This is a genomic window from Isoptericola halotolerans (assembly GCF_045689585.1).
Taxonomy (GTDB): Bacteria; Actinomycetota; Actinomycetes; order Actinomycetales; family Cellulomonadaceae; genus Isoptericola; species Isoptericola halotolerans_B.
The window spans coordinates 3,342,061-3,398,543 of sequence record NZ_CP140108.1 but is presented as its reverse complement, the minus strand read 5'-3'; the positions used below and the strand labels follow the sequence as shown (position 1 = coordinate 3,398,543).

General features: G+C 73.1%; 52 protein-coding genes, 1 tRNA gene and 3 pseudogenes (1 of these 56 running past the window's edge). 37 read left to right on the top strand and 19 right to left on the bottom strand.

What is annotated here, in order from left to right; translation table 11 throughout:
* Together fabI and UQW22_RS15975 are read left to right on the top strand one after the other, a co-directional pair.
* A protein-coding gene (gene fabI, locus UQW22_RS15980) for an enoyl-ACP reductase FabI (RefSeq protein WP_407318081.1) crosses the window boundary here: on the top strand, positions 1-518 show its 3' portion. Its footprint begins 250 nt before the window's first position; the window shows 518 of its 768 coding nt (coding positions 251-768); the start codon falls outside the window, past its left edge; its stop codon occupies positions 516-518.
* A gap of 10 nt (positions 519-528) precedes the next feature.
* Positions 529-1,092, top strand: coding sequence for a SixA phosphatase family protein (locus UQW22_RS15975; RefSeq protein ID WP_407318080.1), 564 nt, complete (start codon positions 529-531; stop codon positions 1,090-1,092).
* Positions 1,093-1,114: 22 nt separating this feature from the next.
* Here UQW22_RS15975 and serB read toward each other — a convergent pair whose 3' ends face one another.
* A complete protein-coding gene (serB, locus tag UQW22_RS15970; protein WP_407318078.1) occupies positions 1,115-1,825 on the bottom strand; it encodes a phosphoserine phosphatase SerB in 711 nt (236 codons plus the stop codon).
* Positions 1,818-3,062: a glucose-1-phosphate adenylyltransferase gene (gene glgC, locus UQW22_RS15965; protein ID WP_407318076.1), complete on the bottom strand. Its 1,245-nt coding sequence runs from the start codon at positions 3,060-3,062 to the stop codon at positions 1,818-1,820. Before glgC ends, serB begins: the two co-directional genes overlap by 8 nt.
* Before the next feature lie 68 nt (positions 3,063-3,130).
* Between glgC and glgA the strand changes: the two genes are divergently transcribed.
* Together glgA and UQW22_RS15955 are read left to right on the top strand one after the other, a co-directional pair.
* Positions 3,131-4,357: a glycogen synthase gene (gene glgA, locus UQW22_RS15960; RefSeq protein ID WP_407318075.1), complete on the top strand. Its 1,227-nt coding sequence runs from the start codon at positions 3,131-3,133 to the stop codon at positions 4,355-4,357.
* 105 nt (positions 4,358-4,462) lie between these two features.
* Entirely contained in the window at positions 4,463-5,761 is a 1,299-nt protein-coding gene (locus UQW22_RS15955) for a fibronectin type III domain-containing protein (protein ID WP_407318073.1), read from the top strand.
* A 40-nt stretch (positions 5,762-5,801) separates the two neighbouring features.
* On the opposite strand, the gene UQW22_RS15950 is transcribed toward UQW22_RS15955, so the two are convergent.
* Positions 5,802-6,569, bottom strand: a complete 768-nt coding sequence (locus tag UQW22_RS15950) for a hypothetical protein (protein ID WP_407318071.1) — start codon at positions 6,567-6,569, stop codon at positions 5,802-5,804.
* A gap of 130 nt (positions 6,570-6,699) precedes the next feature.
* On the opposite strand from UQW22_RS15950, the gene UQW22_RS15945 reads away from it, so the two are divergent.
* The 5 genes from UQW22_RS15945 to UQW22_RS15925 all read left to right on the top strand — a co-directional run bounded on the left by UQW22_RS15945 (position 6,700) and on the right by UQW22_RS15925 (position 13,231).
* Complete coding sequence (locus UQW22_RS15945) at positions 6,700-7,497, top strand: ABC transporter ATP-binding protein (protein ID WP_407318069.1); 798 nt, start codon at positions 6,700-6,702, stop codon at positions 7,495-7,497.
* 69 nt (positions 7,498-7,566) lie between these two features.
* Positions 7,567-8,046: an NfeD family protein gene (locus tag UQW22_RS15940; RefSeq protein WP_407318067.1), complete on the top strand. Its 480-nt coding sequence runs from the start codon at positions 7,567-7,569 to the stop codon at positions 8,044-8,046.
* Positions 8,047-8,076: 30 nt separating this feature from the next.
* Positions 8,077-9,270 carry an SPFH domain-containing protein gene (locus UQW22_RS15935; protein WP_407318066.1) on the top strand — a complete coding sequence of 398 codons (1,194 nt, stop codon included), beginning with the start codon at positions 8,077-8,079 and terminating at the stop codon, positions 9,268-9,270.
* Positions 9,271-9,470: 200 nt separating this feature from the next.
* Positions 9,471-11,222 (top strand): ABC transporter ATP-binding protein, encoded by a 1,752-nt coding sequence (locus tag UQW22_RS15930; RefSeq protein WP_407320839.1) that lies wholly within the window; start codon positions 9,471-9,473, stop codon positions 11,220-11,222.
* Positions 11,223-11,281: 59 nt separating this feature from the next.
* Positions 11,282-13,231, top strand: a complete 1,950-nt coding sequence (locus tag UQW22_RS15925) for an ABC transporter ATP-binding protein (RefSeq protein WP_407320838.1) — start codon at positions 11,282-11,284, stop codon at positions 13,229-13,231.
* On the opposite strand, the gene UQW22_RS15920 is transcribed toward UQW22_RS15925, so the two are convergent.
* Positions 13,209-13,730 carry a GNAT family N-acetyltransferase gene (locus tag UQW22_RS15920; RefSeq protein WP_407318064.1) on the bottom strand — a complete coding sequence of 174 codons (522 nt, stop codon included), beginning with the start codon at positions 13,728-13,730 and terminating at the stop codon, positions 13,209-13,211. The two genes, UQW22_RS15925 and UQW22_RS15920, sit on opposite strands and share 23 nt — an antisense overlap.
* Before the next feature lie 58 nt (positions 13,731-13,788).
* Between UQW22_RS15920 and UQW22_RS15915 the strand changes: the two genes are divergently transcribed.
* The 4 genes from UQW22_RS15915 to UQW22_RS15900 are packed head-to-tail and all read left to right on the top strand — an operon-like array spanning position 13,789 to position 18,262.
* Entirely contained in the window at positions 13,789-15,024 is a 1,236-nt protein-coding gene (locus tag UQW22_RS15915) for an alpha/beta hydrolase (protein WP_407318062.1), read from the top strand.
* Positions 15,025-15,049: 25 nt separating this feature from the next.
* The gene (locus tag UQW22_RS15910) at positions 15,050-16,321 is read left to right on the top strand and encodes an endo-1,4-beta-xylanase (RefSeq protein WP_407318060.1); all 1,272 of its coding nucleotides are present in this window, start codon (positions 15,050-15,052) and stop codon (positions 16,319-16,321) included.
* Between the two features lie 12 nt (positions 16,322-16,333).
* Entirely contained in the window at positions 16,334-17,176 is an 843-nt protein-coding gene (locus UQW22_RS15905) for a TrmH family RNA methyltransferase (RefSeq protein ID WP_407318058.1), read from the top strand.
* Between the two features lie 9 nt (positions 17,177-17,185).
* The gene (locus UQW22_RS15900; RefSeq protein ID WP_407318056.1) at positions 17,186-18,262 is read left to right on the top strand and encodes a PQQ-dependent sugar dehydrogenase; all 1,077 of its coding nucleotides are present in this window, start codon (positions 17,186-17,188) and stop codon (positions 18,260-18,262) included.
* Positions 18,263-18,346: 84 nt separating this feature from the next.
* On the opposite strand, the gene UQW22_RS15895 is transcribed toward UQW22_RS15900, so the two are convergent.
* Positions 18,347-18,823, bottom strand: coding sequence for a DUF4188 domain-containing protein (locus tag UQW22_RS15895; protein WP_407318054.1), 477 nt, complete (start codon positions 18,821-18,823; stop codon positions 18,347-18,349).
* Between the two features lie 76 nt (positions 18,824-18,899).
* On the opposite strand from UQW22_RS15895, the gene UQW22_RS15890 reads away from it, so the two are divergent.
* Both UQW22_RS15890 and UQW22_RS15885 read left to right on the top strand, forming a co-directional pair.
* Positions 18,900-19,553: a MerR family transcriptional regulator gene (locus UQW22_RS15890; RefSeq protein WP_407318052.1), complete on the top strand. Its 654-nt coding sequence runs from the start codon at positions 18,900-18,902 to the stop codon at positions 19,551-19,553.
* A 143-nt stretch (positions 19,554-19,696) separates the two neighbouring features.
* Positions 19,697-20,632, top strand: coding sequence for a siderophore-interacting protein (locus UQW22_RS15885; protein WP_407320837.1), 936 nt, complete (start codon positions 19,697-19,699; stop codon positions 20,630-20,632).
* Positions 20,633-20,653: 21 nt separating this feature from the next.
* Here UQW22_RS15885 and UQW22_RS15880 read toward each other — a convergent pair whose 3' ends face one another.
* Together UQW22_RS15880 and UQW22_RS15875 are read right to left on the bottom strand one after the other, a co-directional pair.
* Positions 20,654-21,241, bottom strand: coding sequence for a YbaK/EbsC family protein (locus UQW22_RS15880; RefSeq protein WP_407318050.1), 588 nt, complete (start codon positions 21,239-21,241; stop codon positions 20,654-20,656).
* Complete coding sequence (locus UQW22_RS15875; RefSeq protein WP_407318048.1) at positions 21,238-21,768, bottom strand: YbhB/YbcL family Raf kinase inhibitor-like protein; 531 nt, start codon at positions 21,766-21,768, stop codon at positions 21,238-21,240. The genes UQW22_RS15880 and UQW22_RS15875 overlap by 4 nt, the downstream gene beginning before the upstream one ends.
* Before the next feature lie 156 nt (positions 21,769-21,924).
* On the opposite strand from UQW22_RS15875, the gene UQW22_RS15870 reads away from it, so the two are divergent.
* The 9 genes and pseudogenes from UQW22_RS15870 (at position 21,925) to UQW22_RS15830 (ending at position 29,724) form a co-directional block, all read left to right on the top strand.
* Complete coding sequence (locus UQW22_RS15870; protein WP_407318046.1) at positions 21,925-22,665, top strand: SDR family oxidoreductase; 741 nt, start codon at positions 21,925-21,927, stop codon at positions 22,663-22,665.
* A gap of 11 nt (positions 22,666-22,676) precedes the next feature.
* Positions 22,677-23,261, top strand: a complete 585-nt coding sequence (locus tag UQW22_RS15865; protein ID WP_407318044.1) for a TetR/AcrR family transcriptional regulator — start codon at positions 22,677-22,679, stop codon at positions 23,259-23,261.
* A complete protein-coding gene (locus tag UQW22_RS15860; protein ID WP_407318042.1) occupies positions 23,258-24,253 on the top strand; it encodes an NADPH:quinone oxidoreductase family protein in 996 nt (331 codons plus the stop codon). Before UQW22_RS15865 ends, UQW22_RS15860 begins: the two co-directional genes overlap by 4 nt.
* Before the next feature lie 26 nt (positions 24,254-24,279).
* Positions 24,280-25,026, top strand: coding sequence for an SDR family NAD(P)-dependent oxidoreductase (locus tag UQW22_RS15855; RefSeq protein ID WP_407318040.1), 747 nt, complete (start codon positions 24,280-24,282; stop codon positions 25,024-25,026).
* Between the two features lie 141 nt (positions 25,027-25,167).
* The gene (locus tag UQW22_RS15850; protein WP_407318037.1) at positions 25,168-25,965 is read left to right on the top strand and encodes an ABC transporter ATP-binding protein; all 798 of its coding nucleotides are present in this window, start codon (positions 25,168-25,170) and stop codon (positions 25,963-25,965) included.
* A pseudogene (locus UQW22_RS15845) lies at positions 25,944-26,132 on the top strand (ATP-binding cassette domain-containing protein); the annotation flags it as partial. The gene UQW22_RS15850 and the pseudogene UQW22_RS15845, both read left to right, overlap by 22 nt.
* Positions 26,133-26,205: 73 nt before the next feature.
* Positions 26,206-26,655 carry an ATP-binding cassette domain-containing protein gene (locus tag UQW22_RS15840; RefSeq protein ID WP_407318036.1) on the top strand — a complete coding sequence of 150 codons (450 nt, stop codon included), beginning with the start codon at positions 26,206-26,208 and terminating at the stop codon, positions 26,653-26,655.
* Positions 26,655-27,425: pseudogene (locus UQW22_RS15835) on the top strand (branched-chain amino acid ABC transporter permease); the annotation flags it as partial. The gene UQW22_RS15840 and the pseudogene UQW22_RS15835, both read left to right, overlap by 1 nt.
* A 103-nt stretch (positions 27,426-27,528) precedes the next feature.
* Positions 27,529-29,724 (top strand): ABC transporter substrate-binding protein, encoded by a 2,196-nt coding sequence (locus UQW22_RS15830; protein WP_407318034.1) that lies wholly within the window; start codon positions 27,529-27,531, stop codon positions 29,722-29,724.
* Between the two features lie 64 nt (positions 29,725-29,788).
* Here UQW22_RS15830 and UQW22_RS15825 read toward each other — a convergent pair whose 3' ends face one another.
* Positions 29,789-30,991, bottom strand: coding sequence for an acyl-CoA dehydrogenase family protein (locus tag UQW22_RS15825; protein WP_407318033.1), 1,203 nt, complete (start codon positions 30,989-30,991; stop codon positions 29,789-29,791).
* A complete protein-coding gene (locus tag UQW22_RS15820; RefSeq protein ID WP_407318032.1) occupies positions 30,991-32,052 on the bottom strand; it encodes a phosphotransferase family protein in 1,062 nt (353 codons plus the stop codon). The genes UQW22_RS15825 and UQW22_RS15820 overlap by 1 nt, the downstream gene beginning before the upstream one ends.
* Positions 32,053-32,282: 230 nt before the next feature.
* Between UQW22_RS15820 and UQW22_RS15815 the strand changes: the two genes are divergently transcribed.
* Positions 32,283-33,269: a squalene cyclase gene (locus UQW22_RS15815; protein WP_407318030.1), complete on the top strand. Its 987-nt coding sequence runs from the start codon at positions 32,283-32,285 to the stop codon at positions 33,267-33,269.
* On the opposite strand, the gene UQW22_RS15810 is transcribed toward UQW22_RS15815, so the two are convergent.
* A complete protein-coding gene (locus UQW22_RS15810; RefSeq protein WP_407320836.1) occupies positions 33,262-33,648 on the bottom strand; it encodes an acyl-CoA thioesterase in 387 nt (128 codons plus the stop codon). The genes UQW22_RS15815 and UQW22_RS15810 overlap by 8 nt on opposite strands.
* A 59-nt stretch (positions 33,649-33,707) precedes the next feature.
* The gene (locus UQW22_RS15805) at positions 33,708-34,361 is read right to left on the bottom strand and encodes a QsdR family transcriptional regulator (RefSeq protein WP_407318029.1); all 654 of its coding nucleotides are present in this window, start codon (positions 34,359-34,361) and stop codon (positions 33,708-33,710) included.
* A gap of 92 nt (positions 34,362-34,453) precedes the next feature.
* On the opposite strand from UQW22_RS15805, the gene UQW22_RS15800 reads away from it, so the two are divergent.
* The 3 genes and pseudogenes from UQW22_RS15800 (at position 34,454) to UQW22_RS15790 (ending at position 37,673) form a co-directional block, all read left to right on the top strand.
* On the top strand, positions 34,454-35,674 hold the full coding sequence (locus UQW22_RS15800) for an acyl-CoA dehydrogenase family protein (protein ID WP_407318027.1): 1,221 nt from the start codon (positions 34,454-34,456) through the stop codon (positions 35,672-35,674).
* Between the two features lie 65 nt (positions 35,675-35,739).
* Positions 35,740-36,962: pseudogene (locus tag UQW22_RS15795) on the top strand (acetyl-CoA C-acetyltransferase).
* A 66-nt stretch (positions 36,963-37,028) separates the two neighbouring features.
* Entirely contained in the window at positions 37,029-37,673 is a 645-nt protein-coding gene (locus tag UQW22_RS15790; protein WP_407318026.1) for a LysE family translocator, read from the top strand.
* A gap of 241 nt (positions 37,674-37,914) precedes the next feature.
* On the opposite strand, the gene UQW22_RS15785 is transcribed toward UQW22_RS15790, so the two are convergent.
* The 3 genes from UQW22_RS15785 to UQW22_RS15775 are packed head-to-tail and all read right to left on the bottom strand — an operon-like array spanning position 37,915 to position 40,258.
* Positions 37,915-38,379 carry a MaoC family dehydratase gene (locus UQW22_RS15785; protein WP_407318024.1) on the bottom strand — a complete coding sequence of 155 codons (465 nt, stop codon included), beginning with the start codon at positions 38,377-38,379 and terminating at the stop codon, positions 37,915-37,917.
* Positions 38,376-39,137, bottom strand: coding sequence for a 3-oxoacyl-ACP reductase FabG (fabG, locus tag UQW22_RS15780; RefSeq protein WP_407318022.1), 762 nt, complete (start codon positions 39,135-39,137; stop codon positions 38,376-38,378). Before fabG ends, UQW22_RS15785 begins: the two co-directional genes overlap by 4 nt.
* Complete coding sequence (locus UQW22_RS15775) at positions 39,134-40,258, bottom strand: alcohol dehydrogenase catalytic domain-containing protein (RefSeq protein WP_407318021.1); 1,125 nt, start codon at positions 40,256-40,258, stop codon at positions 39,134-39,136. Before UQW22_RS15775 ends, fabG begins: the two co-directional genes overlap by 4 nt.
* Positions 40,259-40,539: 281 nt before the next feature.
* Here UQW22_RS15775 and UQW22_RS15770 point away from each other — a divergent pair, with 281 nt between their 5' ends.
* The 4 genes from UQW22_RS15770 (at position 40,540) to UQW22_RS15755 (ending at position 47,924) form a co-directional block, all read left to right on the top strand.
* The gene (locus tag UQW22_RS15770) at positions 40,540-41,793 is read left to right on the top strand and encodes an ATP-binding protein (RefSeq protein ID WP_407318019.1); all 1,254 of its coding nucleotides are present in this window, start codon (positions 40,540-40,542) and stop codon (positions 41,791-41,793) included.
* Between the two features lie 245 nt (positions 41,794-42,038).
* Positions 42,039-42,767 (top strand): hypothetical protein, encoded by a 729-nt coding sequence (locus UQW22_RS15765; protein ID WP_407318017.1) that lies wholly within the window; start codon positions 42,039-42,041, stop codon positions 42,765-42,767.
* Positions 42,764-44,380, top strand: coding sequence for a DNA polymerase Y family protein (locus UQW22_RS15760; protein ID WP_407318016.1), 1,617 nt, complete (start codon positions 42,764-42,766; stop codon positions 44,378-44,380). Before UQW22_RS15765 ends, UQW22_RS15760 begins: the two co-directional genes overlap by 4 nt.
* Positions 44,373-47,924: an error-prone DNA polymerase gene (locus tag UQW22_RS15755; protein WP_407318015.1), complete on the top strand. Its 3,552-nt coding sequence runs from the start codon at positions 44,373-44,375 to the stop codon at positions 47,922-47,924. Before UQW22_RS15760 ends, UQW22_RS15755 begins: the two co-directional genes overlap by 8 nt.
* Here UQW22_RS15755 and UQW22_RS15750 read toward each other — a convergent pair.
* Entirely contained in the window at positions 47,854-48,303 is a 450-nt protein-coding gene (locus UQW22_RS15750) for an ArsR/SmtB family transcription factor (RefSeq protein ID WP_407318014.1), read from the bottom strand. The genes UQW22_RS15755 and UQW22_RS15750 overlap by 71 nt on opposite strands.
* A gap of 1 nt (position 48,304) precedes the next feature.
* On the bottom strand, positions 48,305-48,946 hold the full coding sequence (locus UQW22_RS15745; protein WP_407318013.1) for an SRPBCC family protein: 642 nt from the start codon (positions 48,944-48,946) through the stop codon (positions 48,305-48,307).
* Positions 48,947-49,107: 161 nt separating this feature from the next.
* Here UQW22_RS15745 and UQW22_RS15740 point away from each other — a divergent pair, with 161 nt between their 5' ends.
* From UQW22_RS15740 to thpD, 3 genes are all read left to right on the top strand, one after another.
* Positions 49,108-49,614 carry a GNAT family N-acetyltransferase gene (locus tag UQW22_RS15740; protein ID WP_407318012.1) on the top strand — a complete coding sequence of 169 codons (507 nt, stop codon included), beginning with the start codon at positions 49,108-49,110 and terminating at the stop codon, positions 49,612-49,614.
* Positions 49,615-49,653: 39 nt separating this feature from the next.
* Positions 49,654-50,385, top strand: coding sequence for a hypothetical protein (locus UQW22_RS15735; RefSeq protein WP_407318011.1), 732 nt, complete (start codon positions 49,654-49,656; stop codon positions 50,383-50,385).
* A gap of 157 nt (positions 50,386-50,542) precedes the next feature.
* The gene (thpD, locus tag UQW22_RS15730; protein WP_407318009.1) at positions 50,543-51,442 is read left to right on the top strand and encodes an ectoine hydroxylase; all 900 of its coding nucleotides are present in this window, start codon (positions 50,543-50,545) and stop codon (positions 51,440-51,442) included.
* 111 nt (positions 51,443-51,553) lie between these two features.
* Here the strand turns inward: thpD and UQW22_RS15725 are convergent, their stop codons facing one another.
* The gene (locus UQW22_RS15725) at positions 51,554-52,453 is read right to left on the bottom strand and encodes a serine protein kinase RIO (protein WP_407318007.1); all 900 of its coding nucleotides are present in this window, start codon (positions 52,451-52,453) and stop codon (positions 51,554-51,556) included.
* 220 nt (positions 52,454-52,673) lie between these two features.
* Between UQW22_RS15725 and UQW22_RS15720 the strand changes: the two genes are divergently transcribed.
* Positions 52,674-53,405 (top strand): MBL fold metallo-hydrolase, encoded by a 732-nt coding sequence (locus tag UQW22_RS15720; RefSeq protein ID WP_407318006.1) that lies wholly within the window; start codon positions 52,674-52,676, stop codon positions 53,403-53,405.
* Between the two features lie 10 nt (positions 53,406-53,415).
* Here the strand turns inward: UQW22_RS15720 and UQW22_RS15715 are convergent, their stop codons facing one another.
* Positions 53,416-54,255 carry a metal-dependent hydrolase gene (locus tag UQW22_RS15715; RefSeq protein WP_407318005.1) on the bottom strand — a complete coding sequence of 280 codons (840 nt, stop codon included), beginning with the start codon at positions 54,253-54,255 and terminating at the stop codon, positions 53,416-53,418.
* Positions 54,256-54,318: 63 nt separating this feature from the next.
* Positions 54,319-56,178 carry a glycoside hydrolase family 15 protein gene (locus UQW22_RS15710; RefSeq protein ID WP_407318004.1) on the bottom strand — a complete coding sequence of 620 codons (1,860 nt, stop codon included), beginning with the start codon at positions 56,176-56,178 and terminating at the stop codon, positions 54,319-54,321.
* Positions 56,179-56,303: 125 nt separating this feature from the next.
* Here UQW22_RS15710 and UQW22_RS15705 point away from each other — a divergent pair.
* A tRNA-Leu gene (locus UQW22_RS15705) sits at positions 56,304-56,388 on the top strand.
* The last annotated feature ends 95 nt before the right edge of the window (positions 56,389-56,483 follow it).

Genomic DNA, 56,483 nt, shown 5'->3' with positions numbered 1-56,483 from the left:
GTCTGGACGGGGTCGTGCACTCGATCGGGTTCGCGCCGCAGAGCGTGATGGGTGGCAACTTCCTCTCGGCCGACTGGGAGGACGTCGCGACGGCGGTCCAGATCTCGACGTTCTCCTACAAGTCCCTGATCACGGCGGCGCAGCCCCTGATGTCCGACGGCGGGGCGTACGTGGGTCTGACCTTCGACGCCGGGTTCGCCTGGCCGGTCTACGACTGGATGGGTGTGGCGAAGGCCGGTCTGGAGTCCGCGAACCGCTACCTGGCGCGCGACCTCGGGCCGCACGGGATCCGCTCGAACCTCGTCTCCGCCGGACCGATCCGCACCACGGCTGCGAAGTCCATCCCGGGTTTCGAGGCGATGGAGGACGCGTGGCCGCGTCGCGCCCCCCTCGGGTGGGACCAGACGACGGCGGAGCCCGCGGCCCGCGCGGTCGTGGCCCTGCTGTCCGACTGGTTCCCGGCGACGACCGGAGAGATCGTGCACGTCGACGGCGGCGTGCACGCGATGGGGCAGTGAGCGAGGCCTCGTGAAGCAGCCGAAGCACCCGGTCGACGTCCCGGACACGGGGCGTCGGTTGGTGCTGCTCCGGCACGCGAAGGCAGAGCCCGGCAAGGGCGCGGTGCCGGACGCCGACCGTGCGCTGGCCCTGAACGGGCGCAAGCAGGCCGGACGGGTGGGCATGGCGCTCACGGCGGCGGGACTCGTGCCGGACCTGACGCTGGTGTCGTCCGCGCTGCGGACCCGGCAGACGTGGGAGCTGGCCCGCGCGCACCTGGGCAACCACGGTGAGCGCCAGCACCTGGACGCCGAGGTGCGCGAGGAGCTCTACGCGGCGAGCATCGGCGACGTGATCGGGCTCGTGCGGTGCGTCGACCCGGAGGTCAGGACGCTCCTCGTCATCGGCCACGAGCCCACGATGGCCGCGACGGCCGCGTACCTGGCCGACAAGTCGTCGGACGACGCCGCGCTGGCGCAGGTCCGGGTGGGCGTGCCGACGGCCACCTTCTCCGTGCTGCACGCGGTGAAGCAGCCGTGGTCCGAGTGGACCAAGAAGTCGGCGACCCTGCTGCGGGTCGGCCGCCCGAGCTGACGAGCGACCGACCGGCGTGCCGTCAGGCGGCGGCGTCGACCTCGTCGACCACCCGCAGCACCTCGTCCAGCCTCGGCCCGTCGATGCTGTACGGCGCCTGGGCCCGGACGAGCGGCTTGGCCGCGAACGCGATCCCGATCCCGGCCGCGGAGATCATGTCGAGGTCGTTCGCGCCGTCGCCGACCGCAACGGTGTCGGCCATGTCCAACCCCAGCTCGGCGGCCCACTCGCGCAGCGTGACCTCCTTGTAGGCCCGGTCCACGACCGGGCCGACCGTCCGTCCGGTCAGGACGCCGTCGGCGACCTCGAGCCGGTTGGCGCGCCAGCGCGAGATGCCCAGCGGTTCGGCGAGCGGCGCGAGGATCTCGGCGAAACCGCCGGAGACGAGCCCGAGCTCCCAGCCCCGGCGCTGCACCTCGGCCGTCAGCTCGGCGGCGCCCGGGGTGAGGACCACGGCCCTGCGGACCTCGTCGAGCGCGGTGACCGGGACGCCGGCGAGCGTGGCCACACGCTCGCGCAGCGAGGCGGCGAAGTCGAGCTCGCCCCGCATGGCCCGTTCGGTGACGGCCGCGACCTGGTCGCGGGTGCCCGCGTGGTCGGCGATCAGCTCGATGACCTCCTGCGTGAGGAACGTCGAGTCGACGTCGGTGACGACGAGCCGGCGGCGGCTCGACGGCGCGTGCGTGGGCCGGGGTGCGGCGGGGGAGCGGTCAGGCGACGTGCTCTCAGGCAACGTGGGAACCCTTCGGGACGACGGTGATCCCCGACTCGGTGACGGTGAAGCCCCGGGCCCGGTCCTCCTCGTGGTCGACGCCGATCCGGGCCCTCTCGTCCACCACCACGAACTTGTCGAGGATGGCGCGGTGCACCTGGGCGTGCCGGTGCACCTGGACGCCGTCCATCACCACGGAGTCGGTGACCGTCGCCCAGGAGTGCAGGTGCACGCCCGGGGACAGGATGGACCCCGCGACGGTCGCGCCGGAGACGAGGACACCAGGTGAGACGATCGAGTCTGCGGCGTGCCCCAGGCGGCCGGGTCCGGCGTGCACGAACTTCGCCGGCGGCAGCCCGGTGTACCCCGTGTACAACGGCCAGTCCTCGTTGTACAGGTTGAACACGGGCTGGACCGCGATGAGGTCCTTGTTGGCGTCGAAGTAGGCGTCGATGGTGCCGACGTCGCGCCAGTAGGCGCGGTCACGGTCCGTGGAGCCGGGCACCTCGTTGCGGATGAAGTCGTAGACGCCGGCCGTCCCCTCCTCGACGAAGGCAGGGACGATGTCGCCGCCCATGTCGTGCCGGGAGTCGGGGTCCGCGGCGTCCTTCGTCACCGCCTCGACGAGGGCGTCGGCGTCGAAGACGTAGTTGCCCATGGACGCCAGCACCTCCTGCGGCGAGTCGGGCAGCCCGACGGGCGCCACCGGCTTCTCGAGGAAGTCGCGGATGCGCGTCGGGTCCTCGGGTTCGACGTCGATGACGCCGAACTGGTCGGCGAGCGCGATCGGCTGACGGATCGCCGCCACCGTGGCCCGCGCGCCCGACTCCACGTGGGCGTCCACCATCTGCGAGAAGTCCATGCGGTAGACGTGGTCCGCGCCGACCACCACCACGATGTCGGGACGTTCGTCGTCGATGATGTTGAGGCACTGGTAGATGGCGTCCGCCGAGCCGAGGTACCAGTGCTTGCCGACGCGCTGCTGCGCCGGGACCGAGGAGACGTAGTTGCCCAGCAGCGGGGACATGCGCCAGGTCTTGGAGATGTGCCGGTCCAGCGAGTGCGACTTGTACTGCGTCAGCACGATGACCTGCAGGTAGCGCGAGTTGATGATGTTCGACAGGGCGAAGTCGACGAGGCGGTAGATCCCCCCGAACGGGACGGCCGGTTTGGCGCGCTGGGCCGTCAGCGGCATGAGTCGCTTGCCCTCTCCGCCGGCGAGGACGATGGCCAGGACCCGGGGATGTGACGACGCCATGGGTCGACCCTAGGACCTCGGGGCGGCGCATGCCGCGCGACGCGGCGGAGGACGCTACGTTGGCCTGCGTGAGCACCCACCCGAGGGTCGACCTGCTGACCCGTGAGTTCCCGCCCCACGTCTACGGCGGTGCCGGCGTGCACGTCGCCGAGCTGTCCGCCGTCCTGCGACCGCACGCGGACGTCCGCGTGCGATGCTTCGACGGTCCGCGGCCCGGTGCCGAGCACGTCACCGGCTACGAGGAGCCCGCCAACCTGTCCGGCGCGAACGCGACCCTGCGCACGCTCGGCGTCGACCTGGCGATGGCGGACGACGTCGCCGGCGCCGACGTGGTGCACTCGCACACCTGGTACGCCAACATGGCCGGCCACCTCGGGGGCCTGCTGCACGGCGTGCCGCACGTCGTCACGGCGCACTCGCTCGAGCCGCTGCGTCCCTGGAAGGCCGAGCAGCTCGGCGGCGGCTACGCCGTCTCGAGCTGGGCCGAACGGACGGCGTACCTGGGCGCGGCCGGGATCATCGCGGTGTCCGCGGGGATGCGGGCCGACATCCTGCGGTGCTACCCGGAGCTCGACCCCGGCCGGGTGCACGTGGTGCACAACGGCATCGACCTGGACGGCTGGACCCGGCCGGCCGACGACGACGTCGCCCGGGTCGCCGCGCTGCACGGGATCGACCCGTCGCGTCCCGCGGTCGTGTTCGTCGGCCGGATCACGCGCCAGAAGGGGCTGCCGGACTTCCTGCGGGCTGCCGCCCGGCTGCCGCGCGAGGTCCAGGTGGTCCTGTGCGCCGGGGCCCCCGACACCCCGGAGATCCTGGCGGAGGTCCGTGCCCTCGTGGACGACCTGCGCGCCGCACGTGGCGGGGGAGCCGAGGCCGGCGTGGTGTGGATCGAGGAGATGCTGCCCCGGCCGGACCTGTGCGCGGTCCTGGCCGCCTGCACGGTCTTCGCATGCCCCTCGGTCTACGAACCGCTCGGGATCGTCAACCTCGAGGCGATGGCCGTGGGCCTGCCCGTCGTGGCCACGGCCACCGGTGGCATCCCCGAGGTCGTCGACGACGGCGTCACCGGCGCCCTCGTGCCGATCGAGCAGGCCGACGACGGCACGGGGACGCCGCTCGACCCCGAACGCTGGGTGACCGACCTGGCCGCGGCGCTGACCGCCGTCGTCGACGACCCGCAGCGGGCCGCCACGATCGGCACGGCCGGCCGCCGGCGTGCGGAGCAGCACTTCGCGTGGACCGCGATCGCCGAACGCACCATGGACGTGTACCGGACGGTGCTGGACGCCTGACGGCCGCTTCCCCGGCTTCGGCCAGGGTTCCGTCGGAGTTCACGCCGTGGTCGCCCGCGCGGGCCAGCCTGGTGGGGCCGATCACCGACCGAGGAGGTTCTCGCCATGCCGAACACCCCGTCCCGGATCACCGTCGAACCACCGTCGCCGACGTCGCGTCGCGCCCGCGCCGTGGCCACCGCCGCGCTCGCCGCCGCCCTCGCGGTGGGCGCCACGAGCGTCGCCGCCGCCGATACGCCCGTGACCCCCGAGCGCGTGACGCTCACCCCGACCGAGACCCCGGCGACGTCCCAGACGATCACCTGGCGCACGGCGGAGGACACCGACGCCGTCGTCCAGCACATCCCCGCGTCCGGCGGAGAGGCGACCACGACGACGGGCACGGGCACCGGCCGGGCCGGCGGCGGCTACCACCACCGTGCCGACCTGGCGGGCCTCGAGCCCGCGACCGACTACCGGTACCGGGTCGGCGACGGCGAGACGTGGAGCGCCTGGTACCCGCTGACCACCGCGGGGCAGGCCGGTGAGCCCTTCCGCTTCCTGTCCTTCGGCGACGTGCAGAACGACATCACGGCCGGCGCCGCGCCCGTGGTCCGGGCCGCGTACGAGGCCGTCCCCGACGCCAGGGTCGCGGTGCACGCCGGCGACCTGATCAACCACGCCGACGACGACGCCGAGTGGGACGAGTGGTTCGCCGCCCAGGGAGACGGTGCGGCGAGCGTCAACCACGTCACCGCGATCGGCAACCACGAGTACGACGACTGGGACATCTCGACGGTCTGGAACAAGCAGTTCCCGGGAGCGGGGAACGGCCCCGGCGACAGCGACCTGGACGACACGGTCTGGTACACCGACTACCAGGGCGTGCGGTTCGTGACCCTCAACTCCAACTACACGAACGCACCCTGGTTCGACGTCAAGGACTGGATGGAGGACCAGGAGGCCTGGCTGGAGGACGTCCTGGCCGACAACCCGAACGAGTGGACCGTCGTGGCCTTCCACCAACCGGTGTTCGCCAACTCCGAGGGCCGCAGCGGAGCCGTCGTGCGGCGGTTCTGGCTCGACGTCTTCGAGGAGCACGACGTCGACCTCGTGCTGCAGGGCCACGACCACTCGTACGGGCGCGGCGGACTGCGCACGAACGAGACGAGCCGTGCCGGCGTGACGACGGGGCCGGTGTACGTGGTCTCGGTGACGGGCCCGAAGATGTACGAGCCGACGCCGTTCGACTGGAACCTGGGCGGTGCGCGTGTGCGCACCCAGCTGGGTGACACCCAGACGTACCAGGTCGTCTCGGTCGAGAGCGACCTGCTGACGTACGAGGCGCGGACCGCCGACGGCACGGTCGTCGACGCCTTCGAGATCGACACGTCCGGCGCGGAGAAGGTCGTGCGGGACCGGTGACGCGGGCGCCGCGGTGCCCGCGGAGCAGAGGAGCTGTGGCTCAGGGCACCGCGGCGTACGTCGCCGCGCTCAGCGCACGGCGGGCCGTGCGCTCGACCTCGCGCAGCGCCGTCGACCGCTGGTCGACCTGCCACAGGTTCACCGCGGCGCCGTCGTCGTCCGTGGCGAGGTCGACGATCGCGAGCAGCCGGGTGGCGAGCTGCATGACCCGCGCCCGGCGGCCGTCCAGGTCGGGCACGGGCCAGCCGGCGGTCGTCGAGTGGCGCACCCGCTCGATCGCGTCCGCGGCGTCGTCGCGCCACCGCGCCACGTCGAGGGCGTCGAGCGCCTCGGTGGCGACCACGAGGCTGCTGCGCAGCTCACGCTCTGCGTCCGCGAGCGAGCCCAGGGCGCCGGCGACCAGCGTGGACCACGGTGGCACGTCCACCACCTCCCAGGTCACGAGGTGCCCGGGCTCCAGCGCGGTGCCGAACGTCGTGATGCTGGGCACGGCGGCCCACGCCCCCGCAGGGGTGCTCACCAGCAGGCACTCCCCGGACTCGGTGGCCGCCGCCGCGGCCGGGGCGGGCACGCCCGAGGGGTCGCCCGGTGCCGGCAGCACCGCGCACACCTCGCGGGGTCCGTCCGAGAACGCCGCCACGAGCTCCTTGAGGGTCACCTGCCCCGTGCCGGCGCCGGGCAGCCCGACGACGACGTGCGGCTCGTCGTCGTCGGTCACGGAACGCACAGCCAGGCCGTGCGAGACGCCGAGCGACTGGAGCCACAGCGCCAGGACGACGCTGCGGGGCAGTGTGGTGGACTCGCTCACGCCTCGCACGATAGACGCCCGACCTGCTCCGGCGCCCGTCGCGACGCGCCGTGGACGTGGTGGTGCCCTGGTCGCGGCGCCCGGCGAGGGCGGTCGGGGCGAGGTGCCCGCTCCGGTAGGGTCGGGCACCATGAGCGCGGTACTCGACCTGCAGGGCGTCACCGTCAGACGCGGCAACTCCACGATCGTCGACGACGTCGACTGGACAGTCTCCGAGGGCGAGCGCTGGATCGTGCTCGGCCCGAACGGGGCCGGCAAGACGACCCTGCTGCAGATCCTCGCGGCGCGCTCGCACCCCACCTCGGGGACCGCGGACCTGCTGGGCGAACGGCTCGGGAAGGTCGACGTGTTCGAGCTGCGGCCGCGGATCGGCTTCTCCTCGGCGGCGCTCGCGGACAAGATCCCGCACCACGAGAGCGTGCGCGACGTCGTGGTGACCGCCGCGTACGGCGTCACCGGCCGGTGGCGCGAGGAGTACGAGGAGCTGGACACCGAGCAGGCGCTGGCGCTGCTGGGCGCGTTCGACGTCGCCGACCTGGCCGACCGGCGCTACGGCACCCTCAGCGAGGGCGAGCGCAAGCGTGTCCAGATCGCCCGCGCGCTGATGACCGACCCGGAGGTCCTGCTGCTCGACGAGCCCGCCGCCGGGCTCGACGTCGCCGGACGCGAGGAGCTCGTCGGGGCGCTCGCGGAGCTGGCGGGCGACCCGTCCTCGCCGGTGCTCGTGGTGGTCACCCATCACGTGGAGGAGATCCCGCCGGGATTCACGCACCTGCTGCTCCTCGGGGACGGCAAGGTCGAGGCGGCCGGGCCGATCGAGGACGTCCTCACCTCCGAGAACCTCTCGCGGGCCTTCGGCATGGACCTGCTGGTCGCCCACGGCGGCGGTCGCTGGCTCGCCCGGGCGGCGCGACCCGCCGGGCGCTGACCCCTCTGCCCACGACGGCGCAGATTTGGTAAATTCAAAGCAAAGCAGACGCTGCGGTCGGAGGTAGCCATGGACGGCTGGATGTGGTGGATCGGCGGGGCGCTCGTCCTCGCCGTCGTGGAGATGCTCTCGCTCGACCTCGTGTTCATCATGCTCGCCGGTGGTGCGGTCGCGGGCGGCATCACGGCGGCGGCCGGCGGACCCTTCTGGCTGCAGGTGATTGTCGCGTGCGTCGTGGCGGTCCTGCTGATCGTCACCCTGCGCCCGTGGCTGCTGCAGAACCTGCGCCGTCGCACGGACCTCGTCGAGACGAACGCCGCCGCCCAGGTGGGTCGCACGGCCGTCGTCATCGCCGAGGTCACCGAGCTCGGTGGTCGCGTCAAGCTCGCCGGCGAGGTGTGGTCCGCACGGCTGGTCGACGACGGTCTGCCCAACAGCACGGGCCGGGTGCCCGAGGGCGTCGAGGTACGGGTCGTGAAGATCGACGGAGCCACGGCGGTCGTCGCGCCGGCCGGGGCGACGAGTCAGAACGCCGACGGCGCCGTCTGACGACGGCGCCCTCCAACGGAAAGAGAGCTCGTGGAACCAGGAACAATCATCCTGTCCATCTTCCTGATCATCGTCGTCATCTTCGTGGCGGTGGCGCTGTTCAAGATGGTGCAGATCGTCCCGCAGGCGACGGCGCTGATCATCGAACGCCTGGGCCGGTACGAGAAGACCTTCGAACCAGGCCTGCACTGGCTCATCCCCTTCATCGACAAGGTGCGCGCCGGCGTCGACCTGCGTGAGCAGGTCGTGTCGTTCCCGCCCCAGCCGGTGATCACCTCGGACAACCTCGTCGTCAGCATCGACACGGTCATCTACTTCCAGGTGACCGAGCCCAAGTCCGCGGTCTACGAGATCGCCAACTACATCAGCGGTATCGAGCAGCTCACGGTGACCACGCTGCGTAACGTCGTCGGGTCGATGGACCTCGAGCAGACGCTGACCAGCCGTGACCAGATCAACGGCCAGCTCCGCGGTGTGCTGGACGAGGCGACCGGCCGGTGGGGCGTGCGAGTCAACCGCGTCGAGCTGAAGTCGATCGACCCGCCGGCCTCCGTGCAGGGCGCGATGGAGCAGCAGATGCGTGCCGAGCGCGACCGGCGTGCCACCATCCTCACGGCCGAGGGTGTCAAGCAGTCGGCCATCCTCACCGCCGAGGGTGAGAAGCAGTCGCAGATCCTCAAGGCCGAGGGTGACGCTCAGGCGGCGATCCTCACCGCCGAGGGTGAGGCGCGGGCCATCCTGCAGGTGTTCGGCGCGATCCACGAGGGCAACCCCGACCCCAAGCTGCTCGCCTACCAGTACCTGCAGATGCTCCCGGAGATCGCCAACGGCTCGTCCTCGAAGCTGTGGGTCGTCCCGACGGAGTTCACCGCGGCGCTCGGCTCGATCGCCAAGGGCTTCGGCGGCACGCCTGGTACGCCCGGTATCCCCACGGAGCCGTCGGACGACGACAGCGGTGGCGGCGTGAGCGCCGCGGTGCGTTCTGCGCTGGGGCAGTCCGGCCTGCAGGACCCGGGCGAGGCGCTCGCCGAGGCGCGCCGGCAGGCGCAGGCCGCGACGGCCGACGCGACCAGCTCGGGCACCCGGTCCGGGGCACCGTTCGAGCGCGGTGTCGAGCGGGGGCAGCGTCCGGCGGGCGAGCAGCCGCCTGCTCCTCCCGCCCCGACGCAACCGCGCACGCTCGGGACGGACGACGAGGGGACGTCCCCGCCGGCGCAGCCGTGACCTGAGCCGTCGCTCCGACGGTCCGCACGAGGCCCCGTCGTCCGTACCTGGACGGCGGGGCCTCGTGCGCGTGGCCGGCCCGGTGCTCCGCGGCCGGGTCGAGCGGGTGCCGGCTCATCTATGCTCGCCGGGTGCCGACCGTGCCCGGCGGCGTGCTCGTCCGCGGCTTGGTCGCCGTCCCCGAGACCACGGAGTCCCTGATGCTCGTCGCGCTCGCCCGTCGCTACCTACGGCCCTACGCCGGTGCCGTCGGCCTGCTGCTCGTCCTGCAGCTCGCGCAGACCCTCGGTTCGCTGTACCTGCCGTCGCTCAACGCGGACATCGTCGACCAGGGCGTGACGACCGGGGACACCGGCTACATCATGCGGGTCGGCGGGTGGATGCTGCTCGTCAGCCTCGGCCAGGTGCTGTGCGCGATCGGCGCGGTGTTCCTGGGGGCGCGCGCGGCCACGGCGTTCGGCCGCGACCTGCGGCGCGACATCTTCGACGCGGTCCAGGGTTTCTCCGCCCGGGAGCTCGGGCAGTTCGGTGCACCCTCGCTGATCACCCGCACGACCAACGACGTCCAGCAGGTCATGATGGTGGTGCTCATGACGTTCACGGTCATGGTGATGGCACCCATCATGATGGTCGGCGGCGTCGTCATGGCGCTGCGCGAGGACCCGGCGCTGTCCGTGCTGCTCGTCGTCATCGTGCCGGTGCTGGGCGTCGCCGTCGGGCTCCTGATGTGGCGGATGGTGCCGTACTTCCGCGGGATGCAGGCCCGGATCGACGTGATCAACGGCGTCCTGCGCGAGCAGATCACGGGTCTGCGCGTCGTCCGTGCGTTCGTGCGCGAGCGGCGCGAGAGCGAACGCTTCGGGGAGGCGAACACCCGCCTCTACGACGTCTCGCTCGCCGCGGGCAAGCTCATGGCGCTGGCCTTCCCGATGGTGATGCTGATCATGAGCCTGTCGCAGGTCGCGGTGCTCTGGTTCGGCGCCGGGCGGGTCTCCGACGGCGAGCTCCAGGTGGGCTCCCTCATGGCCTACCTGTCCTACATCATGTTCATCCTCATGGCCGTGATGATGTCCACGATGATGATCATGATGGTGCCGCGTGCGTCGGTCGCCGCCGGACGGATCGGCGAAGTGCTCAGCACGCAGACCTCGGTCGTCGAGCCCGAGCGCCCCGTCGCGCTCGAATCGCTCTCCGGTGGTGCGGGGCCCCGGGGTCGGGTCGACGTCGAGGGCGTCGACTTCGGGTACCCCGGTGCGGAGGCGCCGGTGCTCGAGGACATCACCTTCACGGCGGAGCCCGGCCGGACGACGGCGATCATCGGCTCCACCGGTGCGGGCAAGACGACGCTGCTCCACCTCGTGCCGCGCCTCTTCGACGTGACGGGCGGCCGGGTCGCGATCGACGGCGTCGACGTCCGTGACCTGGCGACCGACGACCTCGGGGCGCTGCTCGGACTCGTCCCGCAGAAGGCGTTCCTCTTCTCCGGGACGGTGGCCGACAACCTGCGGTACGGCAAGGCGGACGCGACCCACGACGAGATGTGGGACGCGTTGGAGGTGGCGCAGGCGCGCGACTTCGTCGAGGCGTTGCCCGGCGGCCTCGAGGCGGCCGTCGCGCAGGGCGGGTCGACGTTCTCGGGCGGCCAGCGGCAGCGGCTCGCGATCGCGCGGGCGGTGGTCCGCCGACCGCGTGTCTACCTCTTCGACGACTCGTTCTCGGCGCTGGACTACTCGACGGACGCACGGTTGCGGTCGGCGCTGAGGCCGCTGGCCGCGGACGCCACCGTCCTGGTGGTCGCCCAGCGCGTCGCCACCATCCGGGACGCCGACCAGATCCTCGTGCTCGACCACGGACGCATCGTGGGTCGCGGCACGCACGCCGAGCTCCTGGACACCAACGAGACGTATGCCGAGATCGTCACGTCCCAGATGTCCCTCGAGGAGGCGGCGTGAGCGGCCCGCAGGGGCCTCGCGGCTCGCAGGCACGTGGACCGATGGGCGGCGGTGCCGGGATGCCGCCTGCCAAGCCCCTCGACTTCACCGGGTCGTTGCGCCGCTTCGCCGGCACCCTGCGTCCCGAACGCGCGCGGGTCATCCTCCTGACCGCCTCCGGCATCGCGTCCGTCGCGCTGACCGTGCTGGGCCCGAAGATCCTCGGCGACGCCACGAACGTCATCTTCGAGGGCGTCGTGGGTCAGATGCTGGGCCGCACGATGCCGGCGGGCACGACGACGGACGAGGCGGTCGCGGCGCTGCGCGCGTCCGGCGACGACTCCCAGGCGGACATGCTCGCGTCGATGGACGACGTCGTGCCCGGCCAGGGTGTGGACTTCGACCGGCTGGCGCAGATCCTCGCCGGCGTCGCGGTGATCTACCTCGGGGCGTTCCTCTTCGGGTGGCTGCAGTCGCGGCTCATGACGGTCGCGGTGCAGAACACCGTGCGCCGGCTGCGCGACGACGTCGAGGCCAAGCTGCACCGCATCCCGTTGAGCTACGTCGACGTGCGCGCCAAGGGGGACATCCTGTCCCGGGTCACCAACGACATCGACAACGTGGCGCAGTCGACCACGCAGACGCTCGCACAGCTCGTGACCTCGGTGCTCACGGTCGTCGGCGTGCTGGCCATGATGTTCTGGATCTCGTGGGTCCTGGCGCTCGTCGCGCTCGTGACCGTGCCGTTGTCCGTGATCCTGACGATGGCGATCGCCAAGAGGTCCCAGCCGCAGTTCGTGGCGCAGTGGGCGGCCACCGGCCGCCTGAACGCCCACGTCGAGGAGATGTTCACCGGGCACGCCCTGGTCAAGGTCTACGGCCGCCAGGCCGACGCCGCCGAGACCTTCGCCCGCGAGAACGAGGCCGTGTACGACGCGACACGGCGCTCGCAGTTCATCTCGGGCACCATCCAGCCGTCGATGGGGTTCCTCGCCAACCTCAACTACGTGCTGGTGGCGGTGATCGGCGGGCTGCGGGTGGCCTCGGGACAGCTCTCCATCGGTGACGTCCAGGCGTTCATCCAGTACTCGCGCCAGTTCACCCAGCCGTTGTCGCAGGTCGCCTCGATGATGAACCTGCTGCAGTCGGGGGTCGCGTCGGCGGAGCGGGTGTTCGAGCTGCTCGACGCCCCGGAGCAGGACCCGGACCCGCAACCGGCCGAGGCGCCCGTCCAGCCGCGGGGACGGGTGGAGTTCGACGACGTGTCCTTCTCCTACGTCCCGGACGAACCGTTGATCGAGCACCTCGACCTCGTGGCCGAACCCGGCCAGACGGTCGCGATCGTCGGTCCGACCGGCGCCGGCAAGACCACCCTGGTCAACCTGCTCATGCGGTTCTACGAGATCGACGGCGGCCGGATCCGGATGGACGGCGTGGACACGCGCCGGATGACCCGCGACGCGCTGCGTTCGCGCATCGGGATGGTGCTGCAGGACACGTGGCTGTTCCGGGGCACGATCGAGGAGAACCTGCGCTACGGCGTCCGCGACCACACCGACGTCTCGGCGCAGACCTTCCTCGAGGCCACGCGGGCGACGTCGGTGGACCCGTTCGTGCGGACGCTGCCGGACGGCTACGACACGGTCCTCGACGACGAGGCGACGGCGCTCTCCGCGGGCGAGAAGCAGCTGCTCACCATCGCGCGTGCCTTCCTCGCCGACCCGGACATCCTGGTGCTCGACGAGGCGACGAGCTCGGTGGACACCCGGACCGAGGTGCTGGTGCAGGAGGCGATGAACGCGCTGCGGTCGGGGCGCACGGCGTTCGTCATCGCCCACCGGCTGTCGACGATCCGCGACGCGGACGTCATCGTGGTCATGGAGCGCGGGCGGATCGTCGAGCAGGGCGGCCACGACGACCTGCTGGCGGCGGGTGGTGCCTACGCCCGTCTCTACGCGAGCCAGTTCGCCGCGCCGGTCGCGCCGGAGGAGGACGTCGTCGAGCAGGTCAGCGCGCCGGGAGCACCATGAGCCGCGCGGGCGGGGCATCTTCGCGCTGCCACTCGAACCGGGCCTCGCCCACGATGCGCCAGCCCTTGCGCAGGTAGACGGCGTGCGCGACCCCGTCGCGGTCGTCGACGTCCAGCACGGGGACGCGCCCGGTGCCGCGGACCCATTCGGCGGCCGTGTCGAGCAGACGTCCGCCGACGCCGCGGCCCTGGGCGTCCGGGTGCACGAAGAGCACCGAGACGCACCCGAGCTCGGCCACCGGCCGGCCGGCCCCCGCCGACCACAGGGCGCCGTGCTCGTCGTCGGGCACCGTGGTGACGCTGACGTGGCCGACCACGCGGGCGTCGAGCTCGGCGACCCAGGCGTGCTCCTCCGTCGGACGGACGACGAACTCCTCCGCGGGGAACGGCAGCGGCCACCGGTGCGGGTAGCCGGAGGTGGGCTGCTGGGCACCGAGCGCCCGGACGAGGGCGGGAAGGTCGGCGTCGGCGCGGTCGCGGAGGGTGACGTGTCCTGGCACGGCTGAGAGCGTAGGCGAGAGGGTGCGCACGCGCCGTGCGCCGTGCCAGAGTGTGCCCGTGACAGCGCACCCACCCCACCATGCCGCCGGCCCGTCCGCGGTGCCGGACGAGGGGGAGCCGGCCAGCGGGACGCGACGTCGTCCGAGCGTCGTCGTGGGGGTCCTCACCGTCCTCGCCGTGCTGCTCGCCGTCGTCGCTGCGGGAGCGCTGCTGCCGTCCGTCCCCTGGGTGGGGCACGTCGGGGGCTACGCCGCGGCGTGGGCCCCCTGGGTGGTGGTCGTCGCCGTGGCCGTCGCGATGGGGGCGACGATCGCCCTGGTGCGCCACGGGTCGGTGACCCGCGTGGTGGCCGTGGTGGGCGGCCTCGCCGCTGCGGCGATGTCGTTCGTGGTCGTCACGCAGCAGCTGCAGGTGGCGCAGGACCACGCCGTCGGGGTGCGGATCGCCGAGCTCTTCCGGGTCACCCCCGGAGACGTCGCCCCGGACGTCGACGCCCAGTACGGCGAGGACGAGGGCGATCCCCAGAACCTGTCCCTGTGGCTGCCGGAGGGCGAGGTCGACGGTGCCGCGCCGGTCGTCGTCCTCGTGCACGGCGGCGGCTGGGTGTCCGGGGAACGGCTGCAGCGCACGACGGCGTCGCACGCGGCATGGTTCGCCGCCCAGGGGTACCTGGCCGTGAGCATCGACTACCCGCTCTCCGACGGCGACCGGCACGGGTGGGACGCCGTCGAGCCGCAGGTCGCGTGCGCGCTGGTGTGGGTGGGCGAGCACGCTGCCGAGCACGGCGGTGACCCGGGAGCGGTGTTCCTGGTGGGCGACTCCGCCGGGGGGAACCTGGCGCTGGAGGTCGCGTACCGGTCGGCCGCCGACGACCTGGAGCCGGCGTGCGTGGGAGCCGTGCCGCCCGTCGGTGCCGTGAGCACCCTGTACCCGGTGGCGTCGCCCGTGGGCGTGCACGAGAACACCGACCCAGTCATGGGTGACCGCGGGCGCGAGCTGACGGAGCAGTACACGGGCGGGACGCCGGCGGACCACCCGGAGCGGTACGCGGCGATCACCCCCGCGGAGCACGCGACGCCGGACTCCCCGCCCTCGCTGGTCGTCGCCGGACAGGCCGACCACCTCGTCCCGGCGTCCGGTGCCGAGGAGCTGGCCACGGTGCTGGCCGGGGTCGGCGTGCCCCACGAGCTCGTGCTGCTGCCGGCGGCGGACCACGTGTTCGACACCGCGCCGGGCGGGGTCGGGACCCAGGTCTGGCGAGATCTCACGCTGCGGCTGTTCGAGCGGTCCTGAACTCCCGGTGCGGCACCATGGCCGGGTGACTCTCTTCACCGCACCCACCGACCAGGCACCCGACCCGACCCTGGCGCACCGTCGCGCCCAGGCCGAGGTGACCGTCGTCGGGCCGGACGGCACGCCGCTGGCCGGCACCGACGTCGTCGTCACCCAGACGCGGCACGCGTTCGGGTTCGGCTGCATCGGCTTCGAGCTGATGGACCACGCCTACGGCCGTTCTGCCGACGCCGCCTACGACAACGATTTCGCGGACCGTTGGCTCGACCTCTTCAACGTCGCCACGCTGCCGTTCTACTGGGGTACCTTCGAGCCGACGCAGGGCGCCCCCCGCACCGCCGAGACCCTGGCCGCGGCACGCTGGTTCGCCGACCGGGGCGTCACCGTCAAGGGGCACCCGCTCGTGTGGCACACGATGCAGCCGCGCTGGCTCCTCGACCGCCCGCTGGACGAGGTCGAGCGGCTGCAGCGCGAGCGCATCCGGCGCGACGTCGGCGACTTCGCCGGCGTCGTCGACACCTGGGACGCGATCAACGAGGCCGTGATCATGCCCGTCTTCACCGCCGAGGAGAACGCGATCACCCCGCTCGCACGGCTCAAGGGCCGCGTGCAGATGATCCGCCTGGCCGTCGAGGAGGCCCGGAACGCCCACCCGGGCGTCACGCTGCTGCTCAACGACTTCGACATGTCGACGGCGTACGAGTGCCTCGTCGAGGCGGTGCTCGAGGCGGACATCCGCATCGACCGGCTGGGGCTGCAGTCGCACATGCACCAGGGCTACTGGGGCGAGGAGAAGACGCTGCGCATCCTCGAACGGTTCGCGCGGTACGGCATCCCGCTCCACCTGACCGAGACCACGCTGCTGTCCGGCGACCTCATGCCGGACCACGTCGTCGACCTCAACGACTGGCAGGTGGCCTCCTGGCCCTCGACGCCCGAGGGCGAGGAGCGTCAGGCCGAGGAGGTCGAGCGGCACTACCGCACCCTGCTCAGCCACCCGGCCGTGGAGGTCGTCAACTACTGGGGCCTCGGCGACCGCGGGATGTGGTTGGGCGCTCCGGGTGGGCTGCTGCGTGCCGACGGCTCGCCCAAGCCGTCGTACGAGCGGTTGCGCTCCCTGGTCAAGGACGAGTGGTGGCACGCGCCGACGACGTTGCGCACCGACGACGCCGGGCGCGTCCACCTGGCGGGCTTCCTGGGCGACTACGAGGTCGCGCTGCCCGACGGCGGTCCCGCGGCCGCGCTGAGCCTCGAGCGGGCGGGGGAGCAGACGGCGCAGGTGCGGCTCCCGGGCTGAGAGAATCCCCGGGTGAGCACGCCCGCCGACCCCCGCCCCGCCGTCGTCCGCGTCACCGACCCGGCCGACGCCCGGCTGCGCGACTACACCGACCTGACCGACGTCAAGCTCCGCACCGCGCGCGAGCCCGCCGAGGGCCTGTTCATGGCCGAGTCCTCGAACGTCATCCGGCGTGCCGTCGCCGCGGGGCACCGGCCCCGGTCGTTCCTCATGGCCGACAAGTGGCTCGACTCCATGGCGGACGTGCTGGGCGAGCACCCGGAGGCACCGGTGTTCGTCGCCGACGAGCCGGTGCTCGAGCAGATCACCGGGTTCCACCTGCACCGCGGGGCGCTCGCGGCCATGCACCGGCCCGTCCTGCGCAGCGTGCACGAGGTCGTGTCCGGTGCTCGCGGTGGCGCCGGTGCGCGCCGCGTGGCGGTGCTGGAGGACATCGTCGACCACACGAACGTCGGGGCTGTCTTCCGGTCGGCCGCGGCGCTCGGCGTCGACGCGGTGCTGGTCACGCCGCGGTGCGCGGACCCGCTCTACCGTCGCTCGGTGAGGGTGTCGATGGGCACCGTCTTCCAGGTCCCGTGGACGCGCCTCGCGTCGTGGCCCGGCGGGCTCGACGACCTGCGCGCGGACGGGTTCGAGGTGGCGGCGCTCGCGCTGTCCGACGACGCCGTCTCGTTGGACGACCTGGCCGTCGACCTGCCGGACCGGCTCGCCCTGGTCCTCGGCACCGAGGGGCACGGCCTCTCCCGGCGTGCCGTCGCCGCCGCGGACCGGGTCGTGCAGATCCCCATGGCCGGTGGGGTCGACTCGCTCAACGTGGCGGCGGCTTCCGCTGTGGCCTTCTGGGCGACGAGGTAGGAAGGGACCATGAGCCTTCCGCGACGCGCCACCGGGCACCGCGCAGCACTGCTGGTGTCGTGCGTCGCCGTCGCTCTGGCCGGCTGCACGACGCCGGGCGAGGACCCGGCGGGGCCGCCCGGCGCGACGGCGGACGCCGGCGTCGACACGGTCGTGTCCGGACTCGACGTCCCCTGGTCGGTCGTTTTCCACGACGACACGGCGCTCGTCAGCGAGCGTGAGTCCGGGAGGGTCGTCGAGCTCGCGGACGACGGCGGACCGCGGGAGGTCGGCGTCGTCGACGAGGTCACGCCGGGAGCCGAGGGCGGGCTGCTCGGGCTCGCGGTCCACGAGGACCGCCTGTACGCCTACTTCACCGCCGGCGCGGAGAACCGCATCGAGCGCTACGACCTGGTCGGCGGACCCGGGTCGCTCGGCCTCGGTGCGTCCGAGACGGTCCTCGACGGGATCCCGTCGGCGAGGAACCACAACGGTGGACGCATCGCGTTCGGCCCGGACGGGATGCTCTACGCCACCGCCGGCGACGCCGGTGACCCGGCGAGCGCCCAGGACCGCGGCTCGCTCGCCGGCAAGATCCTGCGGCTGACGCCCGACGGAGAAGTGCCGGACGACAACCCGTTCGACGGGTCACCGGTCTACAGCTCCGGCCACCGCAACCCGCAGGGCATCGCGTGGGACGAGGACGGCACGATGTACGCCAGCGAGTTCGGTCAGGACACCTGGGACGAGCTGAACGTCATCGAGCCCGGTGCCGACTACGGCTGGCCGGAGGTCGAGGGTGTGGCCGGCGACGACCGGTTCGTCGACCCGGTGCAGCAGTGGCGCCCGGCGGAAGCCAGTCCCAGCGGCATCGCCGTCGCCGACGGCAGCATCTGGATCGCGAACCTGCGCGGCGAGCGCCTCCGGGAGGTCCCGCTGGACGACCTGTCGGCGTCGACCGAGCATTTGGTCGGCCAGCACGGGCGCCTGCGCGACGCCACCGCCGCACCGGACGGGTTCTTGTGGGTGCTGACCAACAACACCGACGGCCGAGGCGACCCCGCGCCCGACGACGACCGCATCCTGCGGCTCGGCCCCCTGCCCTGACCGCAGTGGGCAGGGCTGTCGGTCCACCGGTCCACCGGTGCCCGGTGCCCGGTGCCCGGTGCCCGGTGCCCGGCGGTCAGGCGGTCAGGCGGGCCGGCTCCGGATCCGCTCGCGGGCCGTGCGTCCTCGGCGAGCGGCGGGGACGACGCCGGTGGCGGACGCCAGCCCCATGGCTCCCGGGATGTCGGCGTAGAGCGTCTCGTGGCCACCGGCCGGGACCGAGAAGGTCTCGTGCCAGACGCCGACCGCGCCGGGCACGCGCTGGGCGCGCCGGTAGAACTCGAGCCAGGCAGGCCGGTGCGCACGCTCGGCGGCGTTCGCGTAGGCGTAGACGTCCTCGACGCTGCGCCAGTACTGCGCCACCGTCGGGCCGCGCGCTCCGACGAGCGTCGTCGCGCCGAGGAACCCCGAGTCCGGATCCTGGTAGAGCTCGCGGAGCATCGCGGTCATGGCGGCCAGGGCAGGCCACCACCCGTCGGGGCGCCACAGCTTGTTGATCCGGGCGCCGATGAGGAAGACGGCGAGCTCGCCGTCGTGGTCGTGCGTGGTGAGGTCCACCATGACTGCTCCTTGGATAGTAGGACTCTCCATTATTGGAGAGTTATACTCTCCATTGTCAAGAGGTGGAGGGAGAGCGATGCGGATCTCGGGCCTGGCCGCCGCCACGGGGGTGCCGGTGGCCACGTTGAAGTACTACCTACGCGAGGGTCTGCTGCCCCCGGGGGAGTTCACCGCGCGCACCCAGGCCACGTACGACCAGAGCCACGTGTCGCGGGTGCGGCTCGTGCGGGCTCTCATCGAGTCGGCCGGGCTGAGCCTGGCGGCGGTGCGGGGAGTGCTCGCGGCGCTCGACGACCCGCCCTCGTCCCGTCACGACCTGCTGGGTGCCGCCCATCACCCGCTGGTTGCGGCTGAGGGCGCGAGGCTGCCGGACGGGGCCGGTGCGGACGTGTCGGGCGAGGATGAGGCCGCCGCCGACGACGACGCGGCCCGCCGTGCGCGGGCGCTCGCGGAGGAGCACGGTGGGTGCGGCGACGGCCTGCTGGTCGACCGGCTGGCCGACCAGCTCCGCGCCGCGGAGGCCGGTGGGCTCGACCTGTCGGACGACTACCTGCGAGGGCTCGCCGAGGCGGCCGCTCTCGTGGCGGCGGCCGACCTGTCGACGGTGCCCTCCGAGCCGGCCGCTGCGCTGCGGCAGGTGGTGCTCGGCACGTTGCTGACCGACCCGCTCCTGCTCACTCTGCGGCGGCTCGCCCAGGTGCGTGCCAGCGAGGGTGCCTCGCAGGGCTGAGGTCACCCGGCGCGAGCGGTGTGACGCCGCTCACGGAGGTTGCCGGTCGACCGGTAGGTGAGGTTAGGCTGGCCTGCGTGACCCACCGCGCGACCGCCACCCAGCCCGAGCCCACCCGCGCCGTCGCGCCGCAGCCGTGGCGCATGTTCGACGTCGAGGTCCGGCGGGTCACCCGGTTGTGCCCGTCCTTCGTGCGCATCACGTTCACGGGCGACGACCTCCACCTCTTCGCCGACAACGGTGCCGACCAGCGGATCAAGTTCCTGCTGCCCGCGCCCTGCGGAGGCTGGGAGTACCTGGACCGGCAGAACTCCGACTGGTTCACATCCTGGCGCGCCCTGCCCGAGGAGCGGCGCAACCCGCTGCGCACCTACACGGTGCGCTCGGTACGCCCGGACCTGCGGGAGGTGGACGTCGACATCGTCCTGCACGGCGACACCGGCCCGGCCTCGCGCTGGGCCAACGGCGCCCGCCCCGGTACGCCCCTGGTCATCCTCGGGCCGAACGCCGAGCATTCCGGCGGGCACGGCGGCCGCGAGTTCGCGCCGCCGGCCATGAGCCACGCCCTGCTGCTCGCGGGCGACGAGACGGCCGTGCCGGCGATCGCCTCGATCTGTGAGGCGCTGCCCGCCGACGCCGTCGGCGAGGTCTACCTGGAGGTCCCGCACCCTGAGGACCGCTGGACGCTCGCCGCGCCGGCGGGCGTCCGGGTCACCTGGTTGGCGCGGGAGGACGCCGAGCACGGCGACCGTCTCGTCCCGGCCGTCCAGGAGGCGGCCGACCGGATGCTGGCGATGGGTGTGCGCGCGAACGCCGCCGACGAGCCGGTGCGGGCCCGCTCCGGGCGGGAGCTGAGCAACGAGCTCGAGGACGTCGACATCGACAGCAGCATCCTGTGGGAGGTGCCCGTGGACGCCCGGGGCAAGCCGTTGGCGCAGGACACGAGGCTCTACGCCTGGCTCGCAGGCGAGGCCGGGATGATCAAGACGCTGCGCCGTTACCTGGTGTCGACCAAGGGCGTGGACCGCAAGTCGGTGGCCTTCATGGGCTACTGGCGTCGCGGTCGCGCCGAGTGCTGAGAGGCGCACCCGCCGTCGGCCTCACCCGCGGGTGACGCCGAGACCCGCGACGACCTCGACCCACGGCGCCGCGCACAGCAGGTCGCCGGGCATCAGCAGCTTGGAGCGGCGCAGCCCCGACCCCATGAGGGCGAGGACCCCGGGGGTCGTGAACCTGTCGTCGACCAGCACGCGCCAGCCGGCCGGCAGGCCCACGGGCGTGATGCCGCCGTACTCCATCCCGGACTCGTCGGTGGCCCTGTCCGTCGGCAGGAACGACGCCTTGCGGGCGTCGAGCAGCTTGCGGACGCGCGTGTTGACGTCGGCCCGCGTCGTCGCGGTGACCACGCACGCCGCGACCCGTTCGGCGTCCCCGCGACGACCGGACACGACCACGCAGTTCGCCGACGCCTCCGGCGGCAGGCCGTGCACGGCGTTGAGCGTCTCGGTGTCGGCGTGGTCGGGGTCGATGGCGGCGACGGCGACCTCGGCCAAGACCCTCTCCTGGGTCGCCGACCAGGCGAGCAGGGCGGCCGCGACCGGGTCCGCGAGCAGCTCCGGGTGGGCGAGCGCGGGCATCCAGGCGAGGTCGCCGAGCGTGGGCAGGCGATCCGTGGTCGCGTCGCTCATCGCTGGTAGGTCCCCGTGAGCGTCGCGCGCGCGAGGGTGTGGAAGTACACGTTGAACGCGGCGTGCACGTTCGTGTTCTGCGTGGTCAGCTCCAGCGAGTCGACGTCGAGGGCGTGCACCGCGAAGACGTAGCGGTGCGCGTGGTCCCCGGGCGGCGGACCGGCTCCCTCGAATCCCGTCTGCCCGCCGTCGGAGGTGAGCTGGAAGGCGCCGTCCGGCAGCCCCGAGCCGTCGGCCGCGCCCGCGCCGCGCGCCAGGGAGGTGACGGAGGCAGGCACGTCGAGCACGTGCCAGTGCCAGTAGCCCGACGGCGTCGGTGCGTCCGGGTCGAAGCAGCTCACCACGAACGACCGCGTCGACTCGGGAAAGCCGGACCAGTGCAGCCCGGGGGACGTGTTGCCGCCGTCCACCGCGTGGTCCGACGGCATGGGCTCACCGGGCGAGACGTCCGGGCTGCTCAGCTCGAAGGTCGCCGGGACGGGGAGCAGCGAGTAGGGGTCCGGGGGCATCGGGCGAGTGAAGTCCATGGCTCCACTGTGGTGTGCACGGCGGCTGGTGGCAACGGCACCCGGTGACCGGGCGCGCCCGGGCGTGATAGCGTGCGTGCCACAAACCGACTGGCCGGTACGTCGCGACGGAGCGGGGCGACCGGCCGGGAACGACGACGTTCGAGAGGTGGCGCGGTGCGCAGGTTCGCTGGGCAGGTCACGGTCATCACGGGTGCGAGCCGAGGCATCGGCCTGGCGGTGGCGCACCGGCTGGTGTCCGAGGGGGGCCAGGTCGTGCTCACCGGGCGCAAGCCCGACGCGCTCGAGGAGGCCGTGGCGGAGCTCGGCGCGGACAGTGCGTCCGCCGTCGCCGGCAAGGTCGACGACGCCGCGCACCGCGCCGAGGTCTTCGCGCACGTCGGCGAGCGGTACGGACGCCTGGACCACCTCGTGAACAACGCCGGCACCAACCCTGCCTGGGGCCCGGTGCTGGACATCGAGCCGTCGGTCGTGCGCAAGATCATCGACGTCAACGTCGTCGCGGCCCTCGAGTGGACGCGCGACGCCGTCGCCGCCGGCCTGCGGACCTCGATCGTCAGCACCGCCTCCATCTCCGGGACGTCCACCAGCCCGAACATCGCCTTCTACGGTGTCTCCAAGGCCGCCCTGATCAACCTCACGGCCCAGCTCGCCCAGGAGCTCGCCCCTCGGCTGCGGGTCAACGCCGTCGCGCCGGCGGTCGTCAAGACGAAGCTCTTCCGGGCGCTGTACGAGTCGCGCGAGGAGGAGGTCGCCGCGGGCTACCCGCTCGGCCGGCTCGGCGTGCCCGACGACGTCGCCGGGCCGATCGCGTTCCTGCTGTCCGACGACGCGGCCTGGATCACCGGGCAGACACTCCGGATCGACGGTGGCGCGTCCGTCGCGCCGGTCGGGTGAAGGATAGGCCCATGAAGACCACCAACGTCGCCGACGCCGTGCTGAAGGCCGCCCTGGACCTCTTCTCTACCCAGGGATACGCCACCACGAGCGTCCAGCAGATCGTCGAGGCCGCCGGCGTCACCAAGGGCGCGATGTACCACTACTTCCAGTCCAAGGACGACCTGCTCTTCGCGATCTACGACCGCATGCTCTCGCTGCAGAAGCGGCGGCTCGAGGAGATCGTCGCACGGGGGGGCACGACCACCGAGGTGCTGCGCGCGGTGTGCATCGACGTCGTGGAGACCTCCATCGACCTGCTGCCGGAAGGAACCGTGTTCTTCCGCAGCATGCACATGCTGACCGAGCCCCGTCGCAAGGAGGTCACCCGGCGCCGGCGGGAGTATCACGACGAGTTCGCCGGCCTGGTCGCCCAGGGCCAGGCCGAGGGCGCCGTGCGGACCGACATCCCGCGGCCGGTCCTCATCGCCCACTTCTTCTCCGACGTGCACTACCTGTCCTACTGGTACTCGCCGTCGGGTCCCGAGACCAAGTCCGAGGTCGCGACCCAGATGACCGACCTCTTCCTGCGCAGCATCTCCGTGGAGGACAGATGACCAGCACCATGCGCGCCTGGCGCGTCACCCGCGACGGCGAGCCGACCGAGGTCATGAACCTCGACGAGGTCGACGTGCCCGCGCCCGGCCCCGGCGAGGTGCTCCTGCGCACCCGGGCCGTCGCGGTCAGCTTCCCCGACGTGCTCCTGGCCCGCGGGCAGTACCAGGTGCGACCGGGGCTCCCGTTCGTCCCCGGCATCGAGCTGTGCGGCGACGTCGTGGCGGTCGGCGAGGACGTCGACGAGTCCCGGGTCGCCGTGGGGCAGCGCGTCGTGGGGTCGGCCATCGGGGTGCTCGCCGAGCACGCGGTGCTGCCGGCCGCATCGTGCCGTCCCGCGCCCGCGTCGCTGGACGACGCCCAGGCGGCGGCGCTGACCATCGCCTACCAGACGGCGTGGTTCGGCCTGCACCGCCGGGCCGGGCTCGCGGCGGGCGACACCCTGCTCGTGCACGCGGCCGCCGGGGGAGTGGGCACCGCCGCCTGCCAGCTCGGCGCCGCTGCGGGGGCGACCGTCATCGGGGTCGTGGGCAGCGAGGCCAAGGCGGACGTCGCCCGGGCGTCCGGCGCCAAGCACGTGCTGCTGCGCTCCGACGACCTGGCTGCCCGGGTCAAGGAGCTGACCGGCGGTGCGGGCTCCGACGTCGTGTTCGACCCGGTCGGCGGGCCGTCGTTCGAGGCCTCCACGAAGTGCATCGCGTTCGAGGGGCGGATCGTCGTCGTCGGGTTCGCCAGCGGTGAGGCCCCTCCGGTCCGGGCCAACCACGCCCTGGTGAAGAACTACAGCGTGCTGGGGCTGCACTGGGCGCTCTACCAGCAGCGCGACCCCGACCTCGTCGATACCGCGCACGCCGAGCTGACCCGGCTCGCCGCGTCCGGCGCGGTACGCCCCGTCGTGGCCGACGTGCTGCCGTTCGACCGCGCGCCCGAGGCGGTCGCGCTGCTCGCCGACGGGTCGACGACCGGGCGCCTGGTCGTCCACGTCGCCGACTGAACCTATTCTCTGTGCGAAGGAGCACGATGACCAGCGATCTCCTGGGCCTCACCGACCGTGTCGCCGTCGTCACCGGCGGAGCCCGTGGCATCGGTGCCGCCTACGTCCGCGCGCTGCACGACGCCGGTGCGTGCGTCGTGGTCGCCGACCTGCTGGGGGAGGCCGGTGCCGCGCTGGCCGCGGACCTGGGCGAGCGTGCCCGGTTCGCGGCGCTCGACGTCACCGACGAGGACCGCTGGGCGCAGGTCGTCGAGGAGACGGTGACGGCCTGGGGGCGGCTCGACGTGCTGGTGAACAACGCCGGCATCGCGAACGCCGGGCCGATCGAGCACTACCCGCGCAGCAAGTGGGACGCGGTGATCGCCGTGAACCTCACCGGGACGTACCTCGGGTGCCGGGCGGTGGTGCCGACGATGAAGGCCGCCGGCGGCGGCTCGATCGTCAACGTCTCCTCGGTCGAGGGGATGCGGGGCAGCACGCACCTGCACGGCTACGTGGCCTCGAAGTTCGGCGTGCGGGGGCTGACCAAGTCGCTCGCGGTCGAGCTCGGGGCGGACGGCATCCGGGTCAACTCGGTGCACCCCGGGTTCATCGAGACCGAGATGACGACCAAGATCGACCCGTCCGGTCTGCCGATCCCGCTGCGTCGCGGTGGCCTGCCCGAGGACCTCACCGGGACGGTGCTCTACCTCGCCGGCGCGGCCTCCGCGTACGTCACCGGCGCCGAGATCGTCGTCGACGGCGGCATGATCAACGGCGTCGGGCACCTGTGACCCGTTTCTGAAGCGCTCTGACCTGCGTCGACATAGCGTTCGACGCTCCCGAGTCACATCCGTGCAACAACTGCCAATATGACATACCGGCTAGTCGGTTTATGTGCTAGGGTGCGACGCATCCGACACGAAGAGGTGCCGATGTCCAGCAACACACCACGACTCGAGGTCGACGGGCTCACCGTCACCTTCGGCGGTCTGACCGCGCTCGACGACGTCAGCTTCACCGTGGGCGACGCCGAGACGGTCGCCCTCATCGGTCCGAACGGGGCCGGCAAGACGACCGCCTTCAACGCCGTCTGCTCGATGGTCCGCCCCCGCGCAGGCAGCGTGCGGATCGCAGGGCGCCCGGGCCCGTCGGCGCCGACCGGCCTGGCAGGCCGAGGGGTCGCGCGCACGCTGCAGGGTCTCGGGCTGTTCTCCGGGATGACCGTGCTGGAGAACGTGCTGGTCCCGCTGGTCGGCCCGGACCGGTCGGCCTCGGGCGACCCGATCGAGGTCGCGGCGGACGTGCTCGGACGGCTGGGTCTGTCGGCCCGGGCGAGTACCGCGGTCGATGCGCTGCCCTACCCGGATCGCAAGCGCGTGGCGCTCGCCCGCGCCCTGGTCACCCGACCACGGCTGCTGCTCCTCGACGAACCCGCCGGCGGTCTGGGCTCCGACGACATCGCCGGTCTCGTCTTGACCGTCCGCGGGCTGTCCGCGGACGGCTGCTCCGTCCTGCTGGTCGAGCACCACGTGGACTTCGTCATGGAGGTCGCCGACCGCGTGGTCGTGCTCGACTTCGGCCGCGTCGTCGCCTGCGGCACCCCGGACGAGGTCCGTGCCGACCCGGCCGTCGAGGCCGCCTACCTGGGGCTGGAGGCCGCCGCAGGACCGCACCGACCGACGTGCCCGCGAGCACCACCACGAGCACCATGCTCGCCGTCGACGGGCTGACCGCCGGCTACGCGGGCGCCCCGGTGATCGAGGAGCTGAAGCTCCAGGTCCCGCACGGTGCCGTCGTGGCGCTGCTCGGCGCGAACGGGGCCGGCAAGACGACGCTGCTGCGCACCGTCTCCGGGTTGGTGCGACCGCGTTCCGGACGGATCCTGCTGGACGGGCAGGACTTGGCGGCGCTCAGCGTCGAGGAGCGTGTGCGGCAGGGGCTCGCCCAGGTCCCCGAGGGGGCGCAGCGTCGTGGCCGAGCTGACCGTGGAGGAGAACCTCCATCTCGGGGCGCTGTGGAAGCTCCCCGGCCGGACCGCCCGGCGTGCCGCCGTCGCGGAGGCCTACGAGACGTTCGAGCCGCTGGCCCGACGGCGGCGCAGCCTCGGCCACCAGCTCTCGGGCGGCGAGCGCCAGATGCTCGCGCTGGCCCGCGCGCTGCTCGCCGGACCCCGGGTGCTGCTGCTCGACGAACCGTCGCTGGGACTGGCGCCGCGTGTCGTGGCCCAGCTCTTCTCGATCCTGCGGGACACCGCCCAGCGCACCGGGCTCACCGTGCTGCTCGCCGAGCAGAACGTGACCAGCGCGCTCTCGATCGCCGACCGCGGCGTCGTGCTCAGCCTCGGGGAGGTCGTCGCCGACGCCCCCGCCGCCGAGATCGCCGCCGACCCTGCCCTCCGGCACGCCTACCTGGGGTTCTGATGGATCGTCTCGCCTTCCTCCTCGCCACCGGTCTCGCCCGGGGCCTCGTCATCGCGCTCTTCGCCCTGTCGCTGGTCATCATCTGGCGCGCCGCCCGCATCGTGAACCTCGCGCAGGCGGCGATGGCGATCGTCGCGATCTACGTCGCGTTCGCCGTCACGCAGCTGACGGGGTCCTTCTGGCTCGGGCTGGTCGCCGCCGTCGCGACCGGCGCCGTCGTCGGGCTCGCCGTCGAGCGCTTGCTCATCCGGCTCGTCCCGAGCACCACACCGCTGCCGGGCATGATCGTGGCGATCGGCCTCGTCATGGTGCTCCAGTCGGCGATCGGCATCGCCTTCGGCCCTCAGCACCGGCCGATGGCGGCGCCGTTCAGCGAGCAGCCGCTCGTCGTCGGCGGGGTCCCCGTGCTCTCGCCCTACGACCTGTTCGTCCTCCTCGTCGCCCTCGGGGTCGTCGGCGTCCTCGCGCTGCTCTTCAACGGCACCACGCTCGGGCTGCAGATGCGCGCGTCGGCCGTGGCCCCGGAGGTGTCCCGGCTGCTCGGCGTGCGCGTGCCCCGCATGATCACCCTCGGCTGGATGCTGTCGTGCGCCGTCGCCGCGCTCGCCGTGCTCCTGCTGGTGCCGACCGAGCTGGGGCTCAACGCCCACAGCGCCGACGTCCTGTTCGTCCACGCCTTCACCGTGGCGGTGCTGGGCGGGCTGGACTCGCCCGGCGGGGCGCTGCTCGGCGGGGTGATCGTCGGGGTCCTCATCAGCCTGGTCACCGGATACCTCGGGGCCGGGCTCGCCCCGATCGCGGTGCTCGTCCTGCTCACCGTCGTCCTGCTCGTGCGACCGGCGGCATCTTCGCAGTCAAGGAGGCGCGGACCGCATGACTGCCATCATCAGCCCCCGGACCCGAGGGATCCTGCTGCGCGCCCTCGCCCTGACGGCCGTCGCGCTCGCCGCGACCTTCCTGCTCGACTCCTACCGCAACTACCAGCTCGCGATGATCGCCGCGGTGTTCTGCGCGACCGCCGGGCTCACGCTCCTCGTCGGCCTGACCGGTCAGCTCTCGCTGGGCCACGCCGTGCTCATGGCGTGCGGGGGCTACGGCTACGCCTTCGGCGCCGGGTTCGCCGCCGAGGCCGACCTGGGCGGGGTCGTCCGCTTCGCGCTCGGCATCGTCGGGGCGGTCGTGTTCGCCGGTGCGGTCGGCGGGCTGCTCGGGCTGGCCGGTGCCCGCCTGCGCGGCCCCTACTTCGCCGGGCTCACCCTGGCCCTCGTCATCGCCCTGCCGGCGTTCGCGTCCCAGGTGCCCGGCCTGAGCGGGGACCAGGGGCGCAGCGTGCCCTTCGAACCCGTCCCCGACTGGCTCGACCCGGTGCTCTTCAGCACCGAGCAGTGGCACGCCTGGATCGCGATCCTGGTCGCCGCCGTCGCCGTCACGCCGCTCGCGGCCCTGCGGTCCGGCCGCGCCGGGCTGCGCATGCGTGCCGTGCACGGCGACGAGGTCGCCGCCCGCCTGGCCGGCATCTCGCCCGGCCGGGTCAAGGCCGAGGCGTTCGTCGCCGGTGCGCTCTCCGCCGGTCTCGGTGGCGCGGTCCTGGCGATCGTCATCCAGAACGTCAGCCCGGGCGGGTACGACCTCGCCTTCTCGCTCCTGCTGCTCGTGGCCGTCGTCGTCGGCGGGCTCGGCAGCATCGGTGGGGCGGCGGTGGGTGCCGCACTCGTGGTGATGCTGCCCTGGCTCATCAACACCCTGACGACCACCGCGGGGCTGCCCGCCGACCTGGAGCAGCGCCTGTCGGGAAACCTCGCCGTGCTCGTCTTCGGCGCCCTGCTCGTCGTCGTCGCGGTCGCCGGCGCCGCCGTCGTCGGCCTCGCCCTGACCGCCTGCGGCGGAGCCGACGAGGCCGCCCCCGGCGTCTCGGACGACACCGTCACCGTCGGCACCCATCAACCGCTCACCGGGCCGGCAGCCGCCGGGTACTCGTCGATCTCCGCGGCCACGAGCGCGTACTTCGACTACGTCAACGCGAACGGCGGCGTCAACGGCCGCACCATCGAGTACATCGTCAAGGACGACGGGTACAACCCGGCGAACACCCAGACCGTGGTGCGCGAGCTCGTCCAGCAGGACGACGTGTTCGCGATCCTCAACGGGCTCGGGACGCCGACGCACTCGTCGGTGCTCGACTTCCTCAACCAGAACGAGGTGCCGGACCTCTTCGTGTCCTCGGGCTCGACGGCCTGGGACGACCCGGAGGAGTACCCGTACACCTTCGGGTTCAACGCGGACTACCTCGTCGAGGGGTCGGCGCTGGCGCAGTACGCCACCGAGGAGCACGCGGGCGAGAAGGTCTGCCTGCTCGGTCAGGACGACGACTACGGCGAGACGCTGGGCGAGGGTGCCGAGATCGTCCTCGGCGCCGACGGGCCGGCCGCGTACGAGACGTACGAGACCTCCAACCAGGACGTCACCGCGCAGATCGGCGCCCTGCAGGCCGCCGAGTGCGAGGTCGTGATGCTCGCGACCGTGAACGGCTTCTCGGCCCTGGCGATCGGGACCGCCGCGCAGATGGGGTTCATGCCCACCTGGATGGCGTCCTCGGCCGGTGGCGACTACCCGACGCTCGTCGGCTTCCTCGGCGAGGACGTCGCGCCGCAGCTCCTGCAGGGCTTCGTCTCGGTGAACTACATGCCGTTCAGCCCGGGCGGGGAATGGGTCGAGCTCTTCACCGAGATCAACGAGGAGTACAACGACGGGGCACCGTTCGACGGCAACACCGTCTTCGGGATGGGCGTCGGGTACGCCTTCACCGAGGCGCTGGCGAAGGCCGGCGACGACCCTACCCGCGAGGCCTTGATCGAGGTGCTCGAGTCCGGCGAGCTGGTGGGCAACGGGATCGTCCCGCTCGCCTACGCTCCCGAGGACCACGCCGGCTACGACGCCGCGGGGATCACCATGGTCGACGACGGGGTGCAGGACTACGTCGGGACGACCTACCGCCTCGACGGCGAGACCGTGACGGCGATCGAGCCGGAGCAGGTCACGCTCGAGGGGGACGGCATCCCCGTGGAGTGAGCCCGCTGCCGCGACGACGACGGCCCGCCTCCCGAGAAGGAGGCGGGCCGTCGTCGTCGGTGGGTCAGGCGCGCAGCTGGGCCCGCCCCAACGACGCCAGGTGCACCTCGTCCGGGCCGTCGGCGATCCGCAGCGCGCGGGCGCCGGCGAACATCTCCGCGAGCGGCTGGTCGGCGGAGAGGCCGGCGGCGCCGAAGACCTGCATCACCCGGTCCAGGATCTGCTGCACGGCCCGCGGCACCGCGATCTTGATGGACTGGATCTCCGTCATCGCCTGGCGGTTGCCGACGGTGTCCATCAGCCAGGCGGTCTTGAGCACGAGCAGGCGCAGCGCCTCGATCTCGACCCGGGCCTCGGCGACCCACTGGCGGACCACGCCCTGCTCGGACAGCGGGACACCGAACGTCGACCGGCCCCGGGCTCGCTCGGTCGCCAGGGCCAGCGCCCGCTCGGCGGTGCCCAGGGCGCGCATGCAGTGGTGGATGCGCCCCGGACCGAGGCGGGCCTGCGCCATCGCGAACCCGCCGCCCTCGGTGCCGAGCAGGTGGTCGGCGGGCACCCGGACGTCGTCGAAGACCACCTCGGCGTGGCCGCCGTGGTCGCGGTCGTCGTAGCCGAAGACCGTCAGGGGGCGCACGATGCGGACGCCCGGCGTCTCCCGCGGCACGAGGATCATCGACTGCTGCTGGTGCTTCGCCGCCTCCGGGTCGGTCTTGCCCATGACGATGAGCAGCCGGCAGTCGGGGCTCATGGCGCCCGTGGACCACCACTTGCGCCCGCTGATCACGTACTCGTCGCCGTCGCGGCGGATGCGGGTGCCGATCTGCGAGGCGTCCGAGGACGCGACGTCGGGCTCGGTCATGCAGAACGCGGACCGGATCTCGGCCTCGAGCAGCGGGTCGAGCCAGCGCTCCTGCTGGGCCGGCGTGCCGAACTCCGCCAGCAGCTCCATGTTCCCGGTGTCCGGGGCGGCGCAGTTGAACGCCACCGGCGCCAGCCGGGTGCTCCATCCGGTGAGCTCGGCCAGCGGGGCGTACTGCAGGTTGGTCAGCCCCGCACCGCGCTCGGACGGCAGGAACAGGTTCCACAGGCCGTCGGCACGGGCCGTGGCGCGCAGCTCGTCGACGACCGGCCGGAAGCTCCAGGTGTCGGGCGTCTCGGCGAGCTGGGCGTCCAGGACCGGTTCGGCGGGCAGGACGTGGTCGTGCACGAAGGTGCGTACCTGCTCGGTCAGCGCGGTGGTGCGGTCGTCGGGGGAGAAGTCCATCAGGTGCTCCTGGGTCGGGCCGCCGCCCGGGCGAGGCCGTCGGCGGCGAGCGGGGCGACGAGGTCGCCGATGGTGTCGAAACCCTCACCGACGGTCTCGCCGGCGCGGTAGCGGTAGTGGATCCCCTCGAGGATCACCGCGAGCTTGTAGGCGGCGAAGGCCCGGTACCACCACAGGTCCGGTGGCGTGGTACCGGTCCGGGCCGCGTAGGTGTCGACGAGCTCGTCGAAGGTGGGGTAGCCGACGTCGGGGACCACGGCGCTCGCGGCCACGGCTCCCGCCGAGAGCGAGCGGATGTCCCAGTAGAGGCCCAGCAGCCCGAGGTCGACCAACGGGTCGCCGAGGGTGGCCATCTCCCAGTCCAGGACGGCCGCGATCGTGGGATCCTGCGGTGTGCCGGCGACGAGCACGTTGTCCAGGCGGTAGTCGCCGTGCACGATGCCCGTCCGGCCCGAGTCGGGGACGTGGGTGGTCAGCCTCTCCTGCAGCTCGTCCAGAGCGGGCAGCTCGCGCGACCGTGACGCGTCGTACTGGCGTCGCCACGTGGTGAGCTGGCGGGCGAGGTAGCCGTCGGGCCGGCCGAAGTCGGCCAGCCCCACGTCCGCGGGGTCGACGCGGTGCAGGTCCGCGAGCGTCCCGGCGAGGGTGAGGCCGAGCCGGTGCAGGCCCGTGGCGGTGAAGTCGGCGTTCTGCTCGGGCCGGGACAGCACGGTGCCCTCGACCCGCTCCATGACGAAGAACGTGGTCCCCGTGACCTCGCCGCGGTCGGTGTCGTCCACGACGTCGACGGTCGCCGGCACGGGGACGTCGCTGGCGCCCAGCGCGGAGATCACGCGGTGCTCGCGGCGCATGTCGTGCGCGCTCGACAGCACGTGTCCCAGCGGGGGGCGACGCAGCACCAGCGGCAGGGACGCACCGTCGACCCGGTAGGTCAGGTTGCTGCGGCCGCCGGCGATGACCTCCGCCGTCAGGGCGGTGTCCGAGTGGGGGGCCAGCTCCGGGTGCGCACGCGTCAACCAGGCTGACAGGCCCGCTCGGTCCAGGCCGGGCACGTCGGTCATCGATGACCCCATCTCTCGCTCGGACCCGGCCTCGGCGCCGGGGTTGCTGGCAGCATACCGCGCGGTCGGTATGTGGTCGAACGGGCCGCCCCGTGAACGGTGTCTTCCGGTGATGTCGACGGCGCCGAGGAGTCCGGGACGAGGGGGGTCCGCACCAGCCTCCCCTGACTGTCCGAGGAGGGGAGAGGCGCATGGGATGCGCGGTGTGACGTCCGCCGTACGATCGTCGGGTGAGCGTGCCCCTGCAGCGGCTGCTGGACTCCGACCCCGCCCTGCGCTGGCAGGTGGAACGGGACCTGCTCGGGCTCCCCGCGGATACTTGGCGGGCGACGCGGGCGCGGGTCGCCACGGAGGGTTTCGGTGCACGGCTGCTGGCCGTCCAGGACGACGACGGCCGGTGGGCCGGTGGCGCCTTCTTTCCCGGCGGGCAGGCGTACTTCGAGGTGCAGCGCGCCGAGGTCGACCCGCCCCAGCCGTGGACGGCCACGACCTGGTCCCTCACCGCGTTGCGCGAGTGGGGCCTCGACGCCGCCGTGCTGCGGGCGAACGGCACCCCGGGGTTGCTGGCGCGGCACTGTCGCTGGGAGTACGACGACCTGCCCTACTGGGACGGTGAGGTCGACTGCTGCATCAACGCCTTCACGCTGGCCAACGGCGCCTGGCTCGGGGTGGACACGACCACGGTCCTCGGTCGTCTGGTCGACGGGCGGATGCATGATGGCGGGTGGAACTGCGAGTGGGTCGACGGCGCGACGGTCTCGTCGTTCGTCTCCACGCTGAACGTCCTCACGGGTCTGCTCGACTACGAGCAGATCGTGGGCGGTGACGCGCGGGCGCGTGAGGCGCGGCGCACCGGTCACGAGTACCTGCTGGCGCGGGGGCTGCTCCGCCGGTTGTCGACCGGGGAGCCGATCGGCCCGTGGGCGCTCCGGTTCGAGTACCCGTTCCGCGGGCACTACAGCGCTCTGCGCGCCACCGACTATTTCCGGCGCGCCGCGCTGCACGACGGCGTCGCACCGGACGAGCGGCTCGCCGAGGCGGTCGAGGTGGTTCGCACGGCGCGGCGCGCCGACGGCACCTGGGCACGGGACCATCGCCACCCCGGCGACGTCTGGTTCGAGGTCGACGTGCCGGTGGGCGAGCCCTCGCCGTGGTTGACGCTGGCGGGGGCCCTCCTGCTGCGCTGGTGGGACGGCCGCTGGGCCGGCGTCAGGTGACCTTCTCGAGCAGGTGCTGCTCGACGGCGGTGCGGACGGACGCCGGGACGGGCACCGGGCGCTGGGTGGTCGCGTCGACGAACACGTGCGTGAAGCGGCCCTCGGCGACCGGCTTCTCGTCGTCGGCGCGCAGGATCTGCAGCTCCCAGGTCACGCTCGTCGTGCCCAGCCGTCCGACGCCGATGCCGACCTCGAGGTCGTCCGGGTAGGAGACGGGGGAGCGGAAGTCGCACGACGACGCCACGCAGTACCCGCGGACGGCTCCGGCGGGGTCGAGGCCCGCCTCGCGGATCATCCACGTGTTCACGGCGGTGTCCATCGCCTGGTAATAGACGGTGTTGTTGACGTGGCCGTACTGGTCGTTGTCGTTCCAGCGCAGCGGGAACGGGTGACGGGCGATGGGTATGGCGGTCCTCTCTGTGCTCTCGAGCGGGGCGCTCAGACGCGCAGCAGGTGGCGGAAGGCGGAGCGCGCGGCGTCGGTGCTGGGCGGCTCGCCGGCGATGAGGTCGGCGTAGGTGAAGGACTCCGAGACGCGCACGAGCAGGTAGGCGAGCGCGTGCCGGTCGATGGCGCCGTCGAACGGCCGTCCGCCGAGGTGGTCGCGCACGAGCTGCTCCACCGTGGCGACGTAGCGCTGCTGGATCGGGCTCGCCGAGGTGGTCAGCAGGCGCAGCGCCCGGGCGGGCTCGCGGCTCAGGAACGTGCGGAAGTAGTCCGCCTCGATGAGGTCGGTGGCGAAATGGCTGAGGAGGGCGGCCAGGTGCGCCGCGCCGGCCGGTGCGGCGCCGTCGGGCCCGGGTTCCGACGCCGCACGCTCGGCCTGCACGAGCGTCGGCACGGCGAGCGACCAGAGGACCTCAGACAGCAGGGCGTCGCGGTTGCCGACCCAGCGGAAGACGGACGTGCGGTCCACCCCGAGCTCGGTCGCGAGGCCGCCCATGTCGATGCGGTGGCCTGAGACGAAGGTCTCACGTGCCTGCTCGAAGGCGCGCAGGGCGTCGGGGTGGACGCCGGGCACGAGCCGTGCGGACAGCCGGGTCGGCGCGGCCCGCAGGCCCACGGTGGCGATGTCGCTCGACGGGGACAGCATGCGGAGCAGCCTAGCCGGATGTTGCGCGAGGTGTGCAACATCTCGCAGAATGATGCACACTGACGCCACGGATCGACGACGATCGGAGCACCATGACTCTCACCACCCCGGAGACCCACGACGCCACCGCCCCCGCGGTACCCGAGGTGCTGGACGCCGACTTCTACGGTTTCCAGGACCTCCTGACCCCCGTCGAGCAGGAAGCCGTCGCCCGCGTCCGCGACTTCATGGAACGCGAGGTGCGCCCCCTGGCCGACGACTTCTGGGACCGCGCCGAGTGCCCGGTCCACCTGTTCAAGCCCTTCGCCGAGCTCGGTTCGGTCGGCGCGGCCTGGTCCGAGACGGCCCAGTTCGAGAACTCCGCGGTGTTCCGCAGCTGGGTCGGCATGGAGCTCGCCCGGGTCGATTCCTCCTTCTGCACGTTCATCGGCGTCTCCAGCGGGCTGGCGATGAGCTCGATCGGCCTGGGCGGCTCGCCCGAGCAGCGCGCGCAGTGGCTGCCGCCGATGGCGCGCGGCGACCTCATCGGTGCCTTCGGCCTCACCGAGCCGCTGTCCGGGTCCGACACGGCCCGTGGCCTGCGCACCACCGCCACCCGCCACGGCGACACCTGGGTGCTGAACGGCGCCAAGCGCTGGATCGGCAACGCCACGTTCGCCGACGTCGTCGTCATCTGGGCCAAGGACACCGCCGACGACCAGGTCAAGGGCTTCATCGTGCGCAAGGGAACTCCCGGGTTCACCGCCACGAAGATCGAGCGCAAGCAGTCGCTGCGCATCGTGCAGAACGCGGACATCACGCTCGAGAACGTCGAGATCGCCGAGTCCGACCGCCTGCAGGGCATCAACAGCTTCAAGGACCTGGCCAACGTGCTCCGCGTGACCCGCGACGGCGTCTCCTGGCAGGCGCTCGGCACCATGATCGGTGCCTACGAGGCCGGCGTGCGGTACACCAAGGAACGCGAGCAGTTCGGAAACCCCATCGCCTCGTACCAGCTCGTCCAGGACAAGCTCGCCACCGGGCTCGGGAACATCACCGCCAGCCTCGCGATGTGCGTCCGCCTCGCGCAGGTGCAGGACGAGGGCGCCCAGCGTGACCAGCACGCCGCGCTGGCCAAGGCGTTCGTCACCACCCGGATGCGCGAGACCGTCGCCCTGGCCCGCGAGGTCTGCGGCGGCAACGGCATCACCCTCGACACCGGGGTCGCGCGCTACTTCGCCGACGCCGAGGCCGTCTACACCTTCGAGGGCACCCGCGACATGAACCAACTCATCGTCGGGCGGTCCATCACCGGCCACGCCGCCTTCGTGTGAGGCGGAACCGAAGACTCGCGCGACACGAGCTCGTCCGAGACTCGATCTGGGAAAGGACTCCGATCATGACCGAGGCCTACATCGTGGCCACCACGCGCTCGCCCATCGGGCGCGCGTACAAAGGGTCGCTGCGCGAGATGCGCGTCGACGACCGCGCCGCCCAGATGGTGCGCGCGGCCCTGGACAAGGTGCCGGCGCTCGACCCCGCCCGCATCGACGACCTCATCCTCGGCTGCGGTCTGCCCGGCGGCGAGCAGGGGATGAACATGGGGCGGATCGTCGCCGTGCTCAACGGGCTCGACTCCGTCCCCGGCACCACCGTGACCCGCTACTGCTCGTCCAGCGTCCAGTCGACCCGCATGGCCTTCCACGCGATCAAGGCGAGCGAGGGCGACGTCTTCCTCTCCGTCGGCGCCGAGTCCGTCAGCCGCACGGTCAAGGGGTCCAGCGACTACATCGAGGGGCAGGATCTGGAGAACCCGCGCTTCGCGGGCGCGACCGAGCGCACCGCGAAGCGTGCCGTCGGGGGAGCGCCCGACTGGTCCGACCCGCGCGCCGACGGCGAGCTGCCGGACGCGTACATCGCCATGGGGCAGACGGCGGAGAACCTCGCCTCCGTGCACGGCATCGGTCGCGCCGAGCAGGACGAGTTCGCCGCCCGCTCCCAGCAGCGGGCCGAGAAGGCCATCGCCGACGGGTTCTGGTCGCGCGAGATCACCCCGGTGACGCTGCCGGACGGCACCGTCGTGTCGGCCGACGACGGTCCGCGTCCTGGCACCACCGTGGAGAAGCTCGCAGGGCTCGATCCGGTCTTCCGCCCCGACGGCACCGTGACGGCGGGCAACGCCTGGCCGCTGAACGACGGCGCCGCCGCGCTGGTGATCGTCTCGGACCGCGTCGTGGACGAGCTGGGCTGCAGCCGATCGCTCGGATCGTCTCCACCGGAGTCACCGGTCTGTCCCCGGAGATCATGGGACTCGGGCCCGTCGAGGCGAGCCGCCAGGCCCTCGACCGGGCCGGGCTGACGATCGACGACATGGATCTGGTGGAGATCAACGAGGCCTTCGCCGCCCAGGTGATCCCGTCGGCCCGTGAGCTCGGCATCGACGAAGGCAAGCTCAACGTGCACGGTGGGGCGATCGCCGTCGGGCACCCGTTCGGCATGACCGGGGCCCGCATCACCACCACGCTGCTCAACGGGCTCGAGACGACCGGCGGTCGCTACGGGCTGGAGACCATGTGCGTCGGCGGTGGCCAGGGCATGGCCATGGTGCTCGAACGGGTCTGACGCAGGCACCGCACCGTGCTGGCGTGCTGGAACCCTGCCGAGCGACCGTCTCGGTAGGGTTCTGGCATGCCTGCCCCCGGCCAGCTCGTCGCGTTCGTCGTGGCGTCGGTCCTCGTGATCGCGGTCCCCGGCCCGAGCGTCGTGTTCGCGATCGGGCGCGCCCTGACGGTCGGCCGGCGGGGTGCCCTGCAGTCGGTGGGCGGCAACGCGTTGGGACTGCTCGTCCAGGTCGCGTGCGTCGCCGTCGGGCTCGGTGCGCTGGTCGAGGCGTCGGCGACCGCCTACACGGTGCTCAAGCTGGGCGGTGCCGTCTATGTGATGTACCTCGGCGTCCAGGCGTTCCGGCACCGTGCGGACGCCCGGCTCGCCATGACGGCCCCCGGCGGGCCGCGCCCCGCCGGGCTGTGGCGGGGCGTCTGGGCCGGCTTCGTCGTCGGCGCGACCAACCCGAAGACGCTCGTGTTCTTCGCGGCCTTCCTGCCGCAGTTCGTCGGCCAGGGGGTGCCGGTGACGCCTCAGCTCCTGGTCCTCGGTCTCCTGTTCAGCCTGCTCGCCCTCGCCCTGGACGGCTGCTGGGCGCTGGCCGCCGGACAAGCGCGGGCATGGTTCGCGCGCCGGCCGGAGCGCCTCGACCGTCTGGGTGCCGCCGGTGGCCTCACGATGATCGGGCTCGGTACCGGCCTGGTGATCGAGGGCACGGCGTCGCGGTAGCACCGGAGCTGCCGATGTCTCAGACCCACGGTCCGTCGCGCATCAGCGTGCGTCCGGGGCGCCGGTCGTGAGGTGTGCGGCATGAGGACATCCTGCCCGACCCGATCAGCGTGGCTGCGTGTGCGCGCCGAGCCAGTCGGCCATCTTGTCGAGGGTCAGGTGGGTGTCGGCGGCGCGGTCATACCTCGAGCGTGCCTGCGCGTGTCCTGCCCGGCCGTGCGGGCCGGGCAGGACACGCTGCTCACTGCTCCGGCACGTACAGCGCCAGCGCGTGGGCCACCACGGCCGGCTTCACAGCGCCCTCCAGCTCGACCGTCACGGTCGAGGCCAGCCGGACGCCCTGCCCGGACGGACCGGCGCCGGTGATCTCCACCGTGGCCCGCACCCGCCCGCCGGCGGGCACCGGGGTCAGGAAACGGACCTTGTCGAGGCCGTAGTTGACGGCCATCGCCGTCCTGCCGACCTCGACGAGCTCGCCGGTGAGCTTCGGCAGCAGCGACAGGGTCAGGTAGCCGTGGGCGATGGTGCCTCCGAACGGCCCGTGGGTCGCGCGCTCGGCGTCAAGATGGATCCACTGGTGGTCCTCGGTGGCGTCGGCGAACGCGGTGATCCGGTCCTGGTCGATGGCGAACCACTCGCCGGTGGCCTGCTTCCCGACGGCGTCGGCGAGCGCCGCAGGGCTCTCGACGACGATCTGGCCCGTCATGCGCGGGGCCCGCCTGCCACGTAGAGGACCTGACCGTTGGTGAAGGACGCCTCCTCCGAGCAGAAGAACGACGCCGCGGCGGCGATGTCCTCCGGCTGACCGACACGGCCCGCCGGGACCTCCTTGGCCATGTGGGCCAGGAAGTCCTCCAGGGGGACGCCGACCCGCTCGGCGGTCTCGGCGATCATGTCGGTGGCGATCACCCCGGGGGCGATGGCATTGGCCGTGACGCCGAACTTGCCGAGCTCGATGGCGAGGGTCTTGGTGAAGCCCTGCATGCCGGCCTTGGCGGCGGCGTAGTTGGCCTGCCCGCGGTTGCCGAGCGCGGAGGTGCTGGACAGGTTGACGATGCGACCCCACTTGGCGTCGATCATGTGCTTCTGCACCGCGCGGGTCACGAGGAACGCCCCGCGCAGGTGGACGCTCAGCACGGCGTCCCAGTCCTCGGTGGACATCTTGAACAGCAGGTTGTCGCGCAGGATGCCCGCGTTGTTGACCAGGACGGTCGGCGCGCCGAGCTCGGCGACCACGCGCTCGACGGCGGCGGTGACGGACCCCTCGTCGGCGACGTCGACGCCGACGCCGATCGCGCGGTGCCCGTCCGCGGTGAGCTTCGCGGCGGTCTCGGCGGCGACGTCCTCGAGCAGGTCGAGCACGGCCACGGCGTAGCCGTCGGAGGCGAGCCGGGCCGCGGTGGCGGCGCCGATGCCGCGGGCGCCGCCGGTGACGATCGCGACGCGTGCGGTGGGGGAGGTCATGCGGTCTTCCTCTCGTCGAAGGTGATCAGCTGGCGCAGCTCCTCGCCGGCGGCGAGGCGGTCCAGCGCGCGGGGCAGGTCGTCCAGCCCGATGCGGGCTGAGACGAGTCGTTCCAGCGGCAGTCGTCCTGCTCGCCAGAGTTCCACGTAGTGGGGGATGTCGCGGCTCGGGACGGCCGAGCCGAGGTAGGAGCCGACGACGGTGCGCGCCTCGGCGGTCAGGCTCAGCGGGGAGATGCTCGCCCGCGCGTCCGGGCCGGGCAGACCGACGGTGACGGTGGTACCGCCGGGGGCGGTCAGGGCGTAGGCGGTCTCGAAGGCGCGGGCGTTCCCGGCGGCCTCGACGACGACGGGTGCCCGCAGGTCGGCGTCGAGGGCTTCGGCGGGGGTGAGGGCGCGGGCGCCCAGCTCGCGGGCGAGGTCGAGCTTGGCGGGCACGGTGTCGACGCCGATCACCGCGTGGCCGAGCGCGGCGGCCACGAGCAGCGCGGCCATGCCGACACCCCCGAGCCCGACGACGGCGACGGCCTCGCCCGTGGCGGGCCGGCCCGCGTTGAGCACGGCGCCGCCGCCGGTGAGCACCGCGCAACCGAGCAGTGCCGCGACGTCCGCGGGGACGTCGTCGGGTACGGGGACCACGGACGTGGCCGACACGACGGCGTGGGTGGCGAACGCGCTCACACCGAGATGATGGTGCACGTCGGCGCCGTCGCGGTGCAGGCGTCGCACACCGCCGACGAGCTCGCCGGCCGCGTTGGCGGCGGAGCCCACGGAACAGGTCAGCCGGCCGTCGGTGGCGCACGCCGCGCACTGCCCGCAGCGGGGCAGGAAGGTCATGACGACGCGGGTGCCGACGGCGATCCCCGCGTCGGCCGGGACGTTGTCGCCCACGGACTCGACGATCCCGGCGGCCTCGTGGCCGAGCAGCATCGGGGTGGGGCGTACACGGTTGCCGTCGACGACGGACAGGTCGGAGTGGCACAGGCCCGCAGCCTCGATGCGCACGGCGATCTCGCCGGGTCCGGGCGGGTCGAGCTCGAGCGGCCCGACGGTGAGCGGGCGTGAGTCGGCCCAGGGTGCGGGTGCTCCGCAGCGTTCCAGCACGGCGCCGGTGATCTGCACGGGTACGACCTCCTCGTCGTCGGGTGTCCGGGAACGGGCACTCCTCGCGGCATACCGACCGCGCGGTATGGAGGGAATCTGGACGCCGTCGCAGGTGTGTGACGACCACGAGTCGCCGTACCTGGGCGCTCGCATCGCTGGGTGCGTTGCGTGCCTGTTCGCCAGATCGCAGCGTGCATGTTCGGTAGAACGGTGCGTGTTTGACCAGTAGAATGCTACGCATCTGTCCAATAGGGTCTGTATAGCCTGGTCAGGAAGCATCGATGGCCTACCTTCCCCGCGTGGTCGATGACACCCTGCGAGAGGTGCTCGGGGGTACTCGTGCGATCGCGATCGAGGGCCCTCGTGCCGTCGGGAAGACGGCCACCGCGGCGCGGGTTGCGGCGAGTGTCGTGGGCCTCGACGATCCGGACACGCGCATGATCGTCTCGGCGGATCGGCGCCGCTATCTGGCCGGGCTCGATTCTCCGGTCCTCGTCGACGAGTGGCAGCGCGATCCGCCCGTCTGGGATGCCGTGCGCCGGATCGTCGATGACGACCCGCAGCCTGGGAGGTTCGTCCTCACCGGGAGCGCGAATCCGCGCGATACCCACATCCACTCCGGGGCGGGGCGGTTCATCCGCTTGCGGATGCGGCCGCTGTCGTTCGCGGAACGGCACCCGGGCATGGCCACGGTCTCGCTCCGCGACATCTGGGAGGGTGGCGACGAGATCTCCGGCAGGTCTGACGTGACGTTGGCGGACTATGCCCGGGAGATCGTCGACTCGGGTTTTCCTGGCATCAGGGCAGAACCACCGGCGGTTCGCCGCAGGGCCGTCGCGGACTACGTGTCCCACGCGCTGGAGCACGAGGTTCCTGAGCTCGGAGGGGCTCGCCGCCGTCCGAGGTCCCTCCATGAGTGGCTCCGCGCCTACGCGGCCGCGACGTCGACGACCGCTACCTTCGAGGCCATCGCGGCCGCGGTCGACCGCGCTCAGCCGCCCAGCCGGACGACGATCAATGACTTCCGTGACGTCCTCCAGCGGCTGCGGCTCCTCGATGAGGTGCCTGCCTGGAATCCCGGAACCATCCGTCTGAACCGCTTGGGTCGCGTGCCGAAGCATCACCTGGCCGATCCGGCTCTGGCGGCTGCCCTGTTGCAGTTGAGCGCAAGCCGGCTGATCGAGGGGCGCTCTCTCGGAGGGGCGCAGGACTCGCTCAGGGACGGTCCTCTCTTCGGCGCTCTCTTCGAGTCGTTGGTCGTCCAGAGCGTCCGCACCTACGCCGCTGCGCTCGAGCTCGAGGTCTCCCATCTGCGGATGCATCGCGGTGAGCGGGAGATCGACCTCGTCCTTCATGCGGGCGACGGACGTGCGATCGCCATCGAGGTCAAGCTCGGCCAGGCGGCCGACGATCACGACGTCCGCCACCTCAACTGGTTGTCCGAGCAGATGGGCGAGGATCTCGTCGCTCGCATCGTCGTCACGACCGGGCCCGCGGCGTATCGGCGAGGCGACGGTGTGGCCGTCGTCCCGTTGAGCCTGCTCGGGCCGTGATGTCCTGGCGCCGTCTTGCTGCCCGGGGCGACCCGCGGCGCACCTGGGTGCTCCGGTCACGGCGCTGAGCAGCGCGGTTGACACGGGTCGCGAGCGAGCGTGTACTGAAGCCATGTTCGAACATCAGTTCGAACGTGCGGTCCGACCGACTGCTCGACCGCCGGGAGGGAGGCCGCATGAGCGTCGTCCCCGAGGTCCGTCCCGTGCCGGGTCCAGGCGTTCTGGGCTCAGCTCCTACGGGGCCTGTGGCCCCTCACGACGAGCGCCGCGCACGAGCGCTGGCCGCGCTGCGGGCCGCCGAGCAGGGGAGCGTCCGGCACGAGAGCAAGCCGTCCGTGCCGGTACCGGCACCGGATGCCGGCGCCACCCCGACCCGTCCGGTGCACCCCGCCCTCGTCCCGCTGCTGCCCGGCGGGCTGCCGAACGGCGGGGTCCTCACCGTGCAGGGCTCGACCAGCCTGCTGCTCGCCCTGCTGGCCACCACCTCCCGCGACGGCGCCTGGGTGGCCTTCGTCGGCGCGCCCGCCGTCGGGATGCTCGCCGCCGCCGACGTCGGGATCTCGCTGGAGCGCACCGCCGTCGTCCCCGACCCCGGCCCGGACGGACCCGCCGTGCTCGCCGCGCTGCTCGACGGCATGGACGTGCTCGTCGTCGGACCGCGGGCCGCGCTCGCCGCCGCCGACCGCCGTCGCCTCGCCGCCCGCACCCGCCAGCGTGACGCCGTCCTGGTCACCACCGAGCGGTGGCCCGGGGCGCACGTCGTGCTCGACGCCCGCGGCGGGGCCTGGTCGGGCGCGGACGCCGGTGCCGGGTGGTTGCGCCGGCGCACCCTGTCGGTGCTGCGCACCGGACGGGGAGCCGCGGCCCGGCCCGTGGAGATCGACGTCGAGGTGCCGGTCGGCGGCGACGTCCCGACGTCGTTCGCCGCGCCGACCGGTCGGCGCGCCGCCGGTCGTGACCTGAGGGTCGCATGAGAACCCGCACCGCGGTGCTCTGGGTGCCGGACTGGCCGGTCGTCGCCGCCCTGGCCGCCGCCGGGCTGGACGCGCACGTGCCCGCCGCCGTCCTGGGTGCGCCGTCGCGGGGTGGGACGACGGCGGGGCGCAGCGTCGTGGCGACCTCCGCCGTCGCACGCAGCGCCGGGGTGCGCCGCGGCATGCGCCGCCGCCAGGCGCAGGAGGCCTGCCCCGACCTGGTGCTGCTGGAGGCCGACGACGAACGCGACGCCCGGACCTTCGAGCCCGTGGCGGCCGCAGCCGAGACCGTCGTGGCAGGCCTCGAGGTCGCCCGCCCCGGCCTGCTGCTCCTGCCCGCCGGCGGCGCGGCGCGTTACCACGGCACCGAACGCGCGCTGGCCGAACGGCTCGTCGCCGCTGCCGCCGAGGCAGGGCACGAGTGCCAGGTGGGGGTGGCCGACGGTCTGCTCGCCGCGGTGCTCGCGGCCCGGGACGACGCCGTCGTCGCGCCCGGTGGATCGCCGGCGGCCCTCGCCGGGCGCCCGGTGGGCGAGCTCGTGCACGCCGTGTGCGACCCGGGCGTGATCGCCGCCGTGCGGGACGCGGTCGGGCTGTGGTGGCGGCTCGGGCTGCGCACGCTCGGGGACCTGGCGGCCCTGCCCGCGGCGAGCGTGTCCGCCCGGTTCGGCGACCTCGGCACCTGGGCGCACCGGCTGGCCCGCGGCGAGGACGAGCGCCCGCCCGCCCGACGCCGTCCCGAGGCCGACCTGGCCGTCGCCACCGAGCTCGACCCGCCCGCCGACCGCGTGGACGTCGCCGCGTTCGCCGCCCGCCGGCTCGCCGAGGAGCTGCACGCGCTGCTCGTCGCCCACGGGGTGGCCTGCGGACGCCTGCGCATCACCGCGCGCACGACCGAGGGCGAGCTGGAGCGGCTCTGGCGCACCGACACCGCGGCCGGGGGGCTGCCCGCCGCGCGGATCACCGACCGGGTGCGCTGGCAGCTCGAGGGCTGGCTGACCGACGACGCGCGCCGGCGCACCGGGACGCAAGGGTCGCCCCAGGTCGCGCCGCTGGTGCACCTCGCGCTCGCCGCCGAGGACGTCGCCCCCGCCGGCACGCACCAGCCCAGCCTGTGGGGAGCGGACGCCGGGCAGGACGCCCGTGCCCGTCAGGCCCTGGACCGGGTGCAGGGGCTGCTCGGCGGCGACGCCGTGCTCACCGTCCGGCGCGCCGGCGGGCGCGACCCGCGCAGCCGCGTCCGGCTCGTGCCCTACGGCGAGGACACCGCCGTCGACCGGCCTGCGGACCGGCCGTGGCCGGGTGCGCTGCCCAGCCCGGCCCCCGCCACCCTGCTGCCCGAACCCGCGGCCGCGCGCCTGCTCGACGCCGCCGGCAGCGACGTCGTCGTCGACGCCCGACTCGCCCGTGACGGCGACCCCGCCCGGGTGCGCTGGGACGACGGCGAGCACGGCGTCGTCGGCTGGGCCGGCCCGTGGCCGCTCGCCGAACGCTGGTGGGCGCCGGACGGCGGCACCCGGCGCGTGCACCTGCAGGTGCTGCTCGACGACGGGCGGGGGCTGCTGCTGGCCCAGGTCGGCGGCGCGTGGCAGGTGGAGGCCGTCTATGACTGAGACGGAGCGGAGCCGCAGGATCAGGCATCGACGGGCATCGCCTGAGCCACGCTACGCCGAGCTGCACGCGCACTCGGCCTTCAGCTTCCTCGACGGCGCCAGCCACCCGGCCGAGCTCGCCGCCGAGGCCGACCGGCTCGGCCTGGAGGCCCTCGCCCTGACCGACCACGACGGCCTGTACGGCGTGGTGCGCTTCGCCGAGGCGGCCCGGGCCATCGGGCTGCCCACCGTGTTCGGCGCCGAGCTGCACCTGCCCGCTCCTGTTCCCGGCGGGGCGCCCGTGCTCGACGACCCCACCGGCGTGCCGGACCCGCGGGCCACCCACCTGCTGGTGCTGGCGCGCGGCGCGGACGGCTACCGCCACCTGTCGCGTGCCATCGCCACCGCCCACCTCGAGGCGGGCGCCAAGGGCCGGGCCCGCTACGACCTCGACCGGCTGGGCCAGGAGGCCGACGGGCAGTGGCTGGTGCTCACCGGGTGCCGCAAGGGCGCCGTGCGGCGTGCCCTGGACGGGGTTGTCGACGCCGGTGCCGTGACGGGATCCGACCCGCTGCGGGCCGCGCGCCGTGAGCTCGACCGGCTCACCGCCGTCTTCGGCCACGACAACGTCGCCGTGGAGATCACCGCCACCGGCGACCCGCGCGACGCCGACCGGCACGACGCCCTCGCAGCGCTGGCGAGGGAGGCGGGGCTGCCGCTGGTCGCCACCACCGCGGCCCACTACGCCCGACCGCGCGACGCCGACCTGGCCGGGGCGCTCGCGGCCGTGCGGGCCCGCTCCTCCCTCGACGACCAGGACGGCTGGCTGCCCGGCGCCCCGACCGCGCACCTGCGCTCGGGCGCCGAGATGGCCCGCCTGCACCACCGGCACGCCCGCGCCGTCCCGACGGCGGCCGCGCTGGCCGCCGAGTGCGCGTTCGACCTGCACCTGGTGGCACCGAACCTGCCGCCGTACCCGGTGCCGGCGGGCCACGACGAGGCGAGCTGGCTGCGCGAGCTGGTGCGCCGCGGGGCCACGGAGCGCTACGGCCCGCGCCCCGGGCCCGACAGCACCGGACGGGAACCGAAGGCGTGGGCACAGATCGACCACGAGCTGCGCGTCATCGAGCAGCTCGGCTTCCCCGGGTACTTCCTCGTCGTCTACGACCTGGTGGAGTTCTGCCGCCGCGAGGGCATCCTGTGCCAGGGGCGGGGGAGCGCCGCCAACTCCGCGGTCTGCTACGCCCTGGGGATCACCGCCGTCGACGCCGTGCACCACGGCCTGCTGTTCGAACGGTTCCTCGCCCCGGAACGGGACGGGCCGCCGGACATCGACATCGACATCGAGTCGGGGCGCCGCGAGGAGGTCATCCAGCACGTCTACACCCGGTTCGGGCGTACGCACGCCGCCCAGGTCGCCAACGTCATCTCCTACCGGCCCCGCTCGGCAGTGCGCGACGCCGCCCGGGCGCTCGGGTACGACGTCGGGCAGCAGGACGCCTGGTCCAAGTCCATCGAGCGCTGGGGATCGCTGCGTGGCCCTGACCCGACCAGCCCGGCGGCGGACGCGAAGGCCCGCGACGCCCGGGCGTCAAAGGGTGCGCCGGTCACCCGGCGGGACGAGAAGAAGGCCCGGGTGGCCGCCCAGTGGGGAGGTACGGGCGCCGCCCGGTTCGTGGACGCCCTGGCGGAGGACGTGAGGCGGGCCGACGACGCGCACGACGTCGTGCCGGCGCACGCCCCGCCGTCGGCCGAGCAGGAGGGGCACATCCCTGAGCCGGTGCTGGACCTGGCCGACCGGTTCCTCCGTCTTCCCCGGCACCTGGGCATCCACTCCGGGGGCATGGTGATGTGCGACCGGCCCGTCATCGAGGTGTGCCCGGTCGAGTGGGCGCGGATGGAGGGCCGCACGGTCCTGCAGTGGGACAAGGAGGACTGCGCGGACGCGGGCCTGGTGAAGTTCGACCTGCTGGGCCTGGGCATGCTCACCGCGATCCGCTACGCCTTCGAGACGGTCGAGCGGCACACAGGGCGGCGCCTGGAGCTGCACACCCTGCCGGAGGACGACCCGCGGGTCTACGACCTGCTCTGCGCGGCCGACACCGTCGGGGTGTTCCAGGTCGAGTCTCGCGCCCAGATGGCCACCCTGCCGCGGCTGCAGCCCCGAAAGTTCTACGACATCGTCGTCGAGGTCGCCCTCATCCGTCCCGGTCCCATCCAGGGCAACTCCGTGCACCCGTACATCGAACGCTCCCGGGGTCGGCAGGAGGTGACCTACCTGCACCCGCTGCTGGAGCCGTCGCTGCAGCGGACCCTGGGGGTGCCGCTGTTCCAGGAGCAGCTCATGCAGATGGCGATCGACGTCGCGGGGTTCAGCGCGGCCGAGTCCGACCAGCTGCGGCGGGCGATGGGGTCCAAGCGGTCGGTGGAACGCATGGAGGCGCTGCGGGACCGGCTGTTCACCGGGATGGCCGAGCGCGGCGTGCCGCCCGAGGTCCGCGAGGAGGTCTACGACAAGCTCAAGGCGTTCGCCGACTTCGGCTTCCCCGAGTCGCACGCCTACTCCTTCGCGTTCCTGGTCTACGCCAGCTCCTGGCTCAAGGTGCACCACCCCGAGGCGTTCTTCGCGGGGCTGCTCGCCGCGCAGCCGATGGGCTTCTACTCCCCGGCCTCCCTGGTGGCCGACGCCCGCCGCCACGGGGTGCGGGTGCTGCGCCCGGACGTCAATGCCTCGGCGGCGCTCGCGGGCGTCGAGGCGGTGCCCGGCGGACGGCCGGCGGGTGGACGGCCCGATACGCCCGGCGAGAGCGAGGAGGGCACGGTGGGCAGCGGAGCAGTGCCGCTCGCCGTCGACGGCGGGCTCGCCGTCCGGCTCGGTCTGGCAGGCGTGCGCGGGCTGGGCACGGACGTCGCCGAGCGGATGGTCGTCGAGCGGGACGCCCGCGGGCCGTTCGTCGACCTGCACGACCTGGTCCGGCGTGTCGAGCTGTCCACCGCGCGCCTGGAGGCGCTGGCCACGGCCGGAGCCCTGGCCCCGCTCGGGGTGACCCGGCGCGAGGGGCTGTGGGCCGCGGGCGCCCTCGGGCAGGAGGGGCCCGCCACGCTCGAGGGCGTCAGCGTCGGGGTGGCGGCTCCCGCGCTGCCGGGCATGGACCGCCTCGAGATCGACGTCGCCGACACCTGGGCCACCGGCATCACGCCGGACACCACGTCGCCGCTGGAGCACGTGCGTGCCGGGTTGGACCGTCAGGGCGTGCTCACGGTGGCCGCGGCGACGGCGACCGAGCCGGGGCGGCGCGTCGCCGTCGGCGGGGTGGTCACCCACCGGCAGCGGCCCGGTACCGCCGGCGGGGTGACGTTCCTGTCCCTGGAGGACGAGACCGGGCTGCTCAACGTCATCTGCACCCCGGGCCTGTGGCGCCGCTTCCGGACCGTGGCGCGCGGGGCGCCGGCCCTGGTGGTGCGGGGGCAGGTGGAGCGGTCCGACGGCGCGGTCAACCTGCTCGCCGAGCACCTCGCCCCGCTGCGCCTCCCGGTGCCGACCCGGTCGCGAGACTTCCGGTAGCGGGCGCGTTGCCGTGGTCGTCGTTCGTGGTGCGACGGCGCTCCCGGCGACCGCGGACCAGCTCGGTGGCCAGGGCGTCCAACGGCTGGGAGAACGGGTCGGCGAACATCGAGAGCCAGCCCCGGGCGGCCTCGATCCCTGCGGGGTCGACGCTGTACAGGCGTCGGGCGCCCTCGGCGCGCACCTGGACCAGCCGTGCCTCTCGCAGCACCCGCAGGTGTTGCGAGACGGCGGGCTGCGAGATCTCCCGTCCGGACCGCAGCGCCTCGACCAGGGTGCCCGCCGGCACCTCGCCCGTGTGGTGCACGATCTCCAGCAGCCTGCGTCGCACGGGGTCGCCGAGGGCGACGAACACCGGGTCCGACGCCGGTCTGGTCACCTCACGCCTCGGGTGCGGTGGTGTAGAACGCGACGGTGCGTTCTGCGGCGGCTCGCGCGGACTCCGGGTCGTCGCCGTCGGCCGCGGCCGCCTCGCCCCACGCCGTGGCCGCCGCACGGACGAAGGCGACGCCGTCCGGCGAGACGCTCCAGGCGTCCGCCTCGCGGGGGTCGCCGGCGGCACCGGTGTCGAGGTGCAGCCCCAGCCCCATGAGGGCGAGGTCCCAGCCGACGCCGACTGCTCCCGGGCCGTACTCCCACGCCTCGGGCGGGACCGGGGCCTCGTGGACGAGCTCGAGGACGGTGCCGTCGATCGTCTCGGCCAGCGTGATCTGCAGCCAGGAGACGCTCCCGCCGAACTCCCACGTGACCGAGAACGACTCCGGTGCGGCGCACCGCTCGACGGTGCCGCCGGCGTTGCCCTCGAGCTGGTAGCGCCCGCCGGGCGTCAGGTCACCCTCGACGGGCAGGAACCAGCGCGGGAGGCGTTCCGCAGAGGTCACGGCGTCCCAGACGTCGTGCCGCTCGGCGCGGTAGGTGCGCCGCGCGATCGCGATCCGGGTCGGCTCGCCGTCGCGTTCGCCGCTGCGGACCTCACGGACGACGAGTCCGGCGGTCGCGACGGGTTCGATGTCGATGCTCATGATCGGCTCCTCAGATATAAGTGAACGCTTATACACTACATCCTGTCGGTGTCCGGGGCTAGCGTGGGACATGGTCGACGTAGAGGTCGTCCCGGCGACCGCGGACCGGTTCGCGGACGTGACCACCCTGCTCAACCGAACGGGCGCGAGGAGGCGTGCTGGTGCCTGCACTGGCGCCAGCCCTCGGCCTGCCGGTCGACGGACGCGAGGGGCACCTGCGCGCGCTGTGCGCCCACGAGCCACCGGGCCTCCTGGCCTACCTCGACGACGAGGGGACCCGGCCCGCCGGGCGGACCGTCGTCGGCTGGGTCGGTCTCGCCCGACGGTCCGAGGCGGGGTCGTTGCGACCTTCGCGCGTCCTGCCCCGCGGTGAGCCGGAGCACTGGGACACGACCTGGGTGGTGATGTGCTTCGTCGTGCGCGTCGGGTACCGCCGACGTGGCGTGGCCAGGGCGCTGCTGCACGGAGCGGTCGCGCACGCACGGTCCCGCGGTGCGCGCGCCGTCGAGGGTTTCCCCGTCGACGTCGAGCCGGGAGCCCGCGTCCCGGTGAGCGCGGCGTTCGTCGGGACCGTCCCGCTCTTCGAGTCCGAGGGCTTCGAGAGGATCGGCGACACCGCCGCCACCAGCGGCAGGCTGCCGCGGTGGTGGCTGCGCCGCACGCTCTGAACGGGACGTGCGCCCGCCGACCTGCCAAGATGGCGGACCATGAACCCGCGACGGACGATCTGGCCGACCTGCGCGGCGGCCGCCGTGCTGACGCTGGCCGGCTGCGCGGACCTCATCGGCGGGTCGTCGGCCGAGCCGTCCGCCCCGGGTGAGCCGACCGCCTCGACGGGGCCGGCCGACCCGGCGACGATCGCCGAGCGCGCGGCGTACTACGGCGTCGTGCCCGAGCAGGTGCTGACCGTCGACGTCGAGGGTCTGACGGCGATCTCGCACGCCGGCGGCGCCTACGGCGCGGACGGATACTCCGCCGTCTTCTCCGACGTCGCGGCCGGCGAAGCGGTCATGCTCTCCGCCATGACGGGCGAGATCTCGGCGCAGACGTGCCCTGGCCTGCCGGTGCACACCGCCCACTCGACGTCGGAGGGCCCGGTCGGGTGCACGGTGGACGGCGAGTCGTTCCACCGCACGGCAGGCGAGGCGCAGGAGTACGCCGTCCAGCGGGACGACGCGATCGTGCGGGTCTCCGGCACGGGGGTGGAGCCCGAGGTGCTGCGTGCGGCGCTGGAGTCCGTGCGCGTGCCCACCGTCGAGGAGCTGGACACGCTGCTGCCACCCGCGCCGTCGAGCACGGGCAGCAGCAGGCCGGGGACGGGAACGGGAGACGGCGCTCCCGGCACCGGCACGGACGGAGAGGTCGAGGGGCCCGTCGAGCGCGGCGACCTGCCGCCCGGCGACGTGGCTCCCGACAACAGCGTGGGCGTCGGAGGCTGATCGGCGACCACCGGGCACGCCGATTTGCTACCGGGCACCCTTCCGCGTTCCGATGGGCACGTGCGCGTGCTCGGGTCCTGATCGACCGACGGGCGACGAGCACGCCGCGAGCATGAGACGCCGCGATCCCGGGACGATCCGGGAGAAGGGATGACCCATGACCGCCATGACGGAAACCATGACGGACCTCTACCCGAGCAGGCTCGCCGAGCCGGGCGAGGTCATCGAGCGTCAGCACCCCACCGTGTGGGGGACGGCCGACGACGGCCCGTTCGACGCCGCCGCGCTGGAGGCGCACTCCGAGCGCGGGTTCACCATCCTGCAGGACTTCATCACCCCCGGTGAGGTCACGCAGTACAGCGCCGAGCTGGAGCGGCTCGCCTCCGACACGTCCCTGCAGGACGACCACCGGGTCGTCCGGGAGAAGACGTCGGGGGACGTGCGCTCCGTCTTCGAGGTGACGAGGCTCAGCGAGCAGATCGAGGCGCTGAGCCGCGACCCGCGCCTCCTGGACCGGGCTCGCCAGCTCCTCGGCTCGGACGTCTACCTGCACCAGACGCGGGTGAACTACATGCCGGGATACAAGGGCACCGGGTTCTACTGGCACTCGGACTTCGAGACCTGGCACGCCGAGGACGGCATGCCGACGCCGCGCGCGGTGAGCTGCTCGATCGCCCTGACGCCGAACTACCCCTACAACGGCGGGCTGATGGTGATGCCCGGCTCGCACCGCAGCTACGTGCCGTGCGTGGGCGAGACCCCGGAGAACTACCACCAGGACTCGCTCAAGGAGCAGAAGATCGGCGTCCCGAGCGAGGAGGCCATCACCGAGCTGGCCTGGAAGTACGGCGTGGACCAGTTCACCGGTCCGGCCGGGTCGGCGTTGTGGTTCGACTGCAACATCATGCACGGGTCCGGCAACAACATCACGCCGTTCCCGCGCTCGAACATCTTCCTGGTGTTCAACAGCGTCGAGAACGCGCTGACCGAGCCGTACGCGGCGCCGGCGCCCCGTCCGACGCACATCGGCAACCGCGACTTCACGCCGCTGCGGTAGTCCGGGAGCGGGGCTGGGCCGGGCACGCGCTGCCCGGACCAGGTCCGCCGCCGGTCTCTGCCCGGTGCCAGGCGTCGGCACGACCTTCCTGGTCGTGCCGACGCCGGCGCCTCACCACGCCTGGGCGAAGACGTCGGCGAACAGCTCGTCCACGTCGACCTCCAGCCCCCGCGCGGCGAACCACGCGCAGACGTTGCGGCAGTCGCGGTGCAGCAGGTCGGCACCGAACGGGTTCGCCACCAGGTCCACCACCTGCGGCAGGTCGATGACGACCAGCCGCCCGCCGTCGGGGGAGCAGGACGCGCCGGCTGTGTCGAACGTGTCGAACGAGTCGACGAGGATGTTGTACGGGGACAGGTCGCCGTGCGCCCAGCCGAGCCGGGCCAGCACGCTCATCGCCCGGTGCAGCTGGTCGAACCAGTCCGCCAGGACGTCGCGCTCCGGTCGCAGCCGGGCCAGCCGCGGGGCGGCCTCGTACCCGCCGTCGTCGGTGCGGTGGCCGACGAACTCCAGGAGCAGCTCGGTGCCGTCGACCTGCACGGGGTAGGGGACGGGAGCTCCCGCGTCCCAGAGCTGGCAGAGGGCCGAGAACTCGGCGTCGGCCCACTGCGTCGCCGCCACCCTGCGTCCCCACGCGGACCGGCGGTCCTCGACGGCACGCTGGTCGCGGGTGCGCCGCGCCCGGCGTCCCTCGGTGTAGGTGGAGTCGCGGTGGAACTGCCGGTTCTCGCGGCCGCGGTACCGCTTGGCGGCGAGGACGCTGTGCTGCCGGACGTCGTCGGGCACGGCCCGTTCGACGAGGAAGACGTCGGCCTCCTTGCCGGTCTTGAGGACGCCGAGCTCGGTGTCGAGCGCGGCGTCGGCCGTGACGACCCAGTCCGGCCGGGGCTCGGGGCCGTGCTGCCCCTTGGCGACGGAGGTCCAGGTGGACCATCGTTGTCCCGGACCGGGCTCGGTCACGACGGTCGGGGTCACCGGGGTCAGCAGCGGATCAGGGGTGTGCTGGTGCACGGAGGGCTCCTCGAGGAGAGGAGGAGCGGCCGACGGCGGCTCCTCAGCAGGCGGTGGTGACGCCCCGTGCCGAGAGATGCGGCAGGGCGTGCGTGGCGACGTCCATGGGTCGGCCCTCCGTCCGTGCGGGCGCACCAGCTGCGCCGTTCCCGGCGAGACTGTCAGGGTCGGCAGGCGCCCGTCCAGGGTATTTCCGTACCGCTTTCCGTACGGTGGGCGGATGGGGTTCGTACCGGTCGCCGACGGCGTGCTCGTCCGCACGAGCAGGCGGCTCGCCACCACCTCGACGTTGGTGCTCGGTGAGCGCACGTCCGACGGCCGGGCCGCGCTGCTGGTGGACCCCGCCTGGGAGCCGGACGAGCTGTCCGCGATCGCGGCCGAGGTCGCGACGCTCGGTGCCCACGTGGTGGCAGGCTTCGCGACGCACGCGCACCACGACCACCTGCTGTGGCACCCCGCTCTCGGGGACGTACCGCGCTGGGCGACCGCCCGGACGGTCCGCACCGCGCAGGACGAGCACGACCGGCTGGTGGCGGAGGCGCTCCTGGACGTCGCGCGGTACGGCGGGCGGGACCACACCCGTGACGTGCTCGACCTGCTGGGACGCATCGAGAAGGTCCCGGGCCCTGCGACGTCGCTCCCGGACCTCGGCGGACTGCTGCCCGCGGTGCAGGTCCTGGAGCACGACGGTCACGCCCCGGGGCACGCCGCCCTGTGGGTGCCCCGCAGCGGGGTGCTCGTCGCCGGTGACCTGCTCAGCGACGTCGAGCCGCCGCTGCCGGACGACGAGATGACCGGCGCGTCGGACGCGGCGACCTACCGTGCGGCGCTGGACCGGCTCGAGCCGTTCGTGGCCCGGGCCGGCGTCCTGGTGCCCGGGCACGGTACCTGGACCACCGACCCGCGGCGCCGGCTCCGGCGGGACCGGCACCTCCTGGCATCTGCCGGCTGAAGCACCCCGCTCAGGACCCGAGCAGCGACTCTCCCGCGGACAGCACGAGCTCGGTCGCCGAGCTCCAGGCCGTCGCGGTGTCGAACCCCATCTGGTCGAGCATCGCCCAGGCGACGCCGAGCACGGCGTAGGCGCTGACCGGCGTCATGAGGGCCCACTCGCGCCACGAGCCGGCGTCGCCGAGCAGCGGCACGGAGATGTTGCCGCGGGGGCTCCACATGTCGTCGAACGGCAACCAACGGTGCCGCCGGACCCAGCGCGGCGACCGGATGCGGACGGGCCACAGCAGCGGGACGCCCCGGGTGGTGAGCATGTCGCCGACGATGTGCACCGCGCAGCCCAGCCCGACGCAGAACGGCATCCAGTACCACTCCTCGGGGGCGAAGACGGCGACGAACGCCGCCAGGGAGACCGACAGGCTCCAGGTCCACCACCGGCGCTGCCCGGTGAGCTTCAGTGCCCGCACGGCGAACGCGATGAGCAGCACGGCCATGATGCCGGGACCGACGAGCACCTCGCCGAACTGATCCGTGCGGACCGTGACGAGGCCCATCACCCAGGCGATCGCGGTGAACACCGCGACACCGACGATCGAGTGCGTCGCGTTGCGGTGCCCGCCGGCGATGGTGGAGACCATCTTGGTCACGCCTTCCGACACGGGAGGCAAGGAGTGCGAGATCGTGCCGTTGTGATGGTCGGCGTCCGGCAGGAGCGCGGCTCCGGCGCACACCAGCGCGCCGGTCATGACACCGACGTCCGAGACGGGGTACCAGCCGAAGGCGATCGGGGTCGAGGCGGTGACGGCCACCCAGGCGGCCGCTCCCGAGGCGGCATGGTGCCCACCCATCATGGCGTGCGTGCTCCTTCGTCCGGTCTGCTCCCGATGACCGTTTGGTCCGGGCCGCAGGGAACGCTACACGGGGTCACCCACGTCCCGGAGACGGGCCGGTGCCTGCTCGGGGATCCCGGCGGCCCGGGCACCGGGCGCGGTCTTCCCGGACAGCACGCGGGCGGAGTTGACGAGGCCGAGGTGGCTGAACGCCTGGGGGACGTTGCCGAGCTGGCGGCCGGCGCCGACGTCGTACTCCTCGGCCAGCAGCCCCAGGTCGTTGCGCAGGGTGAGGAGCCGTTCGAAGAGCGCCCGCGCCTCGGCGGAGCGCCCGATGCCGTGCAGGGCGTTGACGAGCCAGAAGCTGCCGACCAGGAACGTCCCCTCGCCGCCGGGCAGTCCGTCGACGCGGTCCGCGTGGGTGTGGTAGCGCAGCAGTAGGCCGTCCTGGGAGAGCTCGCGCTGGACCGCGTCGACCGTTCCCACGACCCGGGGGTCGTCCCAGGGCAGGAACCCGACCCGCGGGATGAGCAGCAGCGAGGCGTCGAGACCGTCCGAGCCGTAGAACTGCGTGAAGGTGTTGCGCCGCGGGTCGTAGCCCCGGGTCAGGACGTCGGCGCGGATCGACGCGCGCAGGGACCGCCAGTCGTCCACCGGCCCGTCGAGACCGAAGTCCTCCACGGCCCGCACCATCGCGTCGACACCGGCCCAGGCCATGACGCGCGAGTGGACGAACGGCCGGCGGGGGCCCCGCACCTCCCACAGGCCGTTGTCCAGGTCGTCCCAGTGCCCCTCGAGGAAGTCGAGGAGGGCCTTCTGCAGGTTCCACGTGTCCGCGTCGTCCGGCAGGCCGGCGGCACGGGCCAGGTGCAGTCCCATGAGGGTCTCGCCCCACACGTCGAGCTGGAGCTGCCCGGCGGCACCGTTGCCGACCCGCACCGGGCCGCTCTGCTCGTAGCCGGGCAGCCAGTCGAGGGCCAGCTCCGGGATCCGACGGCGGCCGTCGAGCCCGTACATGATCTGCAGGTCCGCGGGGGACCCCGCCACGGCGCGCAGCAACCACTCACGCCAGGCGCGGGCGGCCGCCGTGTGGCCGGTGCCGAGCAGCGCCAGCAGCGTGAACGTCGCGTCGCGCAGCCAGCAGAACCGGTAGTCCCAGTTGCGCGGGCCGCCCAGCTGCTCGGGCAGGGACGTGGTGGCCGCGGCCGCGATGGCACCGGTGGGGGCGTAGGTGAGCGCCTTCAGGGTCAGCAGCGAGCGGCGCACGGGCTCCTGCCACGCGCCGTCGTAACGGGTCTGCGCGATCCAGTCCGCCCAGAAGTCGAGGGTGTCGGTGAGCCCGTCGAAGGGGTCGGCCGAGCGGGGCGCGGGCAGGTGGGAGCGGTGGTACGTGAGCACGAAGGGCACCCGTTCGCCGGCCGAGACCTCGAAGCGCGCACGCACCACGCCGTCCGCGAGCTCGTGCGGGACCGGCGCGGACAGGGCCAGGGCGTCCGGGCCGGCGACGATGCCGATGCCGTGGGCACGGGCCCCGGGCGGGTCGTCCGCGCGGGACACCCACGGCAGGACGCTGCCGTAGTCGAACCGTGGTGCGAGCCGGTCCTCCATGGGGACGCGGCCGCGCAGCCCTTCGACGACGCGCACGATGTCCGGGGCCTCGCCACGCGGTGGCATGAGGTCGGTCACACGGACGTGCCCCTCCGGGGTCTCCCACTCCGTCTCCAGGACGAGCGACTCGCCGCGGTACCGCCGCCTCGTGCACGGGCCGCCGGAGGCGGGCGCGAGGCTCCACGACCCGTGCCGCTCGTCGCCGAGCAGGCTCGCGAAGCAGGCGGGGGAGTCGACGTCCGGCAGGCAGAGCCAGTCGATCGACCCGTTCCTGCCGACGAGCGCGACCGTCTGGAGGTCGCCGATGATGCCGTAGTCCTCGATGCACTGGGACATGATCGTCCACGGTAGGTCGGGTCCGTGACCTGCGCCACGGCGGGACGGTTTGCAGGTCCGGGCCACTGCCGTGCTATGTTTTTCACCGCACCGAAACGGGCCGTGCGGCTCGTGGCGGTCCACCTGTCCGGGTGGCGGAATGGCAGACGCGCTAGCTTGAGGTGCTAGTGCCCTTTATCGGGCGTGGGGGTTCAAGTCCCCCTCCGGACACTCGTTGAGACAGCGACGACGAAGGCCTCCCGGGTCCACAACCGGGAGGCCTTCGTCGTGCCCGGGTGGCGTGGTGGCCTCGTCGGGTGGCACTC

Coding starts and splice junctions, on each gene's coding strand:
- glgC (WP_407318076.1), bottom strand. CDS start 3,062: ATGGCGTCGTCACATCCCCGGGTCCTGGCCATCGTCCTCGCCGGCGGA.
- UQW22_RS15955 (WP_407318073.1), top strand. CDS start 4,463: ATGCCGAACACCCCGTCCCGGATCACCGTCGAACCACCGTCGCCGACG.
- UQW22_RS15945 (WP_407318069.1), top strand. CDS start 6,700: ATGAGCGCGGTACTCGACCTGCAGGGCGTCACCGTCAGACGCGGCAAC.
- UQW22_RS15940 (WP_407318067.1), top strand. CDS start 7,567: ATGGACGGCTGGATGTGGTGGATCGGCGGGGCGCTCGTCCTCGCCGTC.
- UQW22_RS15930 (WP_407320839.1), top strand. CDS start 9,471: ATGCTCGTCGCGCTCGCCCGTCGCTACCTACGGCCCTACGCCGGTGCC.
- UQW22_RS15925 (WP_407320838.1), top strand. CDS start 11,282: ATGCCGCCTGCCAAGCCCCTCGACTTCACCGGGTCGTTGCGCCGCTTC.
- UQW22_RS15900 (WP_407318056.1), top strand. CDS start 17,186: ATGAGCCTTCCGCGACGCGCCACCGGGCACCGCGCAGCACTGCTGGTG.
- UQW22_RS15895 (WP_407318054.1), bottom strand. CDS start 18,823: ATGGTGGACCTCACCACGCACGACCACGACGGCGAGCTCGCCGTCTTC.
- UQW22_RS15890 (WP_407318052.1), top strand. CDS start 18,900: ATGCGGATCTCGGGCCTGGCCGCCGCCACGGGGGTGCCGGTGGCCACG.
- UQW22_RS15885 (WP_407320837.1), top strand. CDS start 19,697: ATGTTCGACGTCGAGGTCCGGCGGGTCACCCGGTTGTGCCCGTCCTTC.
- UQW22_RS15880 (WP_407318050.1), bottom strand. CDS start 21,241: ATGAGCGACGCGACCACGGATCGCCTGCCCACGCTCGGCGACCTCGCC.
- UQW22_RS15875 (WP_407318048.1), bottom strand. CDS start 21,768: ATGGACTTCACTCGCCCGATGCCCCCGGACCCCTACTCGCTGCTCCCC.
- UQW22_RS15865 (WP_407318044.1), top strand. CDS start 22,677: ATGAAGACCACCAACGTCGCCGACGCCGTGCTGAAGGCCGCCCTGGAC.
- UQW22_RS15860 (WP_407318042.1), top strand. CDS start 23,258: ATGACCAGCACCATGCGCGCCTGGCGCGTCACCCGCGACGGCGAGCCG.
- UQW22_RS15855 (WP_407318040.1), top strand. CDS start 24,280: ATGACCAGCGATCTCCTGGGCCTCACCGACCGTGTCGCCGTCGTCACC.
- UQW22_RS15850 (WP_407318037.1), top strand. CDS start 25,168: ATGTCCAGCAACACACCACGACTCGAGGTCGACGGGCTCACCGTCACC.
- UQW22_RS15830 (WP_407318034.1), top strand. CDS start 27,529: ATGACTGCCATCATCAGCCCCCGGACCCGAGGGATCCTGCTGCGCGCC.
- UQW22_RS15825 (WP_407318033.1), bottom strand. CDS start 30,991: ATGGACTTCTCCCCCGACGACCGCACCACCGCGCTGACCGAGCAGGTA.
- UQW22_RS15820 (WP_407318032.1), bottom strand. CDS start 32,052: ATGACCGACGTGCCCGGCCTGGACCGAGCGGGCCTGTCAGCCTGGTTG.
- UQW22_RS15805 (WP_407318029.1), bottom strand. CDS start 34,361: ATGCTGTCCCCGTCGAGCGACATCGCCACCGTGGGCCTGCGGGCCGCG.
- UQW22_RS15800 (WP_407318027.1), top strand. CDS start 34,454: ATGACTCTCACCACCCCGGAGACCCACGACGCCACCGCCCCCGCGGTA.
- UQW22_RS15790 (WP_407318026.1), top strand. CDS start 37,029: ATGCCTGCCCCCGGCCAGCTCGTCGCGTTCGTCGTGGCGTCGGTCCTC.
- UQW22_RS15785 (WP_407318024.1), bottom strand. CDS start 38,379: ATGACGGGCCAGATCGTCGTCGAGAGCCCTGCGGCGCTCGCCGACGCC.
- fabG (WP_407318022.1), bottom strand. CDS start 39,137: ATGACCTCCCCCACCGCACGCGTCGCGATCGTCACCGGCGGCGCCCGC.
- UQW22_RS15760 (WP_407318016.1), top strand. CDS start 42,764: ATGAGAACCCGCACCGCGGTGCTCTGGGTGCCGGACTGGCCGGTCGTC.
- UQW22_RS15755 (WP_407318015.1), top strand. CDS start 44,373: ATGACTGAGACGGAGCGGAGCCGCAGGATCAGGCATCGACGGGCATCG.
- UQW22_RS15745 (WP_407318013.1), bottom strand. CDS start 48,946: ATGAGCATCGACATCGAACCCGTCGCGACCGCCGGACTCGTCGTCCGT.
- UQW22_RS15735 (WP_407318011.1), top strand. CDS start 49,654: ATGAACCCGCGACGGACGATCTGGCCGACCTGCGCGGCGGCCGCCGTG.
- thpD (WP_407318009.1), top strand. CDS start 50,543: ATGACCGCCATGACGGAAACCATGACGGACCTCTACCCGAGCAGGCTC.
- UQW22_RS15720 (WP_407318006.1), top strand. CDS start 52,674: ATGGGGTTCGTACCGGTCGCCGACGGCGTGCTCGTCCGCACGAGCAGG.
- UQW22_RS15715 (WP_407318005.1), bottom strand. CDS start 54,255: ATGATGGGTGGGCACCATGCCGCCTCGGGAGCGGCCGCCTGGGTGGCC.
- UQW22_RS15710 (WP_407318004.1), bottom strand. CDS start 56,178: ATGTCCCAGTGCATCGAGGACTACGGCATCATCGGCGACCTCCAGACG.